The organism is Parabacteroides sp. Y3-G-102, assembly GCF_023656845.1.
GTDB lineage: Bacteria > Bacteroidota > Bacteroidia > Bacteroidales > Tannerellaceae > Parabacteroides > Parabacteroides distasonis.
Map to the genome: position 1 here is coordinate 115,343 of NZ_JAMOKU010000004.1, position 57,671 is coordinate 173,013.

The window sequence follows — 57,671 nt, forward strand, 5'->3', positions numbered from 1 at the left end:
AGATTGCGAACATCGCAGGGTACATCCGCGAGGCAAGGGACGAGAAGAAACGGAAGCGGGAAACCGAAGACAAGCTGCTTGACACGGCACAGGCGGCGAAGATGCTCAACGTGAGCAAGCGCACCATGCAGCGTATGCGCACCGACCACCGTATCGAGTATGTGGTGGTACGCGGAAGCTGCCGCTACCGCCTTTCCGAGATACTGCGGCTATTGGAGGACAACACAGTAAGGAACGAGGAAGGGACAATAGACACCCTGTTCCACAACCACACGCTGCGCACGGGCGGCAAACCAAAAGGAAGGAGGACATAGGTCATGGAACTGCTCACACGAAACAACTTCGAGGGCTGGATGCAGAAGCTGATGGAACGGCTCGACCGTCAGGACGAACTGCTGCTGGCGATGAAGGCTGAGGGGAAACAGCCCACTATCACGGAAAGCATCCGCCTTTTCGACAATCAGGATTTGTGCATGTTGCTCCAGATAAGCAAACGCACCCTCCAACGCTACCGCAGCGTAGGCGCATTGCCCTACAAGACGCTGGGCAAGAAGACCTATTACAGCGAGGAGGACGTGCTGACATTCCTTTCCAACCATATCAAGGACTTCAAAAAGGAAGATATAGCCTTCTACAAGGCTCGTATCCATAATTTCTTTCATAAATAACCCATTAAAACATTTTTCAGATGGCAAAGAAAAAAGACGAAAAGGACGTGCTGGTAGTCCGTGACGAGAAGACAGGCGAGATCAGCGTGGTAGCCGGGCTGAACGCGGACGGCACACCCAAGCGCACCCCCGCAAAAGCGGAGAACGCGCAGAGTTTCCTGCAATTCGACCGACATGGCGACGTGCTGGACAACTTCTTCAAGAACTTCTTCCGGCAGTGCAAGGAACCCAGCCGCTTCGGTTTCTACCGCATTGCGGCAGACCAAGCTGAAAATCTCTTAGAGGTGATGAAGCAACTGCTGAAAGACCCCGAAGCGAACAAGGAGCTGCTCGCCCCTCACAAGGTGGACACCTCCGACTATGAGAAGAAGGTGCAGGAAGAGATGGCAGCACAACAGACAGAGAAACAAGAACCTCAAAAACAGGAGAACATGGAACAACGGAAAGAACAGCAACAGGACAAATCCGAACAGATGCAGGGCAAACGTGGCTACCAGCCCATCGACGAGAGTAAAATCAACTGGCAGGAGCTGGAGGACAGATGGGGCGTAAAGCGGGACAACCTTGAAAAGTCCGGCGACCTTACGAAGATGCTCAACTATGGCAAGTCCGACTTGGTAAAGGTCAAACCGACCTTCGGCGGCGAATCATTCGAGCTGGACGCCCGCCTCTCCTTCAAGAAGGACGGTGAGGGAAACATCAGCCTCGTGCCGCACTTCATCCGCAAGGAGCAGAAGCTGGATGAGTACAAGGAACACAAATTCTCCGACAATGACCGGAAGAACCTCCGCGAAACGGGCAATCTCGGTAGGGTCGTGGACATTGTGGACAGGGAAACGGGCGAGATCATCCCCTCCTACATCAGCATCGACCGCAAGACGAATGAAATCACGGACATTCCGGCAAGCAGGGTGCGCATCCCGGAGCGCATCGGCAAGACGGAAATCACCACGCAGGAGCGGGACATGCTCCGCGCCGGACTGCCCGTACGCGACAAGCTCATCGAGCGCAACGACGGCAGAAAGTTCGTCACCACCCTGCAAGTGAACGTGGAGCAGCGCGGCGTGGAGTTCGTGCCGGGAACCGGCAAGTCGCCCCGTACCGCACAGACACAGGAAACCAAAGGCGACACATCGAAAAGTCAGGCGCAGGGCGGGGAAAATGCCGCACAGACCAAGAAGGAGCAACGCCGCAACACGTGGACGAACGAGGACGGCAGCATCCGCCCCATCAGCAAATGGAGCGGCGTGAGCTTCACCGACCAGCAGAAAGCCGACTATGTGGCGGGTAAAGCCGTGAAGCTGGAGAACGTGACCGACAAGCAGGGCTTCCATGCCACGATGTATATCAAGTTCAACCCGGAGAAGGGACGCCCGTACCGCTACGACACGAACCCTGACAATGCACAGCAGGTTGCTCCGTCCAACGAGAGCCGCACGCAGGTGGCGGTGAACAACGATGGCAAGACCAACGAGGCTACAAAGAATCTGAGAGAGCCGTTGCAGAAAGGTCAGACCAACCCGAAGGACGCCCGCCAGCAACAGCAGCAGGAGAAGCCGCAGAAGAAAACGGGCAAGGGCATGAAAATGTAATCCCGTGTCCGCCACTGAATCCAAAATAAAATCCAAAGTATCAACAAAAAAGAAGAAGACATGAAGACAATCATTGCAGAAAAGCCCTCCGTGGCACGTGAAATCGCCCGCATCGTGGGCGCGACAAAGAGAGAGGAAGGATATTTCGAGGGAGGCGGTTATGCCGTGACATGGGCATTCGGACACCTCGTTCAGCTTGCCATGCCCGACGGCTACGGCGTGCGCGGATTTGTCCGTGACAACCTCCCGATTATTCCCGACACATTCACGCTCGTCCCCCGTCAGGTCAGGACGGAGAAAGGTTACAAGCCCGACAGCGGCGTGGTGTCGCAGATAAAAGTCATCAAAAGACTGTTCGACACAAGCGAACATATCATCGTGGCGACCGATGCCGGACGCGAGGGAGAGCTTATCTTCCGCTACCTCTACCACTATACGGGTTGCACCACTCCTTTCGTGCGCCTGTGGATCAGCTCTCTCACCGACAAAGCTATCCGCGAGGGACTGCGGAAACTCGAAGACGGCAGCAAATACGACAACCTCTACCTCGCCGCCAAAGCGCGGAGCGAATCCGACTGGCTCGTGGGCATCAACGGCACACAGGCGTTATCCATCGCCGCCGGACACGGCACGTATTCCGTGGGGCGGGTGCAGACACCAACGTTGGCTATGGTATGTGAACGCTACTGGGAGAACCGCCGCTTTACGTCCGAAGCATTCTGGCAGCTCCATATCGCAACGGACGGTTGCGACGGCGAAGTCGTGAAATTCTCATCCTCCGAGAAATGGAAAGAGAAAGAACCGGCGATGGAACTATATAATAAGGTAAAGGCGGCAGGTTGCGCCACTGTCACGAAAGCCGAGCGCAAGGAGAAGACGGAGGAAACTCCCTTGCTCTACGACCTGACCACGCTCCAGAAAGAAGCCAACGCCAAGCACGGCTTCACGGCGGAACAGACGCTTGAAATCGCGCAGAAACTCTACGAAAAGAAGTTGATAACCTATCCGAGAACGGGAAGCCGCTACATCCCCGAAGACGTGTTTGCCGAAATTCCCAAACTGCTCGCTTTCATCGGCACACAGCCCGAATGGAAAGACAAGGTGCGGGCAAAAGCCGCCCCGACACGCCGCAGCGTGGACGACGGCAAGGTGACAGACCACCATGCCCTGCTCGTCACGGGTGAGAAACCGCTCTTCCTCTCCAAAGAGGACAATACCATCTATCAGATGATTGCCGGGCGCATGGTCGAGGCATTCTCTGAGAAATGCGTCAAGGATGTGACCACTGTCACGGCGGAATGTGCCGGAGTGGAGTTTACCGTAAAAGGCAGCGTCGTGAAGCAAACCGGATGGCGTGCCGTCTATGGCGAGGAAAAAGAGGAAATTACCATCCCCGGCTGGCAGGAAGGCGACACGCTGACACCGAAAGGCTCGTCCATTACCGAAGGAAAGACCAAACCCAAGCCGCTGCATACCGAAGCCACCCTGCTCTCGGCAATGGAAACGGCGGGCAAGGAAATTGAGGACGACGCACTGCGGCAGGCGATGAAGGACTGTGGCATCGGTACTCCCGCCACACGCGCCTCCATCATCGAAACGCTTTTCAAGCGCGGTTACATGGAACGCTGCAAGAAGTCGCTTGTTCCCACCGAAAAAGGACTTGCCCTCAATTCCGTCGTCAAGACGATGCGCATCGCCGATGTTGCCATGACGGGCGAATGGGAAAAGGAGCTGGCGCGTATCGAGCGCGGGGAACTGTCCGACGACACCTTCCGCAAGGAGATAGAGGCGTACACACGTGAGATAACCTCCGAACTGATCTCGTGCGACAAGCTCTTCGGCAGCCGTGACTCCGGCTGCGCGTGTCCCAAGTGTGGCACGGGCAGGATGCGGTTCTACGGCAAGGTGGTACGCTGCGACAACACGGAGTGCGGACTGCCCGTGTTCCGGCTGAAAGCGGGACGCACCCTGTCCGACGATGAAATCAAAGACCTGCTCACCGAAGGGCATACCAAGCTGCTCAAAGGGTTCAAGAGCAAACAGGGCAAGAGTTTCGATGCTGTTGTCGCCTTTGACGGGGAATATAACACGACTTTTGTGTTCCCGGAGGCTAAAAAGGACAAGAAATTTTCAGGACGGAAGAAATAGTATTAACTTTGCCACTTGTTCAGAGTAATGAATTGTTCTTCGATACCGGATTACACTCATACTTTGGATTTAGTGGTGGCACTCGGAGGGATACCGAGTGCCTTTTTCTTCCTTTTTCCAACCGATTATCCCGTTAATTATCAATCCGCTAAATCCAAAGTAATGAACAACAAGAAGAAAAACGAGGGTCAGACCGACTTTTCCTATTACGGTCTGTACCTGCTGGACTATCTCCGCACGAACAAGTTTGAACAGGCTGACGACACCGCTTTCATACGGGAACGGGCCGACCGTGCCGCCGAAACGTATGAGAGGGCACGGCTTGAAGGCTATCCCGCCGATGGTGCGCAGGAACTGGCGATGGACACGCTGCTGCGCGGGCTGCATTATTCCCGTTACGCCATCCTCCGCGAAGTCGTGGAAAACGAGTTTGCCGATGAAGTGCCGGAAGAGAAGCGTGAAGCCTTTGTCCTGAAACTGCTGCCGCTTGTCGGCAACGTGTTCTCCGTCTATGACCTCTCGGATGACAATTTCGCCCTGTCTTCCGATTACGACCTGCTCTACACGGAGCTGACGGGAGCAACCGTCCTTTACTTAGACGAATATGGCGTTTAACCGCAAACAGAAACTGCGGGACAACATCGAGGCGATACGGACGGCATTCATCCTTGACAGGGAAAATAGGACAGCGACAACCGAAGAGCGTGCCATACTTCAAAGGTACTGCGGTTTCGGCGGTCTGAAATGTATCCTCAACCCTGCAAAGGAACTGACGGATGCCGTCCGGTGGGCGAAATCCGACCTCGAACTGTTCGCCCCGACGGTGGAGCTGCACAGGCTTATCCGTGAGAACAGCAAGGACGAAACAGAGTACAAGCGGTTTGTGGATTCGCTGAAAGCGTCCGTGCTGACCGCTTTCTACACCCCCAAAGAGATAACCGACACCATCGCGGACGTGCTGGCAGATTACAGCGTCCGCCCCGCCCGTATGCTCGAACCGTCGGCAGGTGTCGGCGTGTTCGTGGATTCCATGCTGCGGCACAGCCCCAATGCGGATGTGATGGCTTTCGAGAAGGATCTGCTCACGGGTACAATCTTGAGGCATCTCTATCCCGACCAGAAAATGCGCACCTGCGGTTTTGAGAAAATCGAAAGACCGTTCAACAATTATTTCGACTTGGCGGTGTCCAACATTCCGTTCGGTGACATTGCCGTGTTCGACGCGGAGTTTCAGCGGAGCGACTCTTTCGGCAGACGCTCCGCCCAGAAAACCATCCACAACTATTTCTTTCTCAAAGGACTGGATGCCGTGCGTGACGGCGGTATCGTGGCGTTCATCACCTCGCAAGGGGTATTGAATAGCACCAAGACCTCCGTGCGTAACGAGCTGTTCAGTCAGGCCAATCTGGTATCCGCGATACGCCTGCCCAACAACCTGTTCACGGACAACGCGGGCACGGAGGTGGGCAGTGACCTGATTGTCCTGCAAAAGAACCTCAGCAAGAAGGAAATGTCGCAGGACGAGCGGCTGATGACCGTGATACAGACGGACACGAAAACCGCCCTGACCGACAACGCCTATTTCATCCACCACCCGGAACGCATCGTGCATACGATGGCGAAACTTGACACAGACCCCTACGGGAAGCCCGCTATGGTTTATCTGCACGAGGGCAAGGCAGCAGGCATCGCCGGGGATTTGCGCCGTATGCTCGACGAGGATTTCCATTACAGGCTTGCCATGCGCTTGTATTCGGGTTCAATCCGGCAGGCAGGAACGGAAGAAAAAGTTGCCGTTCAAAATAAAGTAGAGCGTCCTGCCATAAAATTGGAAACAGTATCCTCGGCGCAGACGGTGGAAACTCCGACAGAAAAGCCGCAACCCGCAGATGAAAAGCCGGAGATAGAACCGCGCCCGCAATATTCCGCAGGCGTGCAGCTCACCCTGCTTGACCTCTGGGGGATGACGGAAGAGGTCAGCCAACCGAAAACCTCCAAAAAGAAAAAGACGGTGAAAAAGGCAGTTACGGCAAAGTCCACTCCGCCCAAACCGAAAGTCACGGTTACACCGACAGCTCCAACTGCAAAACCCGCAATGGAGAATAAGGAGGTGAAAGCGGAGAACACCGCCAAGCCTGCCGACCCGGACGACATCTATGCCACACTGGACTGGGATACCAATCCTCCCATCAACGGTTTCTATGAAATGATGATGGGTTTGACGCCGGAGCGTAGGAAAGAACTTCGGGAACTGGCAAGGCAGCATAACGAGAAACAAGTGGCGGAAAAGACGGAAGTGAAAGCCGTGCCGGAAACTTCCCGTGAGCAGCCACGACAGGAGGAAACACAGCCGGAGGCAGTCGCCGCACCTGCCGTTACAGATACCCCATCGGAAGCGGTGGGGACTTTCCTTTTCCCCGACATCGAAGCGGAAAAGCCGAAGGAGGAAGTCGTGGACCTTTCTCCGCGTGCCTACCACCGCACGCCGGAGATGCACCTGCGCGAAGGGTCGCTGGTGGCTGACCGGGGGCGTCATAACATCGGCTACCTGAAAGACATCACGCCATACGGGGCGACATTCCAGCCGCTCGACCTGAAAGGATACCAGAAGGAAAAGGCGTTGTTGTATGTGTCGCTGCGTGACGCCTACGAGCGTCTGTACCGTTATGAATCGCTCCGGCGCGAGGCAAATGTTCCGTGGCGAGAGCATCTGAATACCTGTTACGATGAGTTTGTCATGCGCTACGGCAACCTCAACGCCAAGCAGAACGTGAAGTTAGTGATGATGGATGCGGGCGGGCGCGACATCCTTTCGCTGGAACGGATGGAAAACGGAAAGTTCGTCAAGGCGGACATCTTCGAGCATCCTGTTTCCTTCGCGGTGGAGAGCCATGCCAACGTAGGCTCTCCCGAAGAAGCCCTGTCTGCGTCGCTCAACAAATATGGTACGGTCAATCTCGACTATATGCGGGAGATAACCGACAGCACGGCGGAGGATTTGCTCACTGCCCTGCAAGGGCGCATCTACTACAATCCGCTCGTGACCGGTTACGAAATCAAAGACCGTTTCATCGCCGGAAATGTCATAGAGAAAGCGGAACGCATAGAGGCATGGATGGGTGACAATCCCGAAAATGAGCGTATGCCGGAGGTGAAGCAGGCGTTGGAGGCTCTGAAAGATGCCGAGCCGCAGCGCATCGCCTTCGAGGATCTGGACTTCAATTTCGGGGAACGCTGGATTCCGACGGGTGTCTATGCCGCCTACATGAGCCGGCTGTTCGACACGGAGGTGAAAATCGCCTATTCCGCAAGCATGGACGAGTTTTCGGTGGTGTGCGGCTACCGCACCATGAAAATCACGGACGAGTTTCTGGTGAAGGGGTATTACCGGAACTATGACGGTATGCACCTCCTAAAACACGCCCTGCACAACACCTGCCCTGACATGATGAAGTCCATCGGCAAGGACGAGCATGGCAACGACATCAAGATGCGCGACAGCGAGGGAATACAACTCGCCAACGCCAAGATTGACGAGATACGAAACGGCTTCTCCGAATGGCTCGAAGAGCAGTCGCCGCAGTTCAAGGAGCGGCTTGTGACGATGTATAACCGCAAGTTCAACTGTTTCGTGCGCCCGCGCTACGACGGCTCCCATCAGACCTTTCCCGACCTCAACCTGAAAGGGCTGGCAAGCCGGGGTATCAAGAGCGTCTATCCCTCACAGATGGATTGCGTCTGGATGTTGAAACAGAACGGCGGCGGAATTTGCGACCACGAGGTGGGAACCGGTAAGACGCTGATAATGTGCATCGCCGCGCATGAGATGAAGCGTCTGAATTTGGCACACAAGCCGATGATTATCGGGCTGAAAGCCAACGTTGCGGAGATTGCAGCCACCTATCAGGCGGCATATCCCAACGCACGTATTCTGTACGCTTCGGAGAAGGACTTTTCGACCGCCAACCGTGTGCGCTTCTTCAATAATATAAAGAACAACGACTACGATTGCGTCATCATGTCGCACGACCAGTTCGGCAAGATACCGCAGTCGCCGGAATTGCAGCAGCGCATCCTGCAAGCAGAGCTTGACACGGTGGAGGAAAACCTCGAAGTGCTACGGCAGCAGGGAAAGAACGTGTCGCGGGCGATGCTGAAAGGATTGGAGAAGCGCAAGCACAACCTTGAAGCGAAGCTGGAGAAGGTGGAACACGCCATAAAGTCACGCACGGACGACGTGGTGGATTTCAAGCAGATGGGCATCGACCACATCTTCATAGATGAGAGCCACCAGTTCAAGAATCTGACTTTCAACACGCGCCACGACCGTGTGGCGGGATTGGGAAACAGCGAGGGAAGCCAGAAGGCACTTAACATGCTCTTTGCCATACGCACCATACAGGAGCGCACAGGAAAAGACTTGGGTGCGACCTTCCTCTCCGGCACGACTATCAGCAACTCACTGACTGAATTGTACCTGCTGTTCAAGTACCTGCGCCCGAAGGAGCTGGAACGGCAGGACATAAGGTGTTTCGACGCTTGGGCGGCGATATTTGCCAAGAAGACGACGGATTTTGAATTTAACGTGACGAACAATGTGGTCCAGAAGGAGCGTTTCCGCTACTTCATCAAAGTGCCGGAGCTTGCCGCCTTCTATAATGAAATCACGGACTACCGCACGGCGGAGGATGTGGGCGTTGACCGTCCTGCCAAGAACGAGATACTGCACCATATACCGCCCACGCCGGAACAGGAGGACTTCATACAGAAACTGATGCAGTTCGCCAAGACGGGCGATGCCACCTTGTTGGGCAGGCTGCCGCTTTCGGAAACGGAAGAAAAGGCGAAGATGCTCATCGCCACGGACTATGCCCGGAAAATGGCACTCGACATGCGCATGATAGACCCGAATTACGAAGATCATCCCGACAACAAAGCGAGTCACTGTGCCAAGATGATCGCGGAGTATTATCAAAAATACGACGCCCAGAAAGGCACGCAGTTCGTTTTCTCTGATTTGGGGACATACCAGCCGGGCGACGGGTGGAACGTCTATTCGGAAATCAAGCGCAAACTGACGGAGGACTACGGTATACCGCCAAGCGAGGTGCGCTTCATTCAGGAGTGCAAGACCGACAAGGCGCGGAAGGCGGTGATAGACGCCATGAACGCCGGGACGGTGCGTGTGCTGTTCGGCTCTACCTCTATGCTCGGAACGGGTGTGAACGCCCAGAAACGGTGTGTGGCTATCCATCATCTCGATACGCCGTGGCGACCGTCCGACTTGCAACAGCGTGACGGACGCGGAGTTAGGGCAGGTAATGAGATTGCCAAACATTTCGCCGGGAACAACGTGGATGTAATCATCTACGCGGTGGAGAAGTCACTGGACAGCTACAAGTTCAACCTCCTGCACTGCAAGCAGACTTTCATAAGCCAGCTCAAAAGCGGTGCGATGGGTGCGCGTACCATCGACGAGGGGGCAATGGACGAAAAATCGGGCATGAATTTCTCGGAATACATGGCGTTGCTCTCCGGCAATACCGACCTGTTGGACAAGGCGAAACTGGAAAAGCGGATCGCATCGCTCGAAGGGGAACGCAAGTCGTTCAACAAGGGCAAGCGTGATTCGGAGTTCAAGCTGGAGTCAAAGACCGGCGAGTTGCGCAACAACACGGCTTTCATAGATGCCATGACGGAGGACTGGAACCGCTTCCTGTCGGTGGTGCAGACCGACAAGGAGGGCAACCGCCTTAATATAATAAAGGTGGACGGAGTGGATTCCGCCGATGAGAAGGTCATCGGAAAGCGTTTGCAGGAGATAGCCAAGAATGCCACGACCGGAGGGTTGTACACGCAGGTCGGTGAACTTTACGGTTTTCCGATAAAGGTGGTGAGCGAAAGGATACTCAAAGAGGGATTGGAGTTCACCGACAACCGCTTCGTGGTCGAGGGGAACTACAAGTACACCTACAACAACGGGCATCTGGCGATGGCTGACCCGTTGGCCGCCGCCCGCAACTTCCTCAACGCGATGGAGAGGATACCCTCCATCATCGACCAGTACAAGGCGAAGAACGAGGTGCTGGAGATGGAGATACCGCAGTTACAGGAGATAGCGGGTAAGGTGTGGAAGAAGGAGGACGAGCTGAAGCAGTTGAAGTCCGAACTTGCCGCCCTTGACCGAAAAATTCAGCTGGAGCTTGCGCCACCCACGCCCGAAGTCGCAGAAAAGGAGAATGAAGGGCAACAGCTCAAGCCGGAAGCGGAAGATGTGAGGAACAGGCAGGCGCAATATCCCGAAAATGCACCGCCGCAGATACGCAGTCCGGCGGATAGTATCGTTGCCAACCATGTCATAATCGGGCGTCCGGGACTGTATGCCAAGGAGGAAACCCGGTCCAAAGGATTGAAAATATAACCTAAGGAATTTTATCTGAAGTATTAATAAGGGCTATCCCAAAAGGTCTAAAAGTAAATTTTATCCTTTCTGCAAGTATCTATAGGATGGCAACTGCATTTTTTTCTTTTTGGGCAGCCCTTATTAAAATTTATTCTTATTTTAGGTTATATACATTCATGTCCATTTATGTAAAAAATTCCTGCTGACCTTGTTTATGTCTTGTCAGTCACCATTTGCAAAACCATATTTGACCCTCAAAGAGGCTGAATTTGATAAGTAACTTGCTACATACTCATAATAAGGAGCTAAATAGAACACGAATGGGAAATACACAAATGCTAAACTAAAGAAGATATTGGCCAAAATAAACGCTATACCGAGAGAGAAACTTGATTTTTCAACTTCCTAAAACGGTGTTGTTCAAACATTTCTACTTATTTGTACTTGCCAGTTGAACCTACGCTTCCCTAATAAAATGTCTATGGTAAAAAGTTAAAAAATCCTCCCACTTTTGTTAGATATATTTTTTTGTGTAATTTTGTAATCGTTATGCGGCAGTAATAATATACATATTAATACGAGTTAGTAATCCTGTAGTTCTCATATGCTACGAGGAGGTATTAAAAGGTGCGTTTCGACAATGCATCTACTGTAGTATATTATTGCTTAATCCAAATGAATATTATAAATTTAGGAATTCTTGCTCACATTGATGCAGGAAAAACTTCCGTAACCGAGAATCTGCTGTTTGCCAGTGGAGCAACGGAAAAGTGCGGCCGTGTGGATAATGGTGACACCATAACGGACTCTATGGATATAGAGAAACGTAGAGGAATTACTGTCCGGGCTTCTACGACATCTATTATCTGGAATGGAGTGAAATGCAATATCATTGACACTCCGGGACACATGGATTTTATTGCGGAAGTGGAGCGGACATTCAAAATGCTTGATGGAGCAGTCCTCATCTTATCCGCAAAGGAAGGCATACAAGCGCAGACAAAGTTGCTGTTCAGTACTTTACAAAAGCTGCAAATCCCGACAATTATATTTATCAATAAGATTGACCGTGCCGGTGTGAATTTGGAGCGTTTGTATATGGATATAAAAACAAATCTGTCGCAAGATGTCCTGTTTATGCAAACTGTTGTCGATGGATCGGTTTATCCGGTTTGCTCCCAAACATATATAAAGGAAGAATACAAAGAATTTGTATGCAACCATGACGACGATATATTAGAACGATATTTGGCGGATAGCGAAATTTCACCGGCTGATTATTGGAATACGATAATCGCTCTTGTGGCAAAAGCCAAAGTCTATCCGGTGCTACATGGATCAGCAATGTTCAATATCGGTATCAATGAGTTGTTGGACGCCATTTCTTCTTTTATACTTCCTCCGGCATCAGTCTCAAACAGACTTTCAGCTTATCTCTATAAGATAGAGCATGACCCCAAAGGGCATAAAAGAAGTTTTCTTAAAATAATTGACGGAAGTCTGAGACTTCGAGACGTTGTAAGAATCAACGATTCGGAAAAATTCATCAAGATTAAAAATCTAAAGACTATTTATCAGGGCAGAGAGATAAATGTTGATGAAGTGGGTGCCAATGATATCGCGATTGTAGAAGATATAGAAGATTTTCGAATCGGAGATTATTTAGGTGCTAAACCTTGTTTGATTCAAGGATTATCTCATCAGCATCCCGCTCTCAAATCCTCCGTCCGGCCAAATAAGCCCGAAGAGAGAAGCAAGGTGATATCCGCTCTGAATACATTGTGGATTGAAGACCCGTCTTTGTCCTTTTCCATAAACTCATATAGTGATGAATTGGAAATCTCGTTATATGGTTTGACCCAAAAGGAAATCATACAGACATTGCTGGAAGAACGATTTTCCGTAAAGGTCCATTTTGATGAGATCAAGACTATCTACAAAGAACGACCTATAAAAAAGGTCAATAAGATTATTCAGATCGAAGTACCACCCAACCCTTACTGGGCCACAATAGGGCTGACTCTTGAACCCTTACCGTTAGGGGCAGGGTTGCAAATCGAAAGTGACATCTCCTATGGTTATCTGAACCATTCTTTTCAAAATGCCGTTTTTGAAGGGATTCGTATGTCTTGCCAATCTGGTTTACATGGATGGGAAGTGACAGATCTGAAAGTAACTTTTACTCAAGCCGAGTATTATAGCCCGGTAAGTACACCTGCTGATTTCAGACAGCTGACCCCTTATGTCTTCAGGCTGGCTTTGCAACAGTCAGGTGTGGACATTCTCGAACCGATGCTCTGTTTTGAGTTGCAGATACCCCAAGTAGCGAGTTCCAAAGCTATTACAGATTTGCAAAAACTGATGTCTGAGATTGAAGACATCAGTTGTAATAATGAGTGGTGTCATATTAAAGGGAAAGTTCCATTAAATACAAGTAAAGACTATGCCTCAGAAGTAAGTTCGTACACTAAGGGCTTAGGCATTTTTATGGTTAAGCCATGTGGGTATCAAATAACAAAAGACGGTTATTCTGATAATATCCGCATGAACGAAAAAGATAAACTTTTATTCATGTTCCAAAAATCAATGTCATTAAAATAATGGAGCGGTCAGGAAATTTCTATAAGGCAATACGGTTGGGATATATACTTATCTCCATTCTTATCGGATGTATGGCATATAATAGCCTCTATGAATGGCAGGAGATAGAAGCATTAGAACTTGGCAATAAAAAAATAGACGAGCTCCGAAAAGAAATAAACAATATCAATATTCAAATGATAAAATTTTCTCTATTGGGTGAAACAATACTGGAATGGAACGATAAAGATATCGAGCATTACCATGCACGGCGTATGGCAATGGACAGTATGCTCTGCCGTTTCAAGGCCACCTATCCAGCAGAGCGCATCGATAGTGTGCGCAGTCTTTTAGAGGATAAGGAACGACAGATGTTCCAGATAGTCCGGTTAATGGATGAACAACAATCTATTAACAAGAAGATAGCCAATCAAATTCCGGTTATTGTACAGAAAAGTGTGCAGGAACAGTCCAAAAAGCCAAAACGAAAAGGTTTCTTAGGCATATTCGGCAAAAAAAAGGAAGTAACTCCAGCAGTATCAACCACTATCCTTCATTCGGTCAATAGAAACGTAATCAGCGAACAGAAAGTGCAGGATCGCCAATTGTCGGAACAAGCCGACAGCCTTGCAGCTCGTAATGCAGAACTTAACAGACAACTGCAAGAATTGATTTGCCAAATAGAAGAAAAGGTACAAACCGAACTGCAAAGCCGGGAAAACGAAATAGTTGCCATGCGTGAAAAGTCATTTATGCAAGTAGGCGGTTTAATGGGATTCGTTCTTCTATTGTTGTTAATTTCCTACATCATCATACATCGTGATGCAAAAAGCATTAAACAATACAAGCACAAGACAACTGATTTGATAAGGCAACTGGAACAATCCGTACAACGGAACGAGGCACTGATAACGTCAAGGAAGAAGGCGGTACATACTATCACCCATGAACTGCGCACACCGCTGACAGCAATAACAGGCTATGCCGGACTGATACGGAAAGAACAGTGTGAGGATAAGTCCGGGCAGTATATCCAAAACATACTGCAATCCTCCGACCGTATGCGGGATATGCTTAACACTTTGCTTGACTTCTTCCGCCTGGACAACGGCAAGGAACAGCCCCGTCTGTCACCCTGCCGGATTTCAGCAATCACGCACACACTTGAAACGGAGTTCATGCCTGTTGCCGTGAACAAAGGGCTGTCCTTGTCCGTGAAGACTGGACACGATGCCATTGTATTGACCGACAAAGAGCGAATAATACAAATCGGGAATAACCTGCTGTCAAACGCTGTCAAGTTCACAGAAGAAGGCGGTGTTTCTTTGATTACTGAATATGATAATGGAGTTCTGACACTGGTCGTTGAAGATACAGGTACAGGCATGACAGAAGAGGAACAGAAACAAGCGTTCGGTGCGTTTGAACGTCTATCAAATGCCGCCGCAAAGGAGGGTTTCGGGCTTGGGCTTGCCATAATGCGTAATATTGTGTCGATGCTTGGCGGAACAATCCGTTTAGACAGCAAGAAAGGGAAAGGCAGTCGTTTCACAGTTGAAATTTCTATGCAGGAAGCTGAAGAACAGCTTGGATATACAAGCAATACACCTGTTTATCATAACAATAAATTCCATGATGTTGTCGCCATTGACAATGATGAGGTATTACTTCTGATGCTGAAAGAGATGTATTCCCAAGAAGGAATACACTGCGACACTTGCACCGATGCTGCGGCACTGATGGAAATGATACGCCAGAAAGAATACAGCCTGTTGCTGACAGACTTGAATATGCCCGATATAAACGGTTTCGAATTGCTGGAACTGTTGCGTTCGTCCAACGTGGGCAATTCACCAACAATCCCGGTGGTTGTGGCAACCGCTTCGGGCAGTTGTAACAAAGGGGAACTATTGGCAAAAGGCTTTGCCGGATGCCTGTTCAAACCGTTCTCCATATCGGAACTGATGGAGGTTTCCGACAGGTGTGCCATAAAAGCGACACCGGACGGGAAACCGGACTTTTCCGCCTTATTGTCCTATGGCAATGAAGCCGTCATGCTGGAAAAGTTGATAACTGAAACAGAAAAGGAAATGCAGGCGGTACGGGATGCAGCAAAAGAAAAAGACCTGCAAAAGCTGGATTCCCTGATCCACCACCTGCGCAGTTCGTGGGAGGTGCTCCGTGCCGACCAACCGCTGAATGTACTTTACGGATTGCTTCGTGGCGATGCTCTCCCGGATGGTGAAGCGTTAAGCCATGCCGTGACTGCCGTGCTGGATAAGGGAGTGGAAATAATACGGTTGGCAGAAGAGGAAAGGAGAAAATACGAAGATGAATAAGACAAAAATAATTGTGGTGGAAGACAACATCGTGTATTGCGAATATGTCTGCAATATGCTGTCACGGGAGGGCTACCGCAATATGAAGGCTTACCACCTCTCAACCGCGAAGAAACATCTGCAACAGGCAACAGATAATGATATCGTGGTTGCCGACCTGCGTCTGCCTGACGGCAGTGGCATAGACCTTTTGTGCTGGATGCGAAAGGAGGGAAAGATGCAGCCCTTCATCATTATGACCGACTACGCCGAAGTTAATACCGCCGTGGAAAGCATGAAACTCGGCTCGATAGACTATATTCCCAAACAGCTTGTGGAGGATAAACTTGTCCCCCTGATCCGTTCCATACTGAAAGAACGTCAGGCAGGACAACGCCGTATGCCTATATTCGCCCGTGAAGGTTCCGCCTTTCAGAAAATCATGCACCGCATAAGGCTGGTAGCCGCCACCGATATGAGCGTGATGATATTTGGTGAGAACGGCACGGGCAAGGAGCATATTGCCCACCTGTTGCATGACAAGAGCAAACGTGCAGGCAAGCCATTTGTGGCGGTGGACTGCGGTTCACTCTCCAAAGAGCTTGCACCGTCGGCTTTCTTCGGACACGTCAAAGGTGCATTTACAGGTGCGGACAATGCCAAGAAAGGATATTTCCATGAGGCGGAAGGCGGCACGTTGTTTCTGGACGAGGTAGGAAACCTCGCGTTGGAAACCCAACAGATGTTGCTCCGTGCCATACAGGAGAGGCGGTATCGCCCGGTCGGAGACAAGGCAGACCGGAATTTCAATGTCCGCATCATCGCTGCTACCAATGAAGATTTGGAGGTATCGGTGAATGAAAAGCGTTTTCGGCAGGATCTTCTGTACCGCCTGCACGACTTCGGGATAACCGTTCCTCCGTTGCGTGACTGTCAAGAAGACATTATGCCGCTGGCAGAGTTCTTCCGTGATATGGCAAACAGAGAGCTGGAGTGTAGCGTGAGCGGGTTCAGTTCCGAAGCACGTAAAGCGTTGCTGACACACGCATGGCCGGGCAACGTGCGGGAACTTCGGCAGAAAGTTATGGGTGCTGTATTGCAGGCGCAGGAAGGTGTTGTCATGAAAGAGCATCTGGAACTTGCCGTGACGAAACCGACCTCTACTGTCAGCTTCGCCTTGCGCAATGACGCGGAGGATAAGGAGCGGATATTGCGTGCGTTGAAACAGGCAAACGGCAACCGGAGTGTCGCCGCAGAACTGCTCGGCATAGGCAGGACAACACTATACAGCAAACTTGAAGAGTATGGACTTAAATATAAATTCAAGCAATCATAGCCCGTAATTCACTGAATTTGGCTATCTTTGCATAACATTTGAGAAAAACGGCGATTGGCAGGAGCTTTTCGCCGCCAACATATAGGATAAGACCGCAAGGCGTTTCAAGCGAAAATCTGGTAAATTGGAACTACGGAGACGATTGCGTGATGCTTATGCTATGCTTACGCATAGCGTGCATTCACGTACTCTCCGTAAAGGCTTTACCAGAGCCATCGCTTGAAGGTAGTGTGAATTGCACGCTACTTTTTTACCCTTGCCTAACGAAAGGAAACGATTATGGGTAAAGTTCAGATTCTCGCCGTACTGACGATGGACGGATGTCTTTCTTCAGAGTTATATGATAAAGCACATCAGGATTTGTGCCTTGACCGTTGCGGTCTTGATGAAATCAGGAAGAAAGCCTTTTACCGTGTGACACCGGACTATTCCATTTCAATGCTGCACGAATGGAGAAAAGACTGCACAAACATCCGTTACCTCGCGGAAGCCACACCGGACACGGCAGACTATATAAACGGACTGCTGCGGATGCACGCTGTGGATGAAATCATACTATACACCGTTCCTTTCATATCCGGAAGCGGACGACATTTTTTTAAGTCGGCTCTGCCAGAGCAACACTGGACGCTTTCCTCTTTGAAAAGCTATCCCAACGGTGTATGTCGCATTATCTATATCCTTGATAAAAAAGCAAGATAGCCAAAATGTGCGGCAAGCATACATTTCTATTTTCAGGAATAGAATAAATGTTCCGATTACAAACAATTTAAGTCGGAGATAATTTGTCCTTGTGAAAAAATACTGAATTTTATACCTCTGAAATCCAGCACTTTGTAAAATTGAGTGTTGGATTTTTTATTTTCTGCCGCGTTTTTTGCCAATTATATTCATGTGCGCACGCAGAAAACAAAGTGTAATTTTCAAAATTGACAGAACCATGAATTATTTCTTGCTGGCGGAAACCGACTTTTTCCGCCTGATAAACGAAGCCGGCGACTGCAATATGGAAACGGCATACACGGCTTTCGCCACCCAAGTGATCGAACTGTGCAACGGCGGCATGGACATGAACCTTACCGTCATCGCGCTTGCCTACATCGAAATCGAGTTGCAGCACCATCCCGTACGTAATCTGTCAGAAGAAAAAAGAGAGATTGCCGCCTACGTCAGCAAGGCTCTGTCTTTCGTAAGAAAGATGCAGAAATTCCTTGCCACGCCCCAAGTGCCACCACTAATATCCGCCAACAACGCAACAGAAACCACCGCCAGCCTTCTTCAATGGACGGGCAATGCCATCGACCTCGTGGAACTTATCTACGGCATAGACGTGATGGGCTGCATCAACAACGGCAATATGCCGCTCAAACAGCTCGCCCCACTTCTCTATAAGATATTCGGGGTTGATTCTAAAGACTGCTACCGCTTCTACACTGATATCAAACGCCGGAAGAACGAAAGCCGCACCTATTTCATTGACAGGATGCAGGAAAAACTGAACGAGAGAATGTTGCGTGATGAGGAGTTGGAGCGGATGAGAAAATAAAAAAATATCCATTACATATGAGAAGACAGGAATACTCGTATCCTGTCTTTTTATTTTCATTTAATTATATATTAATTAGCACAATATATGTGAGTTTTTCATTCCTATAAGGACAAATTTCAGAAACGTATGTCTGGTAAATTATTGAGTCATCATAGTATGAACATATATCATTACTAAAAACAATGAAACAACTTCCATAAGATTGTGGTTGTAAAAATCGCCATTTAATAGCCCGTTTTTTTTGTAAAATTCGCCAATTAAAAAAATATGATTATCTTTGCATTATATTTTATAAGGTATGGAAACAGTAAATAGAATACTTCAAGAGAAGATTACAGCACGAATCGCGCCCAATAAAGCAGTACTGATTTTTGGTGCTCGCCGTGTTGGTAAAACGGTAATGATGCGTAAAATTGTGGACAACTATTCAGGTAGGACGATGATGCTCAACGGCGAAGACTACGACACATTAGCACTATTGGAGAATCGCTCAATAGCCAATTATCGGCATTTATTGGATGGTATTGATTTGCTGGCTATTGATGAGGCACAGAACATACCACAAATCGGTAGTATTCTGAAGTTGATAGTTGATGAAATACCGGGAATAAGTGTCTTGGCAAGTGGTTCTTCGTCATTCGATTTGCTGAATAAGACTGGTGAACCGTTGGTCGGCCGCAGTACGCAATTTCTCCTTACACCATTCTCGCAACGGGAAATCGCACAGACGGAAACGGCACTTGAAACCCGCCAGAACCTCGAAGCGCGCTTGATTTACGGTTCCTATCCCGAAGTAGTAATGATGGAGAACTATGAACGTAAAACAGACTACCTACGTGATATTGTCGGTGCATACCTGCTTAAAGATATCTTAGCAATTGACGGCTTAAAAAATTCGAGCAAGATGCGCGATCTACTGCGATTGATAGCTTTTCAGTTGGGCAGCGAAGTTTCTTACGAAGAGTTAGGTAAACAACTCGGCATGAGCAAGACGACCGTTGAAAAATACCTCGACCTATTGGAAAAGGTCTTCGTTATCTATCGTCTGGGGGCTTATTCGCGTAACCTACGCAAGGAGGTTACAAAAGCTGGCAAGTGGTACTTCTACGACAACGGCATTCGCAATGCCATTATCGGGGCTTTCTCACCGCTGGCCATTCGGCAGGATGTCGGTGCGCTGTGGGAGAACTACATCATCGGAGAGCGGCGCAAAGCGAACTTCAATGAGGGACTGCACAGGGAGTTCTATTTCTGGCGCACCTACGACAAACAGGAAATCGACCTGATTGAGGAGAGTGCCGACAGTCTTACCGCCTTGGAGTTCAAGTGGGGAAATAAAATGCCGGCCGCACCGAAAGCCTTCCAAGAAGCCTATCCCTATGCCGAGTTTCATGTGGTAAATCGGGAGAATTATTTGGAGTTCGTATAATCAATAAATTACGTATATGGAAACAAAACTACAATCCAAACAGCAATATCCGCGGTTTATCCAAAATAAACCGTGTGGTATTGACAAATTCGATGGAGGTTCGCAAGAAAGGTTGGCAAAAACTATTGCTCGCCATTTTTGTCAGAATGATTCATTGGATGAGGAATGTACTTTACCTCGAATTATCGGCATCGAAGGTATTTGGGGATCTGGAAAATCCAACGTGGTTAAAATGTTGGAACGTGAATTATCAGACGACTATTACTTTTTTGAGTATGACGCATGGGGACATCAAGAGGACTTGCAACGCCGCTCTATATTGGAATTGCTTACAAGCAAACTTATTGATGATGGTATCCTATCTGGAAATGCAACAATAAAAGTCAAAGGTGGAGGTACGAAAACCGTATCATGGTCTGAAAAGCTGAAATATTTATTAGCCCGTAAAACGGAGACCGTAACCGAAAAATATCCCCTTATCAGTAATGGTATGGTTGCGGCATTTTTGGTTGCAGTTTTAACTCCGATATTTACATTTATTGCGTATGCAGTAAAACCTACACCCACAACATGGTGGTTTTCTTTATTGTCTATTATCATAGCTGCACTGCCAGTTCTTATTGCATTGTGCGTTTGGAAATGGGCATATAGCAAAGATCATAAATATGGATGGAGTTATATGTTAGCTATTTATCAAGATAAAGTCGAAAAGGACGTTTGCTATGAGACTTTGAGCGAAGACGAACCAACGGTTTACGAGTTCAAAACATGGATGCAAGACATTTCTGATTTTATCAAGGAAAAAGGACAACGTAAATTAGTCCTTGTTTTTGACAACATGGATCGTCTCCCCGCTGAAAAAGTAAAAGAATTATGGTCTTCTATCCATACGTTCTTCGCCGATAGCGGTTTTGAAAATGTTTGGGCTGTTATTCCTTTCGATGAAACACATTTAGCTTGTGCATTCGGAGATGAGACCGACGAACAAACGAAACAACTGACCAAGTATTTTATCAATAAAACTTTCCCTATTGTTTATCGTGTTGCTCCTCCTGTTATTACCGACTATCGAAGTATATTCAACAAACTGTTTGTTGAAGCATTTGGAGAAACAGAAAATGAAGCGAAAGAAACTATAAATCGGATATTCAGATTGGTAAATCCTAATGCCAATGTTAGGGAAATTATATCATATATCAATGAGATGGTCGCTCTTAAACAAGAGTGGTGTAACGAAATTTTGATGATAAACATAGCATTGTTCTGTTTGAAGAAGACGGATATTCTGGCAAATCCAGTAGAACAAATATTGTCCGGCGACTATCTGAATGGCATTCAAACAATAATTAACAATGATCTGCAAACACAACGCGAAATTGCAGCTTTGGTATATGGTGTCGATGTTGAAGATGCTCGACAAATTCCATTGAAAAAATATATTGAAGGCTGCATCAACGGAGAAGAAGACCACGACATAAATCAATATGCAGAGACTAATAAACAATTTGACACTGTATTAGAAGAAGTTATACAATGTATGGACAATGCGCTTATCGATAAGATTATACATTGTTTGCATAAATTAACTCGAAAGAGCGATGTTATTCTGCGTGTATGGCAAAGAATAGCACAATTGAAATTAAAAGAATCCATAGAGAAGCAGGTGTTCCCTGTCGAATACCAAGAACTGCTGTTGCATTTAGACACGGAAAGCCAAAACCATGTGATTGCTCAATTATATAAGAAGATAGTTCGGTTCAATGACTTCAATGGCGGCGACTATTTCAAAACGTTAGATGCAATAGACAGGTTTATTGCGCAAAATAAGTTGGCGTGCGATTTTACGTCATTGATTGAAGCAAAAACAGTCAAGCCAAATACATTTATCGATTATATTCAAGCTGCAAATGCAACAGATGCTGCCTATCGGGATAACGCGACAACTAAAGCATATAAATATTATCAAGTAGCAACAAATTCGGAGGCGCTCGATAATTATTTGGCAAACTTACTACCCGATAATTTCGACCATGCAGATATTGTAAAAACGTTAAAAGATAATTCTACCTATACGTTTCCAACGCTTTTGCAAGCGATCACGAATTGCATTGATGAACAGAATGTAAATAAAGATAATATAGGGGCTATATTTACAACCTATCGTTTATTGGCATCTGACGAAGAAAGACCTTTACCTGTAACGTTAGATTCAACCTACATAAATCAGTTGCATTCTGAATTAGAAACTGATGGCCGAAACATTAAAGAGTCTGGATATTACGATTTAGTCGCCATGCAATTGGCACATGGTCATTCCGTTTCCTTAATAGAGGGTGGAGATATAAAATATGTTGCAGAACTCATGGACTATTATGTGGATCATGGAGACTTATTAGTAAATAGTGTGGGATGGAATATACCGCTATTAAATGAAACACTACAATACATGGTAAATCATAAACTTGGCTATAAATTATTGCTCTCAGACATATTGCCCCAATTTGAAGATATTAAGAACAGAATAGGTGTAACGGATGAGGTATTTATCGAGCATTTAGCAGAGTGGAATACCGATTTGGATAAGTATATCACTAAGAACAATATTAAAGATGTAATTCCTGACGCATCTTTTTACGATTTGACCACTAAAATAAGCAATGTCCTGACCGATCATATCAATAAAATAGCGTTCGAAGCGTTGTCTGAAATAAGTGTTGATACATTATACGCCCAAAGAACAGCACATACATCATATTATTGGTTTGTCGCAATAAAACATTTACTGGCTAAAATCAAATCCTTGCCAGATAACTTGACTGAATTTGGCAAAAAGATTCTGATGGATATTGCTTCTGGAACTCAAAGTTTGAATCCTTTCCCTAATTGTTTCAAGAATATAGTTGAAAGATTGGATAAACGAAAAATTAAATCGACAGTTACCGATATAAGAAATGATTTCTGCATCGGTAAAAAGACTATCAATGCAATAAAGTTTCAATTTTTCGAAACATGGCTTAGATCGCATGGTAATTTGAAAAGTCAAGCTGGAGACGTTATTGATAAAATAGTGAAACCTGTAATTTCCGATGGGGCATGCCGTTCATTGATTCTGCAAAACAAAGATTTTTATATGGATTTAATAAATACAGCAGGGGATGATGCTTATGAATTGAAAAAGAGTCTCCGAAACCTCATACAAAAAGATTCAGATCCGCAATTGGTTAAATTTGTCAATTCGATAGATTCAGTACCTGAGGTTGAAACCGCGTAAGTATTTGTCTAACAAGTCCGAATTTTACGATTTTACCCGTCAGAACTGAAGTGCCCCCCAAAAAAATTGTATCCAACTTTTGGGGGTCACTTCAAACTTCGATAGGGATAATTTTCAATTTTGGGGACTTGTTAGACAGTCTCATTATCTGGTAGCAGTTTACACAGCACCGGATCGTTTTTGATACGCTCCAGTTCCTCCTGCACAATCTGCTTCACCTCTTCCTTGATGCGCCGGTAGTTCGCCTGCACCGTTTCCTTCATGCGGTCGTTGCCGTCCTCGTCCGTGAAGTTTGTAATGACGGGAATTTTCTTGTAGGCACTTTCTTCCCGTTTCACCTTTTCGGCATCCACCACAATCTCGCAATGAAAAATCTTCTGCTCGATACGCTCGTTGAAGTTGTCGGATACAGAACCGACAAACATTCCCTGCGTAAGCCCGGAAATCTTACTCGGTGGAATGAGCGCGTCCATCTGCGTGTTGATGGAGGTGGAAACATCCTGCCGGTTGATGGAGATGGACTGCCGTTTCTGCAACACCTTACCGAACCGCTCGGAGAGCGTCTTGGCTGTTTCCCCCACCACCTGACCGGAGAAAATATTGCCGACAGTGTTCATCACCACTTTCGCCTCTTTGTCCCCGTAGTCACGCACTAACTGGCTGAAATCCTGAAAGCCCAGACACACGGCAACCTTGTTGCTTCGGGCGGTAGCTATAAGATTGTCCAACCCTTTGAAGTATATTGTGGGCAACTCGTCGATGATGACCGATGACTTCAGCATCCCCTTCTTGTTGATGAGCTTCACGATACGGGAATTATACAGACCGAGTGCCGCACCGTAGATATTCTGACGGTCGGGATTGTTACCCACGCAGAGGATTTTCGGCTCTTCGGGATTGTTGATGTCCAGCGTAAACTCGCTGTCTGACATCACCCAGTAGAGCTGCGGTGAAATCATCCTCGAAAGCGGGATTTTTGCCGACGCTATCTGACCCATGAGCTGCTCCGCAGCCCCTCCAAGCCACGCATCCATGAACGGCGAAAGGTAGTTCTCCAGCTCCGGATAAGAGGTCAGTATCGGAAATATATCCTCGTAACGGCGGTTCAGAAACTCGATAGCATGGGGAAACGTGCAAAACTTCCCGTTCTGATAGATTTTGAGATACCAGATAATACTGGCAAACAGAATGATAGGTGACTCCACGAAGAAGTCGCCCTGCTTTTGCACCCACGTTTTATTGAGGTTGAGCATTATTGTGTAGGCACTCTCATAGGCATCCGTAATATCTTCCATAAAATCCGGGTGAATGGGATTGCACCGATGAGAGCGTCGCGGGTCGTCGAAGTTGATCACATAGAACTTCGGCTTTACCTTGTAGCCGTCCGGGTGGTTCAGCAAATGGTTGTAGGCAATAGTAGATAGGTCGGGATACTTGAAATCGTAGATGTATTGACTAAAGCCCTTTTCAATCTGTTGCTTGATAAAATTGTTTACCACGGCATAGGACTTGCCGCTGCCCGGCGTACCCAACACGATGGACGCACGGAAGGGATTAACTACATTGATCCAACCGTTGTTCCAGCGTTTCCTGTAATAGAAACGTGTCGGCAGATTGACCGAATACTCGCTTTCGATAAGCCTCGTTTCCTGCATGAAACTCTCGTTCTCGTTGTTGAAAACATCCTCCATCAAATTGTGTTTCAACAGGCGGCTCATCCACAGACCACCCATCAACAGGCAGACATAGCCCGTTCCAATGGTAAGGACATACAGTCCCGTCACCGCTTCAAGCGGCAGCGGCAGGGGCAGCAACCACCAGTTCAGGAAAAACAGCACGAACCCGACGGCAAATGCTGTCCAGATTCTCCCCCAAGTGATTTTCTCACCCTTGACACCCTTCGTACCCAGACAGGACAAGGCAAGCAAAAGGACGGAAAACAGCTTCGTGTAGAGAATGGAATGGAACAGCCCCGCCGTGCGGTCGAAGTTCAGAAGGATTTTGTCCACCACGCCGATGTTCACGCCCCACAGCCGGATGGCTTCGTAGCAGAACCAGTACACGTTCATGACCACTAAAATGATACTCACGGCACGCAGAAAATCCATGATTTTCGCCAATGCCCTCAAATCGTCTTCTTGTTGTGACATACATTGATTTTTTAATTGTTGATACTCTGATTACATACCCAAGCCCTTGCGTTTTTTCTTCTTTTTGCGCTTCATCGCCCGGATGAAAGCCTCTTCCTCGGCATCTACCGCCGGACCTTCGGGAGTGAGCAAGCCCATACCGCCCGATATATCTTCACTGTCGTAGGCGGTCTGCCCGTGTGCCTTGTCCGCAGCATCCACAGGGATGGATAGCGGTATCGGCGGTTGTCCGGCGTATGGCAGGGTGAAGTGTTCCTGCAAGGCATTCGCCGAAAGCTCCTTACCCATGCGCGAACCGTTCAGCACGCATCCCGTGCGGTGGTCGATGAAGGTAGCCCCATAGATGCGCCCTTCCTCTGTGTAGCGCAGTACGGTGTCGATGCCCTTCTCTTTGAGTTGGGATACAAATTTGTCCTTGTCATAAGTGCCTTGCAGCACGGAAAGGACGGTGCGTTTCGTCATGTCTGCCAGTTTCCTATCCTTGATTTCCGATTTGGAACGGACAAACTTCTTCTGTACGGCTTCATAGCCTGCGGACTTCCCGAAAAGCGAGGATTTGAACGGGTTGCCCACCTTGTTACCCTTGTCGTCCGTGACGGAATAGACCAGCCCGTGATACTCCCGTCCGCGCACGTTGCCCCTCGCTTCCTCCACCGTCATATTATATAAGGAAAGGAGCGCACGGTATTCGCCCATCGTCTGGAAACGGTACTGCCCATTCAGAGCCTTCACGGTGTTGCCTACCTGCTTCTTCACATCACCTGCCGATGCGGCCACCTTGCGCAACGGATTATCCAATCTCTGATTTTTACGTTCTGCCGGATGCAATCCGTACTTCTGTTCCAGTTCCCTGCGGATACGGTCGCTGCGGCGGTAGAGAAAATCCCGGTTGAGCCTTTTCCCGTTCTCGTCCACGTTGACCGTCACGATGTGCAGGTGGTGGCGGTCGATGTCCTCGTGCTTGAATACAAGATAAGGCTGGTTTCCGAAACCGAGTTTTTCCAGATACTCGCGGGCGATATTCTGCAACTCAATATCGGTCAGCACATCCTCCGGGTGCGGGTTGAGAGAGATATGCACCACCGGCTTCTCGATCTTCATCTGCGGTGGCAGGAAGGTGAGAAAACCCTCCATCGCCTTGCCTATGTCCACCGTTCCCGAACCGTCATTGTAGATGCGGTTGGTGGTGAGAAGCCGCCCCTGCGCCTCGTTAATCTTCTCCCCGTTGTAGGCAATCGCGCCGTACAACGAACTTCCTACACTGATTTTTGCGACCATTTTGCCTCCATTTCCCTTGAAAGTTCCACAATCCGGCGGCTCAGTTTCACGAGTTCGACGGTGTGTTGCTCTAATTTGTAGAGCAACGCCATCGCCTTTTTCTCTGAAAAATGCAGCCTCAGTTCCTTCACGACTTGGTTGTAATTCGTACCCACGGCACGGAATTGTGCATGAAAATCCGACAGTTTGGTGTAATAGTCCACCAACGTCTTGTCCACCTTCAGCACCTTGAACGGTTGCCCGAAGAAGTGCGCTTTGAGGAAAACAGACCGTGCATAGACACCCGATTTTCCGAACATGGCGAGGAAACGGTTGTGTTCCTCCTCGTTGAAACGGACGGTGTACCGGTACACCGCCGGATCAAGTTTGGGATTTCTCCCTGATTTGCTTTTCCTTTTCTCTTTCATATTACTTTGGATTTAGCGGATTGACGGCATAAGCCGCCGCTTCGGATTACAGCACCGCAGTTCTGAAAGGCTTCCCGACTTCGGAGGGAAAGCCCGCCCCCTGCAAGGGCAAGTGCTTTTCGTGGCTGCTCAAAATATTTTGAGCGGCTGAAAAGACATCTTGCTATGTTCAGGTGAACATAAAAATCCGTCAGGGGACGGATTGGGAAAATACCTTTCAGGACTCCGGGCCGCGCGTCATCGGCGAACCCTGCTGTCCGGGTGCAAAGTTACGCCCTTAAAGCGGTATCGGACAGATGCTTGACCCGGTCAATGACTGCCAACCGGCGCAACGTGCCGCCACTTGCCGGAGAAGTGATACAGGTTCCAAAATATACTTGTTTATTTGCAGCATGATTCAAGAAACGAACGATTTGAAGATATGATAAACGGAACATTCAAATACCCGGAAATCCGCTTCTTCGGATACTTGCCGAAACGGATACCCGAACCGTCGGAAACCCGGTTCTCCGACAATTCGGTGACGTATGGATTCAATGACTTCATGACGCAATGTCGTCAATCACCATTTGTCCGACGCACCGCTTCACCACAGAACCGGATACGCGACGACCCGCCTGCGTGTGTAGTCACGGAAGCGGATGGTGCGACAGCCAAATCCGTATGGAAACAGAAAAACAAATCATCAACAATTAAAATAAATGGAACTATGAGTAAGGAAATCTTCGTTGCATTCGCAACACAGAAAGGTGGCATCGGCAAATCCACTGTCACGGCACTTGCCGCCAGCTACCTGCACAACGTGAAAGGCTACAATGTCGCCGTCGTGGACTGCGACGACCCGCAGCACAGCATCCACGGGCTGCGCGAACACGAAATGGGGCTTATCGACAGCAGCACCTACTTCAAGGCTCTCGCTTGCGACCATTTCCGCCGGATCAAAAAGAACGCCTACACCATCGTCAAAAGCAATGCGGTGAACGCCCTCGACGATGCCGAGAGGATGATTGCCACTGAGGACGTGAAACCCGACGTGGTGTTCTTCGACATGCCCGGCACACTCCGAAGCAACGGCGTGATAAAGACGCTCTCGCAGATGGACTACATTTTCACTCCGCTGAGTGCCGACCGCTTTGTCGTGGAGAGTACCCTGAAATTCGTCACGATGTTCCGCGACAGGCTGATGACTACCGGACAGGCGAAAACAAAGGGGCTGCATCTGTTCTGGACGATGGTGGACGGCAGGGAGAGGAACGACTTGTACGGCATCTACGAGGAAGTGATAGCCGAAATGGGCTTTCCGGTACTTTCCACCCGCTTGCCCGACAGCAAGAAGTTCCGCCGTGACCTTTCGGAAGAGCGCAAGAGCGTTTTCCGCTCCACCATCTTCCCGATGGACACGGCACTGCTGAAAGGGAGTGGCATCCGGGAGTTTTCCGAAGAGATAAGCGACATCATCAGACCGCAGTGAGCATGGGCAGCAGGAAAGTGAACACGGAAGGCATCGACGAGGAACTGCTGTTAGCCTCCATCGGGCGGCGCACACAGGACGGGACACTGCGCCCCGCACAGGAAGTACCCGCAGCTGCACCGACCGAAGAGGACACCGCCGCACCGGAACCATCTCCTGTGCAACCCGTAACACGGGAAAAAGCGCAGAGGGAAAGTGGACGCCGGAAAAGGCAGGACGAGGACTACAACGAGCTATTCCTGCGCCGCAACGAGATAAAGACCCGCCAATGTGTCTATATCAGCCGTGACGTCCACGGCAAGATCCTCAGAATCGTGAACGACATCGCCGGAGGGGAAATCTCAGTAGGCGGATATGTGGATACCGTGCTGCGCCAGCATCTGGAACAGCACAAGGAGAGAATCAACGAACTGTACAAGAAACAACGTGAAGATCTGATTTGAAAATGGAAAAAGAAATGACACCGAATGAAAAAAGACCACAGCAAGACTGCGGAGGTATGTTTACCCAAGTGCAGGCGAGTGTGGAAATACTGTCGCCTGTCCCGGTAAGCGGCAAATGCAGTGAGAAGGACTATGAACGCCTGTTCATCCGCGACCCGGAAGTAAAGGCACGTGAGGGGAAGATGGCGTATGTGCGCCCGGAGTACCACGAGCGTATCATGCGTATCACCCGTGTAATCGGGCATGACCGGCTTACGCTGTCCGCTTACATCGACCATGTGCTGACGCACCACTTCAACCAGTGCGAAGATGCGATAAAGAGCCTTTATGCCCGAAATTACAATTCAGTATTCTAACCAAAAACGGAAGGATATGAATTACACAATCAGCATGACAGACATTCTGCTGGCGGTATCGGTCGGCTGCAACCTCTGGTTCCTGTTCCTGCTCCTTTACGAGCGCATCATGGACACGCGGATTGTCCGCTTCTTCAAGGGCATTGTCGGATTATGGCGGTCACTGGACGGGAATGAGGCTAAACGCATAGCGGCACACGAGGAAGTCCCTGCGGAAAAGGCGGACATCATCGGCAAGAGCCGTTTCAGGATGGCATCCACCCGGACAACCGCTGCCATACCGACGCAAGAAGCCGCCACTATTGAAAAAGGCATTGAGCTGTCGGAGGAAGAGGCTACTTTTGACGACGGAAAAACGGGAAACGCATCCCGCCCGGCACAAGTCCCGGAGGAAAAACTCGATGAGACCTTCACGAGCATACCGCCGGAGGAACTGGGATACGGGGACGACGAACCGGAAGAGGACGCCTCGGACACGCCACGGGCTTCGGGCAGCAGCTTTGACGAGATTGACGACGCCTGCAAGACCGCCAAAAACCCGGACGCGACACAGGCGGAACGTGAAAAGGCGGCTAAGGTGTTCACCGACATGGAGGGCACGGAGTTGTACGAGAAAATGATGGAAGGCTCTTCGGAGATAGGCATCCGCATCAAGGGGCTTATCGAGATTCGGCTGAAGAAATCTGAAAAGGAGTTCGTCGTGCCGGACAACATCGAGGAGTTCGACATTCGCAACTATGTATGACAACAATAAAAGAAATGAACATGAAAGAATGACATCAACCCACGCGGCGAGGAAACGCAAGGCGCATCCCCATCCGCAACGGACACGCCCACGTCCGTGGAAACAAACGGGCATCCACTAAAACCAAAGTAAAGAAACAAAGTATCAACCGCCCGACAAAGGACCATCCACCCTTTTGACGGCAAAAAACAAGAACAGTTTATGAACAAGAACATCTTGAAAAACAGAAAAGCAATCCTCTCCGCGGCACTTGTCATCGCCGCAACCGCCTCCGCTTTCGCGCAGGGAAACGGCATCGCGGGCATCAACGAAGCCACCTCTATGGTGAGTTCTTATTTCGACCCCGGAACTAAACTGATATACGCCATCGGTGCAGTCGTCGGGCTTATCGGGGGCGTAAAAGTGTACGGCAAGTTTTCATCGGGCGACCCCGACACCAGCAAGACAGCCGCCTCGTGGTTCGGCGCGTGCATCTTCCTGATTGTTGCCGCCACCATCCTGCGCTCATTCTTCCTTTAATAAATAATGTATGGCTGAATACCCAATCAACAAGGGTATCGGCCGTCCGGTAGAGTTCAAGGGCTTGAAGGCACAGTACCTCTTCATCTTCTGCGGAGGTCTGCTGGCTCTCTTCGTCCTGTTCGTCATCCTCTACATGGTCGGTATCGACCAGTGGATATGTATCGGCTTCGGCGCGGCATCGTCCTCCCTCCTTGTATGGCAGACCTTCGCGCTGAACGCCCGGTACGGTGAACACGGGCTGATGAAATTAGGAGCGGCACGGAGCCATCCCCGATACCTTATCAACCGGCGGCGGATAACCCGTCTGTTCAAACGACAACGAAAGGAAGAAAGACAATGAGGAATACATCGAAAATGACAACACTGGAAAACAGGTTCCCACTTTTAGCGGTGGAGCATGGCTGCATCATCTCAAAGGACGCCGACATCACGGTGGCTTTCGAGGTGGAACTACCGGAACTTTACACCGTGACGGGTGCGGAGTACGAGGCGATACACAGTTGCTGGTGCAAGGCTATCAAGGTGCTGCCGGACTACTCCGTCGTCCACAAACAGGACTGGTTCATCAAGGAACGCTACAAACCGGAGCTTCAGAAGGACGACATGAGCTTTTTAAGCCGCTCTTTCGAGCGTCACTTCAACGAGCGTCCGTACCTGAAACACACCTGCTACCTCTACCTGACCAAGACAACAAAGGAGCGTAACCGGATGCAGAGCAATTTCAGCACGCTGTGCCGGGGACATATCATCCCGAAGGAGCTGGACAGGGAAACCACGACCAAGTTCTTGGAAGCCTGCGAACAGTTCGAGCGCATCATGAACGACAGCGGGCTTGTCAGGCTGCGCCGCCTCTCCACCGATGAGATTGTGGGTACTGAGGGAAAGACGGGACTTATTGAACGCTACTTCTCGCTCATGCCGGAAGGTGACACCACCTTGCAGGACATCGAGCTTTCGGCAAGGGAGATGCGCATCGGCGACAACCGCCTGTGTCTGCACACCCTCTCCGACGCGGAAGACCTGCCGGGCAAGGTGGCTACCGACACCCGTTACGAGAAGCTCTCCACCGACCGGAGTGACTGCCGACTGTCATTCGCCTCCCCGGTGGGGCTTCTGCTCTCCTGCAACCATATCTACAACCAGTATGTGCTGATAGACAACAGTGAGGAAACCTTGCAGAAGTTCGAGAAGTCCGCCCGTAACATGCAGTCGCTATCTCGCTATTCAAGGAGCAACAGCATCAACCGCGAGTGGATAGACCAATACCTGAACGAAGCCCATTCCTACGGACTGACCTCGGTACGGGCACACTTCAACGTCATGGCGTGGAGCGACGATGCGGAGGAACTGAAGCATATCAAGAACGACGTGGGCAGCCAGTTGGCAAGCATGGAATGCGTGCCGCGCCACAACACCATCGACTGCCCGACACTCTACTGGGCGGCGATACCCGGCAATGCGGCGGACTTCCCGGCGGAAGAGAGTTTCCACACCTTCATCGAACAGGCGGTGTGCCTGTTCACAGAGGAAACCAACTACCGCAGCTCGCTCTCGCCCTTCGGCATCAAGATGGTGGACAGGCTCACGGGAAAACCGCTGCACCTTGACATCTCCGACCTGCCCATGAAGCGAGGTATCACGACCAACCGCAACAAGTTCGTGCTGGGTCCTTCGGGCAGCGGCAAGTCTTTCTTCATGAACCACCTCGTGCGCCAATATTATGAGCAAGGCGCACATGTGGTATTGGTGGACACGGGAAACTCCTATCAGGGCTTGTGCGGCATGATCCGACGCAAGACAGGCGGAGCGGACGGTGTGTATTTCACCTACACGGAAGATAAGCCCATCAGCTTCAACCCGTTCTACACCGACGATTACATCTTCGACGTGGAGAAGAAGGACAGCATCAAGACCCTGTTGCTGACGCTCTGGAAGTCGGAGGACGACAAGGTGACAAAGACGGAGAGCGGCGAGCTGGGCAGTGCCGTGAGTGCCTATATTGAGCGCATCCAATCCGACCGTAGCATCGTGCCGTCGTTCAACACCTTCTACGAGTATATGCGTGACGACTACCGCAAGGAACTGGCACAGCGTGACATCAAGGTGGAGAAGTCCGACTTCAACATCGACAACATGCTCACCACCATGCGGCAGTATTACCGGGGCGGGCGTTACGATTTCCTGCTCAACTCCACGGAGAACATCGACCTGCTCGGCAAGCGGTTCATCGTCTTCGAGATAGATTCGATTAAAGAAAACCGCGAACTGTTCCCCGTCGTGACCATCATCATCATGGAAGCCTTCATCAACAAGATGCGGCGGCTGAAAGGCGTGCGGAAACAGCTTATCGTGGAAGAGGCTTGGAAGGCCCTCTCATCGGCGAACATGGCTGAATATCTGCGCTATATGTATAAGACGGTCAGAAAATATTACGGCGAGGCAATCGTGGTGACGCAGGAGGTGGACGACATTATCAGTTCTCCGGTGGTCAAAGAGAGCATTATCAACAACTCGGATTGTAAAATCCTGCTTGACCAAAGGAAATATATGAACAAGTTCGACCAGATACAGGCGTTGCTCGGACTGACGGAAAAGGAGAAGTCGCAGATACTCTCCATCAACATGGCGAACAACCCTTCACGGCTCTACAAGGAGGTGTGGATAGGCTTGGGCGGCACGCAGTCGGCGGTCTATGCCACGGAGGTCAGCGCGGAAGAGTATCTGGCGTACACCACCGAGGAAACGGAAAAAGTGGAGGTTTACCGTCTGGCGGAGAAGCTGGGCGACGACATCGAAGCCGCCATCCGGCAGCTTGCCGAAAGGCGGAGAAACAAGGAATAACTAAAAAACAGAATGTATCAACCAAAAAAGAAAAACGCGTATGAATTTACCAAAAGTGAAAATGCTGCAAGTCAGCAAGTGCCTTATCGGATTGGCGGTCATGATGCTGCAATCCTGCGACGTGGCCGACAACCGCCGCGACATGCTGTGCGGGAACTGGGAGAGCGTGGAGGGAAAACCTGACGTGCTTATCTACAAGGAGGGCGAAGCCTACAAAGTGACGGTGTTCCGTCGTAGCGGTCTGCGCCGCAAGCTCAAGCCGGAAACCTATCTCTTGCAGGAGGAGAACGGCAACCTGTTCATGAACACCGGCTTCCGCATCGACGTGTCCTACAACGAGGCCACGGATGTGCTGACTTTCTCGCCAAACGGGGACTATGTGCGGGTGAAGCCGCAGCCGGGACATCCGACCGAAGAATAACAACCACTAAAATCCAAAGTAACATGAGAACAAGAATAACAATGATTATCTGCCTGTGCCTGCTTTTCGCGGGCAGGGCAAGCGCACAGTGGGTCGTAAGCGATCCGGGCAATCTAGCGCAGGGCATCATCAATGCCTCCAAAAACATCATCCATACCTCCAAGACCGCCACGAACATGGTGAGCAACTTTCAGGAGACGGTGAAAATCTATCAGCAGGGCAAGAAGTATTACGATGCCCTCAAATCGGTGAACAATCTGGTCAAGGACGCCCGCAAGGTGCAGCAGACCATCCTGATGGTGGGCGACATCACAGACATCTATGTGAACAGTTTCCAACGGATGCTCCGTGACGGGAATTTCAGACCCGAAGAGCTTTCCGCAATCGCTTTCGGCTACACGAAACTGCTGGAGGAAAGCAACGAAGTGTTGACGGAACTCAGGAACGTGGTGAACATCACCACGCTCTCCATGACCGACAAGGAGCGCATGGACGTGGTGGAACGCTGCCACTCGAAGATGAAGCGTTACCGCAACCTCGTGAGCTACTACACGAACAAGAACATCTCCGTGAGTTACCTGCGTGCGAAAAAGAAGAACGACCTCGACCGCATCATGGGGCTGTACGGGAACATGAACGAAAGATAATGGTAGCCTATGAAGTTCGACAACCTTCATCAGATTTTACGTTCACTTTATGAGCAGATGATGCCGCTGTGTGGGGACATGGCTGGTGTGGCGAAAGGCATCGCCGGGCTGGGTGCGCTGTTCTACGTCGCCTACCGGGTATGGCAGTCGCTGGCGAGAGCTGAACCGATAGACGTATTCCCGATGCTCCGTCCTTTTGCCATCGGTCTGTGCATCATGTTCTTCCCGACTGTGGTGCTGGGCACGATAAACAGCATCCTCTCACCCGTCGTACAGGGCACGGCAAAGATGCTGGAGGCGGAAACGCTGGACATGAACCGATACCGGGAGCAGAAGGACAAACTGGAATACGAGGCGATGGTACGCAACCCCGAAACCGCCTACCTCGTGTCCAACGAGGAATTTGACAAGCAACTGGAGGAACTCGGCTGGTCGCCCTCCGACATGGTGACGATGGCGGGAATGTATATCGACCGGGGAATGTACAACATGAAGAAGAGCATCCGCGACTTCTTCCGCGAGATACTCGAACTGCTGTTCCAAGCCGCCGCCCTCGTGATAGACACCGTCCGCACCTTCTTTCTCGTGGTGCTGGCGATTCTCGGTCCGATAGCCTTCGCCCTGTCGGTATGGGACGGTTTCCAAAACACGCTCACGCAGTGGATATGCCGCTATATACAGGTCTATCTGTGGCTACCGGTATCGGACATGTTCAGCACCATACTGGCGAAGATACAGGTTCTGATGCTGCAAAACGACATCGAGCGGATGCAGGCAGACCCGAACTTCTCGCTGGATTCGAGCGACGGGGTGTATATCGTATTCCTCTGCATCGGCATCATCGGCTACTTTACCATTCCCACCGTTGCGGGCTGGATTATCCAAGCCGGAGGCATGGGCGGTTACGGTCGCAACGTGAACCAGATGGCGGGACGAGCCGGAAGCATGGCGGGCAGCGTGGCGGGTGCAGCCGCAGGAAACGCAGTCGGACGTGTCGGCAAATTGCTGAAATAATCAATGTGCAATCATAAATTGGAAAATATAAATGGAATTCAAATCACTTAGAAACATCGAATCGTCGTTCAGGCAGATACGCCTGTTCGGTATCGTCTTCCTCTCGCTGTGCGCCGTGGTGACGGTGTGGAGCGTGTGGAACTCCTACCGTTTCGCAGAGAAGCAACGGGAGAAAATCTATGTGCTGGACAACGGCAAGAGCCTGATGCTCGCCTTGTCTCAGGATTTGTCGCAGAACCGCCCGGCGGAGGCACGGGAACATGTGCGCCGTTTCCACGAGATGTTCTTCACGCTATCACCTGAAAAAAGCGCGATTGAACACAACGTGAAACGTGCCTTGCTGCTGGCGGACAAGAGCGTGTACCACTATTATTCGGACTTCGCGGAGAAGGGGTACTACAACCGCATCATCGCCGGGAACATCAACCAAGTGCTGAAGGTGGACAGCGTGGTGTGCGACTTCAACGCCTATCCCTACCGTGCCGTGACCTACGCCACACAGAAAATCATCCGGCAGAGCAACGTCACCGAGCGCAGCCTCGTGACCACCTGCCGCCTGCTGAACGCATCGCGGTCGGATGACAACCCGAACGGTTTTACCATCGAGGGTTTCACCATCATTGAGAACAAGGATTTACAGACTATCAAACGGTAACAGGACATGAAAAGTATCAGAAAATCAATGTGGGGCATGTATTGGAAACTCCACGACAAACGGAAACGCTTGGCGGCAAGTCTCAAAGGGTATCTGGACGGCTTGCCGCCGGAAACACGCCGCCGCATCGTGCTGGGGATGTTCGCCGCCTTCGCGGTGCTTGCCCTTTACACCTTCGGCAGAGCCGTCTATGACATCGGCAGGAACGACGGCTCACATATGGAAACGGGACACGCCGGACGGGTGGAACTGCCGACCCCGGCGGAAACAGGCAATCACTTAACACCTTATTTATATGGAACAGACAAAGAATGAACCGACGAAAGAGAACAAAGCTGCTCCCGAAACGGGGAAACCGAAAAAGGAGCGCGAACCGCTGACAGAGGCGCAACGGCTGAAACGGCAGAAGATGATCGTGCTGCCCGCTATGGTGTTGGTGTTCATCGGGGCGATGTGGCTGATATTCGCCCCGTCCTCCGGCAAGGAGCAACCGCCGGGAACGGACGGATACAACACCGAGATGCCCGACGCTGACAAGGCGAACCGGCAGATTATCGGCGACAAGCTGAAAGCCTACGAGCATGGGGAGATGGAAGAGCGTCAGGAGAGCCGCAACCGTGCCATCGGGCAGCTGGGCGACATGTTCGACCGCGAGATAGCGGGAACGGAGAACGGAGTGGACTTCGACCTCGCCAATCCGGGCGGCAAGGAAGAAAGGGCAAAGCCAGCCACGCCGCAGACCATCCAGTCCTCCGCAGCCGCCTACCGTGACCTGAACGCCACGCTCGGAAACTTCTACGACCAGCCGAAAAACGACAATGCGGAGATGGACGAATTGTTGGAGCGCATCGCATCGCTGGAGTCGGAACTGGAAAGCGAGAGGGGCAAGGCTTCCTCTATGGACGAGCAGGTGGCTCTTATGGAGAAGTCCTACGAGCTGGCGGCAAAGTACATGGGCGGTCAGAACGGAGGACAGCCATCGGCGGAACAGAGGGCAGAGCCAACTACCGTGCAGAAAGGGAAGAAGAACAAGGCAATGCCTATCAGACAGGTGGAGCATCAAGTAGTTTCTTCACTCTCACAGCCTATGAGTAACGCGGAGTTTGTCGCCGCCTTATCGCAGGAACGCAACCGGGGTTTCAACACGGCTGTCGGCACGGCGGAGGTATTGGACAGGAACACCATACCGGCGTGCGTGCATGGGGCGCAGAGCGTGACGGACGGGCAGACGGTAAGGCTGCGCCTGCTGGAGCCTATGGCGGTGGCAGGCAGGACAATACCCCGGGGTGCGGTGGTGGTCGGCACGGGCAAGATACAGGGTGAGCGGCTCGACATCGAGATTACCTCGCTGGAATACGACGGCACGATTATCCCCGTGGAGCTTGCGGTCTATGACACGGACGGACAGCCCGGCATCTTCATCCCGAACTCGATGGAGATGAACGCCGTCCGGGAGGTCGCCGCCAACATGGGCGGCTCGCTGGGAAGCAGCATCAACATCTCCACCAATGCCGGGGCGCAGCTCGCCTCCGACTTGGGCAAGGGGCTGATACAAGGCACGAGCCAGTACATCGCCAAAAAGATGCGAACCGTCAAGGTGCATCTGAAAGCCGGGTACAGGGTCATGCTTTACCAAGAAAAATATTGAAAACAATAAAAATTACCACTAAAATCCAAAAGTAATGAGAAAAGTAATCATCATGTTTGCCCTCGCTATGGGCATCATAACTGCCAACGCGCAGGAGAATGTAACCGTTGAAACGACCAACGGAAGTGAACAACCGACCTTGACGAAGGAGGTCTATCCGCAGAAGGAGGCGGACGGCGACCTATATCACGGGCTGTCACGCAAGCTGACCTTCGACCGCATGATACCGCCGCACGGTCTGGAAGTGACCTACGACAAGACCGTCCACGTCATTTTTCCGGCGGAGGTGCGCTATGTCGATTTAGGCTCGCCCGACCTGATTGCCGGGAAAGCCGACGGAGCGGAGAACATCATCCGTGTGAAGGCTACCGTAAGGAATTTTCCCAACGAAACGAATATGTCCGTCATCACGGAGGACGGCAGTTTCTACACCTTCAACGTGAAGTACGCCGCCGAACCGCTGTTGCTCAACGTGGAGATGTGCGACTTCATCCATGACGGCAGCACGGTGAACCGCCCGAACAACGCGCAGGAAATCTATCTGAAAGAGCTGGGCAGCGAAAGCCCGATGCTGGTGCGCCTTATCATGAAGTCCATCCACAAACAGAACAAGCGCGAGGTGAAGCATATCGGCTGCAAGCGTTTCGGCATCCAATACCTGTTGAAAGGCATCTACACGCACAACGGCTTGCTTTATTTCCACACGGAGATAAAGAACCAGAGCAACGTGCCTTTCGATGTGGACTACATCACTTGGAAAATCGTGGACAAGAAGGTTGCGAAGCGTACTGCCGTGCAGGAGCAGATTATTCTGCCGCTCCGCGCGCAGAACTACGCCACCCTCGTGCCGGGCAAAAAGAGCGAGCGCACGGTCTTCACGATGGCGAAGTTCACCATCCCCGATGACAAGTGCCTCGTGGTGGAATTGAACGAGAAGAACGGCGGCCGTCACCAGTCCTTCGTGATTGAGAACGAGGATTTGGTACGCGCGGGTACCATCAACGAACTTCAAGTACGCTGACCATGAGAAAGTACATCGCAATAATCATCGCGTCGCTTGCCCTTTTTACAGGGCAGGCGCACGCCCAGCGGTGTCTGCCGAAGATGCAGGGCATCGAGGTGAGGGCGGACATGGCGGACGGCTTCAATCTCGGCGGCAAGGACGGCGGGTACAGCTTCGGGGCGGCTCTCTCCACCTACACGAAGAAGGGGAACAAGTGGGTGTTCGGTGGCGAATACCTGTTGAAGAACAATCCCTACAAGGACACCAAGATACCCGTGGCGCAGTTCACGGCGGAGGGCGGCTATTACTTCAAGATACTGTCGGACGCCCGAAAGATTGTTTTCGTCTATGCCGGGGCTTCGGCTCTCGCCGGATATGAGGCGGTAAATTGGGGGAAGAAGGTGCTGCATGACGGCTCCACGCTGCACGACCGGGACGCCTTCATCTACGGCGGTGCGCTGACGCTCGATGTGGAGTGTTACGTGGCAGACCGTATCGCCCTGCTTGCCAACCTGCGGGAGCGTTGCCTTTGGGGTGGCGACACACGGAAGTTCCACACGCAGTTCGGGGTCGGTATCAAGTTCATCATCAACTGACACGGGCATGGAAAGGACGGAAATAGATGCTGTCAGAAGGATGCCGCTTGCGGATTTTCTCGCACGGCTGGGGCATGAGCCTGTCAGAAGGAGCGGTAACGAGCTGTGGTATCTTGCCCCGTACAGGGGCGAGCGCACATCCTCTTTCCGTGTGAACGTGGCGAAACAGCTCTGGTACGACTTCGGTTTGGGCAAGGGCGGCGACATCTTCACGCTTGCCGGGGAGTTTCTGCAAAGCGATGACTTCATGAAGCAAGCGAAGTTCATAGCGGAAGCCGCCAATATGACGGTTGCCGGATGGGAAAAGCCCGTCTATCTCTCGAAGCCGACCGAATCCGTTTTTGAGGATGTGGAGGTCGCTCCGCTGCTCCGCTCACTGCTGACGGAGTATTTAGAGGAACGGGGCATCCCTTACGCCATCGCATCCCGTCACTGCTGCCGCTTGAACTACGGTGTGCGTGGGAAACGGTATTTTGCCGTTGGCTTTCCGAACATGGCAGGTGGCTATGAAGTCAGAAGCCGATATTTCAAGGGTTGCATACCTCCGAAGTCTGTATCACTGGTAAAGGCGAATGACATCCCGGCTGACGAGTGCCTCGTGTTCGAGGGCTTCATGGACTTTCTCTCTGCCGTGACGCTTGGTGTAACCGGTAACGCTGACTGTCTTGTGCTGAACTCAGTCGCCAACGTGGAGAAGGCGGCGGGATTGCTGGACGGATACGGGCGCATCGGCTGCTTCCTCGACCGTGACGAAGCCGGACGGCGGACGCTTGCCGCACTTACCATGCGATACGGGGAACGTGTCACCGACCGTTCCTCCCTCTATGACGGTTGCAAGGACTTGAACGAGTACCTGCAACTGACAACGAAAAAACAGAAAAACAACCATCTAAAAATCGAAGAACAATGAACATACTGAACAACAGAAACAAGAGAACATCAATATTCAAGGCAGTGGCGTTATGCCTGATAGCCGCCATGTCATTCACCCTCGTGTCATGTGACGATGACATGGACATCCAGCAGTCCTATCCCTTCACGGTGGAGGTCATGCCCGTGCCGAACAAGGTAGTAAAGGGGCAGACAGTGGAAATCCGCTGTGAACTGAAAAAGGAGGGCGACTTTTCGGGTACGCTCTATACCATCCGCTATTTCCAGTTCGAGGGGGAAGGCTCGCTCAAAATGGATAACGGCATCACCTTCCTGCCTAACGACCGCTACCTGCTGGAGAACGAAAAATTCCGCCTGTACTACACGGCGGCGGGTGATGAGGCGCATAATTTCATCGTGGTGGTGGAGGATAACTTTAGCAACTCCTACGAACTGGAATTTGACTTCAACAACAGGAATGTAAAGGACGACGATCTTACCATCGTTCCCATCGGCAACTTCAGCCCCTTGTTGAAATGATGCGTGTATTCATGACAATGCTCTGTTCACTTCTGACGGTCTGTTCTGTGTCCGCGCAGATCAGCCGCCAAGAGGGAACGGACGGGCAGGCGGCAATCTACCGACTGCCGCTTATGGAACGTGCTTTTTTATGCTGCCGCTACTTTGAAGGCTGGCACTCAGAAAAACACTACCCATACGTCGGTTGGGGTCACAAACTTTTGCCAAACGAGAAGTATTCGGCACGAACCATGACAAAACGGGATGCGGATGAACTTTTGCGGAAAGACCTGCGCAAATTTGTCGCCATGTTCCGTAAATTCGGGGTTGATTCGATTTTGCTTGGCACGTTAGCTTACAATGTGGGACCGGCGAAGCTGTTAGGCAGCAAAACAATCCCCAAAAGCACCTTAATCAAGAAGCTGGAAGCTGGTGACAGGAACATCTACCGTGAGTATATAGCCTTCTGCAACTACAAAGGAAAACGCCACGCCATGCTGCTCAAACGGAGAAAGGCGGAGTTTGCGCTGTTGTATATCCCATAAAAGGACTGACAAAACTGGCAAAAGACGTGCCATATTTAACTTGGCACGTCTTTTGCTCTATCACTTGATAGATTATCGTAGGATTTTCTCGTTAATTGACATCGTTGAGCCATTTTTGCCTATCGGTTTCCAAATAACACTTCAAGTTGTAAGTGTTGTGAGAGCAATACAAAACATAGTTATTAACCATAAAAAGTATAGCGAAATTATGAAGAAAGTATTTAGGAAAATTCAGAAAGGAACAACAAAAATGATTGAACGTATCAAATCGTTGGGGGAAATGGAGACGAAGCAGAAATGTGTAGTTCAACGGTTCGAGATTATCATTCCCCTCCACCAAAAAATAACGACCCAATATATAGCCTCCGCAAGTTTTACTTGCGGATTTTTTAGTTATCGCAGATTGGACAAAGGTTTCTTTGCTACTTTCTTTGTCCGCCATCATGCTCACTGAAAGAAAGTAGGGCGGCTCTCGCCGCCCCGCCACTCAAAAGCGTGTGTAAAGTCCCGTCACCATCGTGAACATTTCCTCCAGCATATCAAAATAGATACCCTCGTGTACGGCAATGTCCTTTGTCTTGCACTCAAAGGTCTTTTTGCTGAACGTCCTGCGGTAGAAGCGCATATTGTAGAGGTCTGCCCCTTCGTCATAGATGATGTCAAGGCGGTTGGCACTTGTTTTGTTCCTTGCAAGGCTCATCCGTAAGCCGTTGCCCATATCTATGAAATCACGGCTACCTGTCATGGCGGTGAAGCGTTTTCCGCCTATCTGCTGTAATATCGTCTTGGCTATCATATCTTTTGTTTTTAGGGTTTTAAGTATTGGCGGTGCGGACACCGCCATCCCGTTCAAAATTCTCGCATTTCGGAAATGGGGGTCTGCCGTTGTAGCCACTCTTTCACACATTCCATATTGTACTCGCTCGTGATGACTGCCGTATGGCTGTCGGTGGCGGTGAAACGTGTGCTTTCGTAATCATCTATCCACCCCTTGAGGGTGTCCGTTCCCCACGCTCCGGTATCGTCAAAGATACCGTCCAATGCCGTGATAGGTTCGCTGAACTTGACTATCAGCGTTTGATAGGTCGTGTTCATAGTCTGTCCTCCTTTCCCTTCTTTGCGTTCAGCCACTTGTCCCGTGCGGCTCGGCACTCGTCCAACGTGGGTTTGACACAAGAGAACAATTCTCTGTCTATGGGGTGGCGGTAGTCGTACTGCACAAGTGTCCGCCTGCGTCTTCCGATACCCGATTGGAAACGCTCGTATTTCTCCGTACCTGCTTCCGCGCAGGTGCTTACTCCGTTGATGGTCATTCGTGTTGTCATAATGTTGCTTTTTAGATGGTTAAAAATGTACTGACAGAACTCTGTTCTTCATCACCATTTCGGGGTTGCTTGTGTAGCGTTGGTGCAGGTAGAAATGGTGTGAGCCGAAGCCGTAAAGGAAAAACTTGTCAAGTTCGTGCTTCTCGGCAAACTCCTTTACGCTCTTTCTCAATTCCCCCTCACTCGTTGTGAGAGTGAGGAGGTTCACAAATTCAAGGAACATCGTGGGGATTGCATCATCCCACACACAAATCATACTTTCAATTCTTACTTCCATATCAATGTTGTTTTAGGGGTTATGCTATGCCGCTTTCATCCGCTCACGGATAAGGTTGGCGTTCTTGTTCACAAGGTCTATGATGCGCTCGTGATATTCGGTGTCCTGGTTGTGCTTGCCGTGGCACTGCACCACTTCGAGGGTTCGCAAGTCCACCTCTACGGTTTCAATAATCTCATCGCCAATCCTTGCCGATAGTATGAGGGTGTCGGCTTTCTTGTAGTATCCACTGCCAAACACGCAGATGCCCTGCGTCTTGCCCTCGTTGTAATACTCGTCTATGCTTTCAAGCACCTTGACGATTATTTCCTCGTCCGTGATTACCAAGCCGAAGAATTTGGATTTGTTGGCGATGAAATCCTCCGCATCTTTCTTTCGTTGGAGTTGTCGCTGTTGCTCACGCTCACGCCTTTCAATCTCCCAACGGCGTTGCTCTGCGGCTCTTTCCTTCTCGTGTATGGCTTCAATTTTTCGGGTTGCGTTGTCGTGTGCCGCCATGAAATCTTCGGGACAGATGTTCTTCGGGTTACGGAGGTCTTGACCGAGTTTTTTGAGCATACGCAGATAGTCGCACCACATTGAGAGGTTGTCTATCTGATACTTGTGACGCTTGGCAATCAGATATGATGCCCAACATTCATCGGCAGTACGGGTATTGAAAAGAAAGTGTTTCATGACCTCAATCTCACCGCCTTTCATAAGGGTTTCAATTCTTGGGTCTGAAAGCAAGGCTTTGAAAAGACGCACGGGGGAGATGCCGTGGAAATCGCCCTTGAAGCCGTTACGTCTGAGTTGGGGCAATATCCTCATCTTTGGATATGCACAGCTTCTTGCCACCACATCATCGTATAGGCTGTTGTGCGGTCTTACCTCCATATCGCTGCCTAATGCCCACACATCGCAATAGCAGAAAAGGAAGCCACGGAGCAACGCCATGTCCGTAACCTTGCCGTCGGGTGAAATCCAACGCTGCACGACCTCGTGGCAGTAGAAACGCATCGGTTCGCCTTTCCTGCTCTCGCATCTGACCTGCGCCACGCGGATTACCTGATACCCTTTGCAGGTGGTTATCACGCTGAAATTCTGCGTTTCCTTGTAGATGCGTCTGCGTGTGTCCTGCACTTTGAGTTCGGCATGGCATTTGGGGCAGGTGCAGCCTTCAAGGGTGTCGCATAGTCCGCTGTCGCTGTGCCACTCGTGACCGCAGTCGGAACAGGTGATGTTCCCTTTCTTGGTGCGGTAGCCGATATGCTCAACGCAGTGGCGGTATGCCCAATCTATTTGTGTCGCTGATATGGGGCGAAGGTTGGCGGAAAGTCTTGCCACCTCTTTCTGTATCTTGGTCTTCGGTTTCATAAGCCTAAATCAAATAATGAGGGTTGGGGTTGGTTTTCTTTTCTCGCTGACGGTCTGTGGCGGTTCTGCAACTTGCGGAGTTCCTCCTCTTGGTATTTGCGGACAGCGTTCTGACGTGCCTCCGCCTTTTCCTCTGCCGTGAGTTTCACAACGTGGTTCACAACCACTTGGCAGTCCATCGGTTTGCCCACCTCTATCTCGTTTTCCTCATAGTAGTGGATGGCTTGCCCGAATATCTCTCCGTCCGTGAAACCGTTGCAACCGCTTTTCTGCACATAGTTCAGAATGTGGGTCACGCACTCGTCCATGTTCTTGGCAGGGTTGCGGTACTTCTTTGCAAATAGCGCATCTTCCTCCGCACGCTGTTCCAAGTACATATATATCGTTCTCTTGAAATGGTCTGTTCCTTTCATATCGCTGTCATTTTTAGATTATCTGTTTCAGTATCTCTCTCCAATAGGTCGGCTCTACCTCGCTGAGAAGGAAGTCCATGAAATCCCTCCGTGCGTCCTTGTTCAGTTCGTGGTACAATCTTCGGAAAGTTTCAAAATTGCCGTTGATGTACGTTTCCACCATATACACGAAGATGTTGTCCACCTCGTAATATCTGCACTGCTGCGCTGCCGTCTTGCTGTTTCTTTTTGCCATGTCGGTAAGGGTTAAAGGGTGAATAACCAAAGGATGAAGCCAAAGAAGGCAATGGTGGAAAGGATAGCCACGATTACACCTATCGCCACTCGGAACACTCCGTTTACAATCTCTCTGATGATGCCCCAAAGGATGCCGAACACCCCGAAGGCGGTGCGCATCATCAAGCCGCATATCGCCAACCCGATGTGTTGCGCCATTTGTCTGAAATTTGCCGTTGCCGTCATATCTTCGCTGTTTTTGATTTTTTTGTTTTTAATGCGGATTCAAGAGCTGAGGGAGTTGAGTTTCAAACTATCTTATCTGCCTCTCGTTTATCCGACATTTTTTTTATGCGTCTTTCTGTCGCATCGGTCGTTTTCGTTTCGGGTGCTTGAAAAGGTAGGGATTAGGGAATGCAAGGTTTTTCGGTCAAAATACTACCCGCAGGGCTGGAGATTTTTACCGAAAACAGGAGGCTTGACCTTGCTTTCCCGTCCAATCCCGGAATTACCTTTGCGCCCAGAACGAAAATGACTGACTGATGCGGCTTACTGAAAGGCGCAAAATGGAGGTAAACGAAAACAGAGGCAGATTGTGTAGAAAAAAACTTCAGGGGAAAATCCGTAAAAAAAAGAATCACCAAAAGGAAAAAGACATCACCGGAAGCGTGAAAAGGGCAAACCACAACAAAGGAAGTATGATTGTTTCCGATCCGACGGAACTTGTTCAGCCGGGTGGCAACAATCATTCTTCCCGGTTTGTCCGGCTGTGTGTGGGCGCCTGTTTCATTCATGGGGCAGGCTGACACACTCTGCATTCACTTTCCGCTTCCGGCAAAAGAGACAGCGAAAAAAGAAAAATCATTTGAAAACCCGTAAAAGCACCTCTTGGCATAGGCGCAAAAGAAAGGGGCATTGCTTCATCTGTCTAAACATCGTTTAGGCGTGAGGCAATGCCCTTTTCTCCAGCTATGCGGTAGTCGGCACACGTTTGTTCCAAACTCGTTTTGGGCAATGGTGTGCCGACGGACAATACCGCTTTTACGGAAAATTCTTATGAATGAGGGGATAAAAAACGGGAGTTTATATCAAAATCTCGAATTAAATAGCTACTTTTGCATACGAAGAGTTCTTTGAAGGTTACGCAACGCGCAGAAGGATAATGCAGTAGATAACTAACTAAATCGTAACCTATTACTATCAAGAGCAATTAACCTACGCTCATTTCCAATAAATTACACTCTTTTCGTAACTTCATGTTGCAAATCTACAAGCGGCGATGAAATTCCCATTCCTTTTTCAATTCTATTAATCGGATAAATACAGCCCGGGCGTTCTAGGTCCCGAAGTAGGCGACAAAAGTACTAAAATTATCGTTCCGTACCCAAGTTGCGGTAAGTAAAGAAAAAGAATACCGCTAACGTTGGTAGTGTCTATAAAATTCCTAATTTTGTACGAAAACTAATATCATAAAAAAATGAATGAGAACGATGCTTTTTATAACGCATTAATAGATGTAGCTGCTTGGGATAAAGAGAATACCTTAGATCGTTTTATGAATAGTGATAGCCTCTTCAAAAAGTTTCTATATAAATTTATTACTACAGACGGTTCGTATGTGAAATTACGGAGCTCTTTAGTAGAGCGGGATTTGGAGAATGCCAAGCTATATTCGCATACCTTGAAAGGGATAGCCGCTAATTTAGGTCTGGTAAATCTATTCGATGTATCGAATAATATACTATCGCTGTTGAGAGAAGGGAATCTGGAAGAAGCGTTGCGTTATGAAGATGCATTGGGAAAACAATACGATGCCTTGCGAGATATCGTTGTTGAGTTTTGTTCTTAATCTATTGTATATTAACTATCTAATTCTAAATAAAGACTATCAGTATGGATACTATCATAAAAACTCAAATTATAGATTTGATTCACAGGGAGGTAATCCCTGCTATCGGATGTACGGAACCTATTGCCGTGGCTTTGGCGGCCGCAAAAGCGGCGGAAGTGCTGGGGCGTAAGCCAGAGAAGATAGAGGTTTATCTGAGCGCCAATATCCTGAAGAATGCCATGGGAGTAGGAATCCCGGGGACTGGCATGGTGGGGTTGCCTATCGCTATCGCTTTGGGATCGATCATCGGTAAGTCCGCTTATGGGCTAGAGGTGCTGAAAGACTTGACTCCGGAGGGATTGAAAGAAGGTAAGGAAATGGTCTGCAAGAAATGTATCGGTATAGACCTGAAAGAGAATGTAGATAAACTTTATATCGAAATTATAAGTTCTGCAGGGAGCGATCGTTCAAGGGTGATCATTTGCCATGAGCATACCCATATAATATATGTAGAGAAAAACGGGGAGGTATTGACTGATTTACGTACGGCAAACGCTTCTGGCGAGGAAGTATGTGAGAATAAGGATTTACGTCTTTCCTTCTCTATGGTCTATGAGTTTGCCATGGAAATGCCATTGGATGAGATTCGTTTTATTTTAGAAACGGCCGAGTTGAATAAGAAAGCTGCCCAAGCTTCCATGAAAGGCAATTACGGACATACCGTAAGCAAGACAGTCTCGGGTGCTTTCGGCCGTAAGTTCATGGGAGATTCCGCTTATACGCATATGTTGATCATGACTTCCGCCGCTTGCGACGCTCGCATGGACGGCGCTATGATCCCGGTGATGAGTAATTCGGGAAGCGGTAATCAAGGAATCGCCGCTACGCTTCCGGTTCTTTCTTTCGCCGAGGATATCCAATGCTCGGAAGAGCAACTGATCCGTGCGTTGATGTTAAGCCATTTGATGGTGATCTATATCAAGCAAAGTCTGGGACGCTTGTCCGCCCTTTGCGGTTGTGTGGTTGCCGCTACGGGAGCGAGTTGCGCTATCACCTATTTGATGGGAGGAAATAAGGCGCGGATTTCTTATGCGATCAAGAATATGATCGGTAATATTACCGGAATGATCTGTGACGGTGCCAAGCCGAGTTGCGCGATGAAAGTATCTAGTGGCGTATCTACGGCGATGCTTTCCGCTTTGATGGCCATGGAGGATAAGGTGGTGACTTCCGTGGAAGGTATCATCGATGAGGATGTGGATAAATCGATCGCGAACTTGACCGCTATCGGTTCTAAAGGAATGGAGGCGACGGATCGTCTGGTGCTGGACATCATGACCGGTAAATCTTGTTAATGGGATTCTATGGAGGAGGCACCAAAGGCGAGGAAAAAAGAGATTATGCGAGTGACACTTTTAGGGTCATTCGCTAATTTTGTTTTATTGGTATTCAAGTTCGTGGCGGGTATCTGGGGGCATAGTAGCGCTATGATCGCCGATGCGGTGCATTCGTTATCTGATTTCGTAACGGATATAATCGTACTTCTTTTTGTCAATATATCTTCCAAGCCAAAGGACGAGAGCCATGATTACGGGCATGGTAAATACGAGACTTTGGCGACTTCAATTGTCGGTATCGTCTTGCTTTGTGTAGGTTTTGGCCTTTTCTGGGAGGGAGCGAACAAGATTTATGACTTTTATTTCAAGGGGATTCCGTTGGAAAGTCCGGGAATGATCGCTTTAGTTGCCGCTCTTATCTCCATTGTGATCAAGGAATTACTGTATCATATTACGGTTTGGGTAGGAAGGAAGCAGAATAGTCAAGTCGTTATCGCTAACGCTTGGCATCATCGCTCGGATGCCTTTTCCTCGATCGGTACGGCTTTAGGTATTGGAGGGGCGATTTTGTTGGGGGATAATTGGCGTGTGCTGGACCCGTTGGCGGCTGTGATTGTCAGTTTGTTTATCGTAAAAGTAGCCTTGCAGCTGGTGATCCCCGCAATCAATGACTTATTGGAGAAATCTTTGCCGAAGGAGGTGGAGGATGAGATCTTGGCGATCATTAGTGAGGTTCCCGAGGTAAAGAGCCCGCATAATCTACGTACCCGCCGCATCGGTAATAATTTTGCTATCGAGGCGCATATACGGGTGGACGGACAGATAACCGTGACTCGTGCCCATGACTTGACGAAAGAGATCGAACAGAATCTGCGTGATAAGTTCGGTCAGGCTACGCACATCGCTTTGCACGTGGAACCAATTAAATAAACGAATTGTTATTTGACCATGATGAAGAACTTATATAGGGGAGAAGTGTTCTATTTGATCACTTCCCCGCTGGATCATGTGGAGGCTTACCGCTATTTTGAGGATGGGGGACTGGCTGTTGTTGATGGAAAGATTGTAGAGGCGGGGCCGTTCGAGGCGATGCGTTCCCGTTACCCGGATTTCCCGGTGACAGACTATTCCGGTAAATTGATTACACCCGGCTTTATTGATTCCCATATCCATTTCTCCCAGTCGGAGATACAGGGAATGTATGGCAAGCAACTTCTGGATTGGCTGGACGAATATACGTTTCCCGCCGAGGAAGCTTTCTCTTCCATGGAATATGCACAAGATATCGCTCGCTTTTTCGTGAAGGAACTGGTGAAGAACGGAACTACGACTTGTGCCGCTTATGCCACGGTTCATCCTGCTTCCGTGACCGCATTATTTTCCGTGGCTACGGAGTATAATATGTGTATCTTGGCTGGAAAGGTGATGATGAACCGGAACGCTCCGGATTATCTGATGGATACCACGCATCAGGGTGAGTTGGACTGCCGTAGCTTAATCGAGGATTGGGACGGGAAAGGACGGAATCACTATGTGATCACGCCCCGTTTCGCCATAACCAGTACGCCGGATCAATTAAAGTCTGCCGGTCGTTTACATGCCGAATATCCCAGTACCTATATACAGACACATCTTTCGGAGAATCTGGGAGAGATTGAATCTGTCTTATCGCTCTGTCCCGGTCATGCGGATTATTTGGAGGTCTATGAGCGTGCCGGATTGTTGACCGATCGTTCGATATTCGGGCATTGTGTCCATCTAACCGATCGGGAATATAAGCGGTTGGGAGAAACGGGAGGCATTATCGCCCATTGCCCGACCTCGAACCTTTTCCTTGGAAGCGGATTATTCGATATGAGGGAAGCGAACCGTTACGGCGTACGTACTACCTTGGCGACAGATGTCGGTGCGGGTACATCTTTCTCTATGTGGCGTACGATGGGAGAGGCCTATAAGGTACAACAGTTGAACGGTTATCCGATGACAGCTTTGGAGGCTATCTATAAATGTACGCTAGGCTCTGCACGGGCCTTATCGTTGGACGACCGAATCGGAAGTTTCCTCCCTGGCCGTGAAGCGGATTTCATAGTCGTGGATTATGCCGCTACCTCTGTCCAGAAATTGCGTATGGAGTATCTTCGTTCGAGAGATAAATGGACGATCGAGAATAAGCTGTTTGGCCTGCAAACCCTCGGCGATGACCGGAATACGGTATGTACTTATATAATGGGCAAGCAAGTATACGGCTCAGATTCGTGCGATCATCAAGAAACAAGTATGTAATACGACCGTTACGACGATCCATAGGCGCTCGGCAGTAGTCGGGCGCAATCCCGGGAAATGATATTCTATAGCCCCGTGCTTGCAAGCGGAGAGGCAATCTCCGCAATAGGTACAGGTATAGCCGATCTTTCCCTTCTCGATCTCTTCTTTATGTAGGGCATCATAACGGCAAGCGTTTGTGCAAGCCATGCAATAGCAACAATCCGTGGTCAGTCGTACCCGGAAAGGAGAGAGGTATTTGAGGAAAGACACTAAAGTCCCGATCGGACAATAACTACTGCAATGCACCATCTTCCGTCTCTTTCTGGAAAACAATAGCATGACAAGTAGGCCGATAACTCCGACCGCTATTCCGAAAGCGGTGGCTATCCTGCCGCTCGCTCCGAATATTCGGAGTAGGATGGCCCCCAACATAACCAGAAATAATATGCTGTATCGCATTTGCTTGTGATAGGGGAACCTTTTTCGCTCCAATTTTCCCCGGGCACTCCATGCGTCGAATGCCCCGAAGTAACAAAGCTGGCTACACCAAGCGGGACCGGATAGTAATAAGGTGCTGATAAAAAGTATGGGCATGAATAATCCATCAAAGCGATAAAGCGGTCCGGCCAAGATTACCGCAGGGATCGGTAAATGCAGTTTCCCGGTCATAAGGAAAATGGGATCGGCAAAAATCCCTAGAGCAAGTTGCCCGAAAAAAACGATCGAGAATAACAACCACGCTCGTTTTCTCCATTTGGGACGTTCTTGCCGATCTTGCATCTTATAGCAGAGCCAACCACCGTATAGCATGGCAAGTATCACTTGTATCCATCCTCCATACGGAAATAACCTTTCGCCTATCAACAGTGGATTTTTAGGCATGACTTGAACGATCGAGAGAAGTCCCCCGACTAATAATACGGTACTGATAACAATACGTCTCGTTTTCATGCTCAATTATTTTATGCGTAAAAGTATGCCTTTTACGCGAATAATTATAGCACGGGCATTGTATTTCTGATACTAGTTACACCGATTAAACGATCATACCGTGCTCCCATTGGACAATAGTAGACGTAAATGCTATATTCGTTCTCCGTCTGGAAGAAATTACCCTCGATAGGGCCGGTCTGTCCTACGGTCTGTCCGTTAGGGACAAAGAGGTACTGATAGTTGTAACTGCCTTGTTTCAGTAAGACGGATTTCTCGTATTGATGCGTCTCCGGATTATAGCCCATCTTACTTTTCTCGTCCAATACATTATTATATAATTCACCGTTCAAATACACGTTTCCATCGGGAATTAAGTCCATGGCGAGGGTAAAGTGAACGATGTAATAGTCCGCTTCCGTATCCGGGTCGTTACAATTACTGCAACGGATGAAGAAACGGCCGTCTTGATCTTGATCGTATTGATACGATAATTGGTCACGCCGATAGTCCGTCATCAACTCTACATGGTAATATGGATTATGGAACGAGATACTTTCTACGTGCATGCCATTGTATTTGTTGCTCAAAAATTCCATACGGCGATATTCGTTTCCTGCGGGAAAGATCAAGTTCTGATTGTTCGTATAAGAGATCTGGTTTTCTAAAATAGTCATAGGCTGAAGACCTGTTACGGCATTATCCCTGCGGTTATTCTGATAAACCCAGATTTTCAAGTCGGTCTGAGGATAGGTGATGGGGAAATTCTTGTTATTGATCGCAAAGCTGACTTGTTGGTGTGACTGATTGGTATCGATATCCGTATTTCCGCTCACCGTAGCGGCGACACTAACCATCGGCTCAAAAATAGAAAAGCATGCGGTAAATACGATCTGGGAGGGATCATCCTCGTTATATACTTGCAAGGCATAATTCCCCGAGACCTTCGGTTGAACGTCATCGTTTGGGAAAAGTAATCGGTAGTTGGTGTATTGCACCGTAGTACCCATCGCATTGGCGAAATCCTCGATCGTGCTCCCTTGGAAACCATTCATATACTCAATCGGGGAAAGATTCGATTGCGTCCAATCGGCGTTGCAATGAACCAGATTATAGGCGTATCGCCCGAAGCCCGGATTAAAAGCATCGAAATTAACTTCGATACGGTTTTCACCGCCCAGTTCAATGAATGGGTCGGAGAACATCTCGCCGGCAACCTTCACTTGGAGGGTCTTTATTTGCTTATCGCTAACGTTGGTGAAGTAAGTCACTTGAGCGTTCAACGGTACTAAAACCGTGATAAGCAGCAGAAATAGGATTTTAAAAACTTTCATTTTCTTATTACTTTCTTTAACGACGCAAAATTATGGAATTATTTCTCTATTTATTTGCCTTTCCCTGCTCTAAAGCATGAAAAAATGTTTACTTTTGCAGGAAAATTACATATAAACAATTTTAGTTGTATCATGGCAAATGTGATTAAGATTAAAAAGGGTTTAGACATTAATCTGAAGGGCAAAGCTTCGGATGTACTGTTAAACGGCGGCAAGAGCGAGTCTTATGCGATCGTCCCCGATTATTATAACGGTATTCTCCCCAAAGTTGTTGCGAAAGTAGGAGAAAAAGTCAAAGCCGGTTCTGTACTGATGATTGACAAGAACCGCCCCGAGATCAAGTTTGTTTCGCCGGTCAGTGGCGAGGTAACTGCCGTAAACCGAGGAGAGAAGCGTAAGGTGCTAAGCATCGTTGTGAAGCCGGATGCGCAGATCGAGTATGAGGAGTTCGGTAAGAAGAACGTAGCATCCCTACAGGGAGCAGAGGTGAAAGAGGTACTTCTGAACGCTGGTATGTGGCCGTTTATCAAGCAACGCCCATACGATATCGTTGCCGCTCCATTGGATACTCCGCGTGATATCTTCGTTTCGGCTTTTTACTCCGCTCCGTTGGCTCCAAACTTCGATTTTATCGTAAAAGGTCAGGAGGCTGATTTCCAGACTGGATTAAACGCCCTAGCTAAATTAACGAATGGAAAAGTGTATGTGGGTGTAAGAAGTGGTTCTGTCGTGAGCGGAATGAAAGGTGTGGAGATCGTGGAAGTAGAAGGTCCGCATCCCGCAGCGAACGTTGGCGTGCAGATCAATCATATCAAGCCCGTTAACAAGGGTGAGGTAGTTTGGACGGTTAATCCGGCAGACGTGATCGTTATCGGACGCTTGTTTAACAAGGGTGTCGCCGATTTCAGCCGTATGGTTGCTATTACCGGTTCCGAGACTACCGAGAGAGGCTACGTTAAAACGATTTCAGGTTGTACGATTAAGAGCTTGGTTAACGGTAAAGTGTTAGGACAGGAACATATCCGTATTATCAGCGGTAATGTTTTGACAGGTACCAAGGTGAATATGGATGGTTACCTAGGCGCTTATGATAACCAGATCACCGTGATTCCGGAAGGTGATGAGACGCATGAGTTCTTAGGTTTCGCTATGCCTCGTTTCAACCAGTTCAGCGCTAGCCATAGTTACTTTAGCTGGTTAGGTACTAGCAAGGAATATGTGATCGACGCCCGTATCAAAGGTGGTAAACGTGCCATGATCATGTCTAATGAATACGATAAGGTGTTTCCGATGGACATCTATCCGGAGTATTTGTTGAAAGCGATCATTGCGTTCGATATCGACAAGATGGAGAACTTAGGTATCTATGAGGTGGCTCCCGAGGACTTCGCTCTTTGCGAGTTCGTGGACACTTCCAAGATCGAGTTGCAAAAGATCGTTCGCGACGGATTGAACCTGTTGTATAAGGAAATGAATTAATAACATAAAAAACTTATAATACATTGAAAGCGTTAAGGAATTATCTCGACAAGATTAAGCCTAACTTTGAGGAAGGCGGAAAGCTGGCGATGTTCCGTTCTGTTTTTGACGGTTTCGAAACATTCTTATTTGTTCCGAACGAGACCTCTAAAACGGGCGTACATATTCATGACTGTATTGATTCAAAGCGTGCCATGACCGTGGTTATCATCGCTTTGTTGCCTGCTTTGCTTTTTGGTATGTATAATGTCGGTTATCAGCACAATTTAGCTGTGGGGGCTGATCCGGGATTTTTGATGACTTTTATTTTTGGATTTTTGGCGGTATTGCCTAAGATCATTGTTTCGTATGTGGTAGGTTTGGGTATAGAGTTCGCTGTCGCCCAAGTGAAGAAGGAAGAGATTCAAGAAGGATTCTTGGTTTCCGGTATCTTGATTCCGATGATCGTTCCGGTCGATACTCCGTTATGGATGATCGCTGTAGCTACTGCTTTCGCTGTTATTTTCGCGAAAGAGGTATTTGGTGGTACGGGATATAATATATTTAATGTAGCATTGGTTACACGTGCGTTCTTATTCTTCGCTTACCCGGCAGCAATGTCTGGTGATCAAGTGTTCGTTCGTACGGCTGATACGTTTGGTATCGGGGCTGGCCAAGTAGTTGACGGTTTTTCCGGAGCTACTCCGCTAGGACAAGTCGCTATCGCTGGTAAGGAGATGATCGGTTCTTTCCAAGCTGTTGACGTATTAGGCAACCCGATCTCTACTTGGGACGCATTTATTGGTTTGATCCCGGGCTCTATCGGTGAGACTTCCGTATTGGCTATTTTGATCGGTGCGGTTATCTTGTTGGTTACGGGTATCGCAAGTTGGAAGACAATGGTTTCCGTGTTCGTGGGTGGTGCTTTCATGTCATTGATCTTTAATATGATCGGTACTACGGTCGCTATGTGCGTATCTCCGCTGGATCACTTGTTCTTAGGTGGTTTCGCTTTTGGTGCCGTGTTCATGGCTACAGACCCTGTGACTTCCGCTCGTACGGAGACAGGTAAATATATCTATGGTTTCCTTGTAGGTGCTATGGCCATTATTATTCGTGCGTTGAACCCGGGTTATCCAGAGGGTATGATGCTCGCTATCCTGTTGATGAACGTGTTCGCTCCCCTGATCGACTATTATGTTGTGGAAGCTAATATCTCTCGCAGATTGAAACGTGTAATAAAATAAAGTAAGAAGGAATATGGCTAAATATAAATGTAAGGTATGTGGCTATGTCCACGAGGGAAATAAGGCTCCTGACACTTGCCCGGTATGTTCCGCTCCTGCTTCCGAATTTGAGGAAATCAAGGAGGAGGGCGCCGCTAAGAAAGGCATAAACCGGGATAGCAATGTTTATACGGTTGTTTATGCGGCTGTGATGGTTGTGCTAGTGGCTGTCGTATTGGCGTTTACTTCACAATCATTGAGAAGTTTTCAGAAACAGAACGAGGATAACGATAAGAGACAACAAATTCTGCGTTCTATCAACGTAAATGTTTCTTCTTCTGAGGCTGAGACCAAGTACAACGAGTTGATCAAGGAAGCTTTCTTGGTAAACGGGAATGGTGAGAAGGTTGAAGGCGACGCTTTCGCTACGGATGTAGTTAAGGCTGCTACTGAGCATCAATATCCGGTTTTCGTCGCAAATGTAGATGGTCAACCGAAATATATCATGGCTTTGCATGGAGCAGGTCTTTGGGGTCCGTTATGGGGTTATATCTCTGTAGATAGTGATAAGAATACTATTTATGGTGCTGACTTCAGCCACCAAGGTGAAACTCCGGGTCTGGGAGCTGAGATCTCTAAACCGGCGTTCAGCAATGAGTTCAAAGGTAAGAAGATCTTCATGAGTGGAGAATTCAAGTCTGTCGCTGTTGTTAAGCCGGGTAAGAGCGTAGCGGGACAGGATTATGTAGACGGTATCTCAGGTGGTACAATTACCAGTAAAGGTGTGGATGAAATGTTATTCAACAGCTTGAGCGGTTATGTTAAATTTTTGACCTCACAAAATTAAGTAGAAGATGGGATTATTATCTGAAAAGAATAAAGAAGTTCTGTTAGGCCCGTTGAGCGCTAACAACCCGGTTGTCGTTCAGATGTTGGGTATTTGCTCTGCGTTGGCTGTAACATCAAAACTTGAGCCGGCCATCGTGATGGGTATCTCGGTGACGGCTGTCGTAGCTTTCGCTAACGTGATCATTTCATTGATGCGTAATACGATTCCGAACCGTATCCGTATTATCGTGCAATTGGTGGTAGTTGCCGCTTTGGTGACAATCGTTAGTGAGGTGTTGAAAGCTTTTGCTTATGACGTAAACAAACAGCTTTCCGTATTTGTCGGTTTGATCATTACGAACTGTATCTTGATGGGACGTCTGGAAGCGTTCGCCTTGGGTAACGGCCCATGGGAATCGTTCTTGGATGGCATTGGTAACGGTCTGGGATATGCGATTATTCTTATTATCGTAGGTTTCTTCCGTGAATTGCTGGGATCTGGTACCTTATTGGGTTTCCAAGTGATTCCGCAGGCATTCTATGATCTGGGTTACGTGAACAATGGTTTGATGATCTTGCCTCCGATGGCGTTGATCGTGATCGCTGTTATTATTTGGGTTCATCGTGCTAAGAACAAGGAACTTCAAGAAAATTAATGTTAACGATTAAACGAATAATAGAATGGAACAATTATTAAGCACATTCGTCCGCTCGATCTTCGTTGACAACATGATCTTCGCATACTATTTGGGTATGTGCTCTTTCGTGGCTGTCTCAAAGAACGTGAAGACCGCTTTAGGATTAGGTATAGCAGTGACATTCGTACTTTTCTGTACGTTGCCGATTAACTATATGCTTGAGAATTATGTATTGAAAGAAGGTGCGTTAAGTTGGTTAGGCCCGGAATATGCGGAGGTGAACCTTAGCTTCTTGGCGTTTATTATCTTTATCGCCGTTATCGCTTCTTTCGTGCAGTTGGTCGAGATGGTAGTCGAGAAATTCTCTCCGTCTTTGTATGCTTCCCTTGGTATCTTTTTGCCGCTGATCGCTGTAAACTGCGCTATCTTGGGTGGTTCTCTGTTTATGCAACAAAAAGCGTTCCCTAATGTAGGTGTCGCCACTGTTTATGGTTTAGGATCTGGTATCGGTTGGTTGCTGGCTATCGTAGGTATGGCGGCTATCCGTGAGAAATTGTCATATTCAAATGTCCCCAATGCTTTGAAAGGTTTGGGTATTACTTTCATCATCACGGGTTTGATGGGTATGGCATTCATGTGTTTCTCTGGTCTGAAGATTTAAGTATTAACGCATTAAACAAAATATAAAGATGACTTTATTAATGTCGGGCGGACTTACGATTGGTGTCAGCGCAATAGTATTCTTATTGATCACGCTGATCTTGGTCGGTTTGCTTTTGTTCGCCAAAGCAAAATTGGTGCCTTCAGGGAAT

The 57,671-nt window shown here is 49.1% G+C and carries 57 protein-coding genes (2 of these 57 running past the window's edge); 42 read left to right on the plus strand and 15 right to left on the minus strand.

Annotation, left to right across the window (positions count from 1 at the left end):
• The 13 genes from NBH16_RS03160 to NBH16_RS03220 form a co-directional block, all read left to right on the plus strand.
• A protein-coding gene (locus tag NBH16_RS03160; protein WP_004291432.1) for a helix-turn-helix domain-containing protein crosses the window boundary here: on the plus strand, window positions 1-314 show its 3' portion. The gene continues 112 nt to the left of window position 1, outside the view; only the last 314 of its 426 coding nucleotides appear in the window; its start codon lies off the left edge, out of view; it ends in the stop codon at window positions 312-314.
• A gap of 3 nt (window positions 315-317) precedes the next feature.
• Window positions 318-668, plus strand: coding sequence for a helix-turn-helix domain-containing protein (locus tag NBH16_RS03165; RefSeq protein ID WP_004291454.1), 351 nt, complete (start codon window positions 318-320; stop codon window positions 666-668).
• A 20-nt stretch (window positions 669-688) separates the two neighbouring features.
• On the plus strand, window positions 689-2,260 hold the full coding sequence (locus NBH16_RS03170) for a DUF3945 domain-containing protein (RefSeq protein WP_004291455.1): 1,572 nt from the start codon (window positions 689-691) through the stop codon (window positions 2,258-2,260).
• A gap of 60 nt (window positions 2,261-2,320) precedes the next feature.
• Window positions 2,321-4,408, plus strand: a complete 2,088-nt coding sequence (locus NBH16_RS03175; protein WP_004291456.1) for a type IA DNA topoisomerase — start codon at window positions 2,321-2,323, stop codon at window positions 4,406-4,408.
• Between the two features lie 162 nt (window positions 4,409-4,570).
• Complete coding sequence (locus NBH16_RS03180) at window positions 4,571-5,023, plus strand: DUF1896 domain-containing protein (RefSeq protein WP_004304266.1); 453 nt, start codon at window positions 4,571-4,573, stop codon at window positions 5,021-5,023.
• The gene (locus NBH16_RS03185; RefSeq protein WP_004291462.1) at window positions 5,013-10,829 is read left to right on the plus strand and encodes a helicase-like domain-containing protein; all 5,817 of its coding nucleotides are present in this window, start codon (window positions 5,013-5,015) and stop codon (window positions 10,827-10,829) included. The genes NBH16_RS03180 and NBH16_RS03185 overlap by 11 nt, the downstream gene beginning before the upstream one ends.
• Before the next feature lie 657 nt (window positions 10,830-11,486).
• Window positions 11,487-13,412 (plus strand): tetracycline resistance ribosomal protection protein Tet(Q), encoded by a 1,926-nt coding sequence (tet(Q), locus tag NBH16_RS03190; RefSeq protein WP_004291466.1) that lies wholly within the window; start codon window positions 11,487-11,489, stop codon window positions 13,410-13,412.
• On the plus strand, window positions 13,412-15,730 hold the full coding sequence (locus NBH16_RS03195; protein ID WP_004291467.1) for a hybrid sensor histidine kinase/response regulator: 2,319 nt from the start codon (window positions 13,412-13,414) through the stop codon (window positions 15,728-15,730). The genes tet(Q) and NBH16_RS03195 overlap by 1 nt, the downstream gene beginning before the upstream one ends.
• Entirely contained in the window at window positions 15,723-17,045 is a 1,323-nt protein-coding gene (locus tag NBH16_RS03200) for a sigma-54-dependent transcriptional regulator (protein ID WP_004291471.1), read from the plus strand. The genes NBH16_RS03195 and NBH16_RS03200 overlap by 8 nt, the downstream gene beginning before the upstream one ends.
• A gap of 279 nt (window positions 17,046-17,324) precedes the next feature.
• The gene (locus tag NBH16_RS03205) at window positions 17,325-17,747 is read left to right on the plus strand and encodes a dihydrofolate reductase family protein (RefSeq protein WP_004291474.1); all 423 of its coding nucleotides are present in this window, start codon (window positions 17,325-17,327) and stop codon (window positions 17,745-17,747) included.
• A 238-nt stretch (window positions 17,748-17,985) separates the two neighbouring features.
• On the plus strand, window positions 17,986-18,591 hold the full coding sequence (locus NBH16_RS03210; protein ID WP_004304269.1) for an RteC domain-containing protein: 606 nt from the start codon (window positions 17,986-17,988) through the stop codon (window positions 18,589-18,591).
• Between the two features lie 301 nt (window positions 18,592-18,892).
• Complete coding sequence (locus NBH16_RS03215) at window positions 18,893-20,023, plus strand: ATP-binding protein (RefSeq protein ID WP_004291480.1); 1,131 nt, start codon at window positions 18,893-18,895, stop codon at window positions 20,021-20,023.
• Between the two features lie 16 nt (window positions 20,024-20,039).
• The gene (locus NBH16_RS03220) at window positions 20,040-23,294 is read left to right on the plus strand and encodes a P-loop NTPase fold protein (protein WP_004291481.1); all 3,255 of its coding nucleotides are present in this window, start codon (window positions 20,040-20,042) and stop codon (window positions 23,292-23,294) included.
• Window positions 23,295-23,425: 131 nt separating this feature from the next.
• On the opposite strand, the gene mobC is transcribed toward NBH16_RS03220, so the two are convergent.
• The 4 genes from mobC to NBH16_RS03240 form a co-directional block, all read right to left on the minus strand.
• Window positions 23,426-25,444 carry a conjugal transfer protein MobC gene (gene mobC, locus NBH16_RS03225; RefSeq protein ID WP_004291482.1) on the minus strand — a complete coding sequence of 673 codons (2,019 nt, stop codon included), beginning with the start codon at window positions 25,442-25,444 and terminating at the stop codon, window positions 23,426-23,428.
• 30 nt (window positions 25,445-25,474) lie between these two features.
• Entirely contained in the window at window positions 25,475-26,722 is a 1,248-nt protein-coding gene (gene mobB, locus NBH16_RS03230; RefSeq protein WP_004291483.1) for a conjugal transfer protein MobB, read from the minus strand.
• On the minus strand, window positions 26,701-27,129 hold the full coding sequence (mobA, locus tag NBH16_RS03235) for a conjugal transfer protein MobA (RefSeq protein WP_004291488.1): 429 nt from the start codon (window positions 27,127-27,129) through the stop codon (window positions 26,701-26,703). The genes mobB and mobA overlap by 22 nt, the downstream gene beginning before the upstream one ends.
• 381 nt (window positions 27,130-27,510) lie before the next feature.
• Window positions 27,511-27,675 carry a hypothetical protein gene (locus NBH16_RS03240; RefSeq protein ID WP_196029218.1) on the minus strand — a complete coding sequence of 55 codons (165 nt, stop codon included), beginning with the start codon at window positions 27,673-27,675 and terminating at the stop codon, window positions 27,511-27,513.
• Here NBH16_RS03240 and NBH16_RS03245 point away from each other — a divergent pair.
• The 19 genes from NBH16_RS03245 to NBH16_RS23370 all read left to right on the plus strand — a co-directional run bounded on the left by NBH16_RS03245 (window position 27,674) and on the right by NBH16_RS23370 (window position 41,879).
• Complete coding sequence (locus NBH16_RS03245; RefSeq protein ID WP_005783105.1) at window positions 27,674-28,600, plus strand: ParA family protein; 927 nt, start codon at window positions 27,674-27,676, stop codon at window positions 28,598-28,600. The genes NBH16_RS03240 and NBH16_RS03245 overlap by 2 nt on opposite strands.
• 2 nt (window positions 28,601-28,602) lie before the next feature.
• Window positions 28,603-29,043 carry a DUF3408 domain-containing protein gene (locus tag NBH16_RS03250; protein WP_004291503.1) on the plus strand — a complete coding sequence of 147 codons (441 nt, stop codon included), beginning with the start codon at window positions 28,603-28,605 and terminating at the stop codon, window positions 29,041-29,043.
• A gap of 2 nt (window positions 29,044-29,045) precedes the next feature.
• Window positions 29,046-29,399 (plus strand): DUF3408 domain-containing protein, encoded by a 354-nt coding sequence (locus NBH16_RS03255; RefSeq protein WP_004291505.1) that lies wholly within the window; start codon window positions 29,046-29,048, stop codon window positions 29,397-29,399.
• Window positions 29,400-29,415: 16 nt separating this feature from the next.
• On the plus strand, window positions 29,416-30,144 hold the full coding sequence (locus NBH16_RS03260) for a hypothetical protein (protein WP_004304280.1): 729 nt from the start codon (window positions 29,416-29,418) through the stop codon (window positions 30,142-30,144).
• Window positions 30,145-30,345: 201 nt separating this feature from the next.
• Window positions 30,346-30,663, plus strand: coding sequence for a DUF4134 domain-containing protein (locus NBH16_RS03265; protein WP_002560983.1), 318 nt, complete (start codon window positions 30,346-30,348; stop codon window positions 30,661-30,663).
• A gap of 10 nt (window positions 30,664-30,673) precedes the next feature.
• Window positions 30,674-31,006 carry a DUF4133 domain-containing protein gene (locus tag NBH16_RS03270; RefSeq protein ID WP_004291514.1) on the plus strand — a complete coding sequence of 111 codons (333 nt, stop codon included), beginning with the start codon at window positions 30,674-30,676 and terminating at the stop codon, window positions 31,004-31,006.
• Complete coding sequence (locus NBH16_RS03275) at window positions 31,003-33,507, plus strand: TraG family conjugative transposon ATPase (protein ID WP_004291515.1); 2,505 nt, start codon at window positions 31,003-31,005, stop codon at window positions 33,505-33,507. Before NBH16_RS03270 ends, NBH16_RS03275 begins: the two co-directional genes overlap by 4 nt.
• A gap of 40 nt (window positions 33,508-33,547) precedes the next feature.
• Entirely contained in the window at window positions 33,548-33,928 is a 381-nt protein-coding gene (locus NBH16_RS03280; RefSeq protein ID WP_004291516.1) for a DUF3876 domain-containing protein, read from the plus strand.
• 23 nt (window positions 33,929-33,951) lie between these two features.
• Window positions 33,952-34,575 (plus strand): DUF4141 domain-containing protein, encoded by a 624-nt coding sequence (locus NBH16_RS03285; protein ID WP_250700339.1) that lies wholly within the window; start codon window positions 33,952-33,954, stop codon window positions 34,573-34,575.
• A 9-nt stretch (window positions 34,576-34,584) separates the two neighbouring features.
• On the plus strand, window positions 34,585-35,589 hold the full coding sequence (gene traJ / locus NBH16_RS03290) for a conjugative transposon protein TraJ (RefSeq protein ID WP_004291518.1): 1,005 nt from the start codon (window positions 34,585-34,587) through the stop codon (window positions 35,587-35,589).
• 31 nt (window positions 35,590-35,620) lie between these two features.
• On the plus strand, window positions 35,621-36,244 hold the full coding sequence (gene traK / locus NBH16_RS03295) for a conjugative transposon protein TraK (protein ID WP_004291519.1): 624 nt from the start codon (window positions 35,621-35,623) through the stop codon (window positions 36,242-36,244).
• 27 nt (window positions 36,245-36,271) lie between these two features.
• Window positions 36,272-36,559 (plus strand): TraL conjugative transposon family protein, encoded by a 288-nt coding sequence (locus NBH16_RS03300; protein WP_018697145.1) that lies wholly within the window; start codon window positions 36,272-36,274, stop codon window positions 36,557-36,559.
• The gene (traM, locus tag NBH16_RS03305) at window positions 36,540-37,892 is read left to right on the plus strand and encodes a conjugative transposon protein TraM (RefSeq protein ID WP_004291521.1); all 1,353 of its coding nucleotides are present in this window, start codon (window positions 36,540-36,542) and stop codon (window positions 37,890-37,892) included. Before NBH16_RS03300 ends, traM begins: the two co-directional genes overlap by 20 nt.
• A 34-nt stretch (window positions 37,893-37,926) precedes the next feature.
• Window positions 37,927-38,913 (plus strand): conjugative transposon protein TraN, encoded by a 987-nt coding sequence (traN, locus tag NBH16_RS03310; protein ID WP_004291522.1) that lies wholly within the window; start codon window positions 37,927-37,929, stop codon window positions 38,911-38,913.
• A 2-nt stretch (window positions 38,914-38,915) separates the two neighbouring features.
• The gene (locus NBH16_RS03315; protein ID WP_004291523.1) at window positions 38,916-39,491 is read left to right on the plus strand and encodes a conjugal transfer protein TraO; all 576 of its coding nucleotides are present in this window, start codon (window positions 38,916-38,918) and stop codon (window positions 39,489-39,491) included.
• 7 nt (window positions 39,492-39,498) lie between these two features.
• A complete protein-coding gene (locus tag NBH16_RS03320; protein ID WP_004291524.1) occupies window positions 39,499-40,401 on the plus strand; it encodes a DUF8464 domain-containing protein in 903 nt (300 codons plus the stop codon).
• Window positions 40,398-40,901: a DUF3872 domain-containing protein gene (locus NBH16_RS03325; protein WP_004291525.1), complete on the plus strand. Its 504-nt coding sequence runs from the start codon at window positions 40,398-40,400 to the stop codon at window positions 40,899-40,901. The genes NBH16_RS03320 and NBH16_RS03325 overlap by 4 nt, the downstream gene beginning before the upstream one ends.
• Window positions 40,898-41,425 carry a glycoside hydrolase family protein gene (locus NBH16_RS03330; RefSeq protein WP_004291526.1) on the plus strand — a complete coding sequence of 176 codons (528 nt, stop codon included), beginning with the start codon at window positions 40,898-40,900 and terminating at the stop codon, window positions 41,423-41,425. The genes NBH16_RS03325 and NBH16_RS03330 overlap by 4 nt, the downstream gene beginning before the upstream one ends.
• 64 nt (window positions 41,426-41,489) lie before the next feature.
• Window positions 41,490-41,879, plus strand: a complete 390-nt coding sequence (locus NBH16_RS23370; protein WP_004291527.1) for a hypothetical protein — start codon at window positions 41,490-41,492, stop codon at window positions 41,877-41,879.
• A gap of 33 nt (window positions 41,880-41,912) precedes the next feature.
• Here NBH16_RS23370 and NBH16_RS03340 read toward each other — a convergent pair whose 3' ends face one another.
• From NBH16_RS03340 to NBH16_RS03380, 9 genes are all read right to left on the minus strand, one after another.
• Window positions 41,913-42,221 (minus strand): hypothetical protein, encoded by a 309-nt coding sequence (locus tag NBH16_RS03340; RefSeq protein WP_004304290.1) that lies wholly within the window; start codon window positions 42,219-42,221, stop codon window positions 41,913-41,915.
• 53 nt (window positions 42,222-42,274) lie between these two features.
• A complete protein-coding gene (locus tag NBH16_RS03345; RefSeq protein WP_004291529.1) occupies window positions 42,275-42,520 on the minus strand; it encodes a DUF6956 domain-containing protein in 246 nt (81 codons plus the stop codon).
• Entirely contained in the window at window positions 42,517-42,750 is a 234-nt protein-coding gene (locus NBH16_RS03350) for a DUF3873 domain-containing protein (RefSeq protein WP_004304291.1), read from the minus strand. The genes NBH16_RS03345 and NBH16_RS03350 overlap by 4 nt, the downstream gene beginning before the upstream one ends.
• A 19-nt stretch (window positions 42,751-42,769) precedes the next feature.
• Complete coding sequence (locus tag NBH16_RS03355) at window positions 42,770-43,027, minus strand: DUF8466 domain-containing protein (protein WP_004291531.1); 258 nt, start codon at window positions 43,025-43,027, stop codon at window positions 42,770-42,772.
• A gap of 24 nt (window positions 43,028-43,051) precedes the next feature.
• Window positions 43,052-44,383, minus strand: a complete 1,332-nt coding sequence (locus NBH16_RS03360; RefSeq protein WP_004291532.1) for a PcfJ domain-containing protein — start codon at window positions 44,381-44,383, stop codon at window positions 43,052-43,054.
• Window positions 44,380-44,796, minus strand: a complete 417-nt coding sequence (locus NBH16_RS03365) for a PcfK-like family protein (RefSeq protein WP_004291533.1) — start codon at window positions 44,794-44,796, stop codon at window positions 44,380-44,382. The genes NBH16_RS03360 and NBH16_RS03365 overlap by 4 nt, the downstream gene beginning before the upstream one ends.
• Before the next feature lie 13 nt (window positions 44,797-44,809).
• Entirely contained in the window at window positions 44,810-45,031 is a 222-nt protein-coding gene (locus tag NBH16_RS03370; RefSeq protein ID WP_004291534.1) for a hypothetical protein, read from the minus strand.
• Between the two features lie 11 nt (window positions 45,032-45,042).
• Window positions 45,043-45,258: a hypothetical protein gene (locus tag NBH16_RS03375; protein WP_004291535.1), complete on the minus strand. Its 216-nt coding sequence runs from the start codon at window positions 45,256-45,258 to the stop codon at window positions 45,043-45,045.
• 161 nt (window positions 45,259-45,419) lie between these two features.
• On the minus strand, window positions 45,420-45,806 hold the full coding sequence (locus tag NBH16_RS03380; protein WP_009126113.1) for a hypothetical protein: 387 nt from the start codon (window positions 45,804-45,806) through the stop codon (window positions 45,420-45,422).
• Window positions 45,807-46,489: 683 nt separating this feature from the next.
• Between NBH16_RS03380 and NBH16_RS03385 the strand changes: the two genes are divergently transcribed.
• The 4 genes from NBH16_RS03385 to guaD are packed head-to-tail and all read left to right on the plus strand — an operon-like array spanning window position 46,490 to window position 50,463.
• Window positions 46,490-46,861: an Hpt domain-containing protein gene (locus tag NBH16_RS03385; RefSeq protein ID WP_005856873.1), complete on the plus strand. Its 372-nt coding sequence runs from the start codon at window positions 46,490-46,492 to the stop codon at window positions 46,859-46,861.
• Window positions 46,862-46,905: 44 nt separating this feature from the next.
• Window positions 46,906-48,198: an L-cysteine desulfidase family protein gene (locus NBH16_RS03390; RefSeq protein WP_005862252.1), complete on the plus strand. Its 1,293-nt coding sequence runs from the start codon at window positions 46,906-46,908 to the stop codon at window positions 48,196-48,198.
• A 9-nt stretch (window positions 48,199-48,207) separates the two neighbouring features.
• A complete protein-coding gene (locus NBH16_RS03395; protein WP_009017469.1) occupies window positions 48,208-49,110 on the plus strand; it encodes a cation diffusion facilitator family transporter in 903 nt (300 codons plus the stop codon).
• Window positions 49,111-49,122: 12 nt separating this feature from the next.
• Complete coding sequence (guaD, locus tag NBH16_RS03400; RefSeq protein WP_250788102.1) at window positions 49,123-50,463, plus strand: guanine deaminase; 1,341 nt, start codon at window positions 49,123-49,125, stop codon at window positions 50,461-50,463.
• Here the strand turns inward: guaD and NBH16_RS03405 are convergent.
• Window positions 50,428-51,396 carry a 4Fe-4S binding protein gene (locus tag NBH16_RS03405; RefSeq protein WP_005862258.1) on the minus strand — a complete coding sequence of 323 codons (969 nt, stop codon included), beginning with the start codon at window positions 51,394-51,396 and terminating at the stop codon, window positions 50,428-50,430. The genes guaD and NBH16_RS03405 overlap by 36 nt on opposite strands.
• A 44-nt stretch (window positions 51,397-51,440) precedes the next feature.
• Complete coding sequence (locus tag NBH16_RS03410) at window positions 51,441-52,709, minus strand: type IX secretion system plug protein (RefSeq protein ID WP_005856883.1); 1,269 nt, start codon at window positions 52,707-52,709, stop codon at window positions 51,441-51,443.
• A gap of 132 nt (window positions 52,710-52,841) precedes the next feature.
• Between NBH16_RS03410 and NBH16_RS03415 the strand changes: the two genes are divergently transcribed.
• The 6 genes in view from NBH16_RS03415 to nqrF are tightly spaced (at most 40 nt apart) and all read left to right on the plus strand, a layout consistent with a single transcriptional unit that may run on beyond the window.
• Window positions 52,842-54,188, plus strand: coding sequence for a Na(+)-translocating NADH-quinone reductase subunit A (locus NBH16_RS03415; protein WP_008772142.1), 1,347 nt, complete (start codon window positions 52,842-52,844; stop codon window positions 54,186-54,188).
• A gap of 23 nt (window positions 54,189-54,211) precedes the next feature.
• Window positions 54,212-55,414, plus strand: coding sequence for an NADH:ubiquinone reductase (Na(+)-transporting) subunit B (locus tag NBH16_RS03420; protein ID WP_005862260.1), 1,203 nt, complete (start codon window positions 54,212-54,214; stop codon window positions 55,412-55,414).
• A 13-nt stretch (window positions 55,415-55,427) separates the two neighbouring features.
• Window positions 55,428-56,240 carry an NADH:ubiquinone reductase (Na(+)-transporting) subunit C gene (nqrC, locus tag NBH16_RS03425; protein ID WP_250788103.1) on the plus strand — a complete coding sequence of 271 codons (813 nt, stop codon included), beginning with the start codon at window positions 55,428-55,430 and terminating at the stop codon, window positions 56,238-56,240.
• A 7-nt stretch (window positions 56,241-56,247) separates the two neighbouring features.
• Window positions 56,248-56,877 carry an NADH:ubiquinone reductase (Na(+)-transporting) subunit D gene (locus NBH16_RS03430; protein WP_005856891.1) on the plus strand — a complete coding sequence of 210 codons (630 nt, stop codon included), beginning with the start codon at window positions 56,248-56,250 and terminating at the stop codon, window positions 56,875-56,877.
• Window positions 56,878-56,902: 25 nt separating this feature from the next.
• Window positions 56,903-57,520, plus strand: coding sequence for an NADH:ubiquinone reductase (Na(+)-transporting) subunit E (gene nqrE, locus NBH16_RS03435; RefSeq protein ID WP_005856893.1), 618 nt, complete (start codon window positions 56,903-56,905; stop codon window positions 57,518-57,520).
• Between the two features lie 40 nt (window positions 57,521-57,560).
• Window positions 57,561-57,671: the beginning of an NADH:ubiquinone reductase (Na(+)-transporting) subunit F gene (gene nqrF, locus NBH16_RS03440; RefSeq protein WP_010182986.1), read on the plus strand. The gene runs 1,164 nt beyond the window's last position; only the first 111 of its 1,275 coding nucleotides appear in the window; it begins with the start codon at window positions 57,561-57,563; the stop codon falls past the right edge of the window.

What these genes read in the sequence shown, in the direction of transcription:
- NBH16_RS03165 (WP_004291454.1), top strand. Translation starts at nt 318, where the DNA reads ATGGAACTGCTCACACGAAACAACTTCGAGGGCTGGATGCAGAAGCTG.
- NBH16_RS03170 (WP_004291455.1), top strand. Translation starts at nt 689, where the DNA reads ATGGCAAAGAAAAAAGACGAAAAGGACGTGCTGGTAGTCCGTGACGAG.
- NBH16_RS03175 (WP_004291456.1), top strand. Translation starts at nt 2,321, where the DNA reads ATGAAGACAATCATTGCAGAAAAGCCCTCCGTGGCACGTGAAATCGCC.
- NBH16_RS03180 (WP_004304266.1), top strand. Translation starts at nt 4,571, where the DNA reads ATGAACAACAAGAAGAAAAACGAGGGTCAGACCGACTTTTCCTATTAC.
- NBH16_RS03185 (WP_004291462.1), top strand. Translation starts at nt 5,013, where the DNA reads ATGGCGTTTAACCGCAAACAGAAACTGCGGGACAACATCGAGGCGATA.
- NBH16_RS03195 (WP_004291467.1), top strand. Translation starts at nt 13,412, where the DNA reads ATGGAGCGGTCAGGAAATTTCTATAAGGCAATACGGTTGGGATATATA.
- NBH16_RS03200 (WP_004291471.1), top strand. Translation starts at nt 15,723, where the DNA reads ATGAATAAGACAAAAATAATTGTGGTGGAAGACAACATCGTGTATTGC.
- NBH16_RS03205 (WP_004291474.1), top strand. Translation starts at nt 17,325, where the DNA reads ATGGGTAAAGTTCAGATTCTCGCCGTACTGACGATGGACGGATGTCTT.
- NBH16_RS03210 (WP_004304269.1), top strand. Translation starts at nt 17,986, where the DNA reads ATGAATTATTTCTTGCTGGCGGAAACCGACTTTTTCCGCCTGATAAAC.
- NBH16_RS03215 (WP_004291480.1), top strand. Translation starts at nt 18,893, where the DNA reads ATGGAAACAGTAAATAGAATACTTCAAGAGAAGATTACAGCACGAATC.
- NBH16_RS03220 (WP_004291481.1), top strand. Translation starts at nt 20,040, where the DNA reads ATGGAAACAAAACTACAATCCAAACAGCAATATCCGCGGTTTATCCAA.
- mobC (WP_004291482.1), bottom strand. Translation starts at nt 25,444, where the DNA reads ATGTCACAACAAGAAGACGATTTGAGGGCATTGGCGAAAATCATGGAT.
- mobB (WP_004291483.1), bottom strand. Translation starts at nt 26,722, where the DNA reads ATGGTCGCAAAAATCAGTGTAGGAAGTTCGTTGTACGGCGCGATTGCC.
- mobA (WP_004291488.1), bottom strand. Translation starts at nt 27,129, where the DNA reads ATGAAAGAGAAAAGGAAAAGCAAATCAGGGAGAAATCCCAAACTTGAT.
- NBH16_RS03245 (WP_005783105.1), top strand. Translation starts at nt 27,674, where the DNA reads ATGACGCAATGTCGTCAATCACCATTTGTCCGACGCACCGCTTCACCA.
- NBH16_RS03240 (WP_196029218.1), bottom strand. Translation starts at nt 27,675, where the DNA reads ATGAAGTCATTGAATCCATACGTCACCGAATTGTCGGAGAACCGGGTT.
- NBH16_RS03250 (WP_004291503.1), top strand. Translation starts at nt 28,603, where the DNA reads ATGGGCAGCAGGAAAGTGAACACGGAAGGCATCGACGAGGAACTGCTG.
- NBH16_RS03255 (WP_004291505.1), top strand. Translation starts at nt 29,046, where the DNA reads ATGGAAAAAGAAATGACACCGAATGAAAAAAGACCACAGCAAGACTGC.
- NBH16_RS03260 (WP_004304280.1), top strand. Translation starts at nt 29,416, where the DNA reads ATGAATTACACAATCAGCATGACAGACATTCTGCTGGCGGTATCGGTC.
- NBH16_RS03265 (WP_002560983.1), top strand. Translation starts at nt 30,346, where the DNA reads ATGAACAAGAACATCTTGAAAAACAGAAAAGCAATCCTCTCCGCGGCA.
- NBH16_RS03270 (WP_004291514.1), top strand. Translation starts at nt 30,674, where the DNA reads ATGGCTGAATACCCAATCAACAAGGGTATCGGCCGTCCGGTAGAGTTC.
- NBH16_RS03275 (WP_004291515.1), top strand. Translation starts at nt 31,003, where the DNA reads ATGAGGAATACATCGAAAATGACAACACTGGAAAACAGGTTCCCACTT.
- NBH16_RS03280 (WP_004291516.1), top strand. Translation starts at nt 33,548, where the DNA reads ATGAATTTACCAAAAGTGAAAATGCTGCAAGTCAGCAAGTGCCTTATC.
- NBH16_RS03285 (WP_250700339.1), top strand. Translation starts at nt 33,952, where the DNA reads ATGAGAACAAGAATAACAATGATTATCTGCCTGTGCCTGCTTTTCGCG.
- traJ (WP_004291518.1), top strand. Translation starts at nt 34,585, where the DNA reads ATGAAGTTCGACAACCTTCATCAGATTTTACGTTCACTTTATGAGCAG.
- traK (WP_004291519.1), top strand. Translation starts at nt 35,621, where the DNA reads ATGGAATTCAAATCACTTAGAAACATCGAATCGTCGTTCAGGCAGATA.
- NBH16_RS03300 (WP_018697145.1), top strand. Translation starts at nt 36,272, where the DNA reads ATGTGGGGCATGTATTGGAAACTCCACGACAAACGGAAACGCTTGGCG.
- traM (WP_004291521.1), top strand. Translation starts at nt 36,540, where the DNA reads ATGGAACAGACAAAGAATGAACCGACGAAAGAGAACAAAGCTGCTCCC.
- traN (WP_004291522.1), top strand. Translation starts at nt 37,927, where the DNA reads ATGAGAAAAGTAATCATCATGTTTGCCCTCGCTATGGGCATCATAACT.
- NBH16_RS03315 (WP_004291523.1), top strand. Translation starts at nt 38,916, where the DNA reads ATGAGAAAGTACATCGCAATAATCATCGCGTCGCTTGCCCTTTTTACA.
- NBH16_RS03320 (WP_004291524.1), top strand. Translation starts at nt 39,499, where the DNA reads ATGGAAAGGACGGAAATAGATGCTGTCAGAAGGATGCCGCTTGCGGAT.
- NBH16_RS03325 (WP_004291525.1), top strand. Translation starts at nt 40,398, where the DNA reads ATGAACATACTGAACAACAGAAACAAGAGAACATCAATATTCAAGGCA.
- NBH16_RS03330 (WP_004291526.1), top strand. Translation starts at nt 40,898, where the DNA reads ATGATGCGTGTATTCATGACAATGCTCTGTTCACTTCTGACGGTCTGT.
- NBH16_RS03340 (WP_004304290.1), bottom strand. Translation starts at nt 42,221, where the DNA reads ATGATAGCCAAGACGATATTACAGCAGATAGGCGGAAAACGCTTCACC.
- NBH16_RS03345 (WP_004291529.1), bottom strand. Translation starts at nt 42,520, where the DNA reads ATGAACACGACCTATCAAACGCTGATAGTCAAGTTCAGCGAACCTATC.
- NBH16_RS03350 (WP_004304291.1), bottom strand. Translation starts at nt 42,750, where the DNA reads ATGACAACACGAATGACCATCAACGGAGTAAGCACCTGCGCGGAAGCA.
- NBH16_RS03355 (WP_004291531.1), bottom strand. Translation starts at nt 43,027, where the DNA reads ATGGAAGTAAGAATTGAAAGTATGATTTGTGTGTGGGATGATGCAATC.
- NBH16_RS03360 (WP_004291532.1), bottom strand. Translation starts at nt 44,383, where the DNA reads ATGAAACCGAAGACCAAGATACAGAAAGAGGTGGCAAGACTTTCCGCC.
- NBH16_RS03365 (WP_004291533.1), bottom strand. Translation starts at nt 44,796, where the DNA reads ATGAAAGGAACAGACCATTTCAAGAGAACGATATATATGTACTTGGAA.
- NBH16_RS03370 (WP_004291534.1), bottom strand. Translation starts at nt 45,031, where the DNA reads ATGGCAAAAAGAAACAGCAAGACGGCAGCGCAGCAGTGCAGATATTAC.
- NBH16_RS03375 (WP_004291535.1), bottom strand. Translation starts at nt 45,258, where the DNA reads ATGACGGCAACGGCAAATTTCAGACAAATGGCGCAACACATCGGGTTG.
- NBH16_RS03380 (WP_009126113.1), bottom strand. Translation starts at nt 45,806, where the DNA reads ATGAATGAAACAGGCGCCCACACACAGCCGGACAAACCGGGAAGAATG.
- NBH16_RS03385 (WP_005856873.1), top strand. Translation starts at nt 46,490, where the DNA reads ATGAATGAGAACGATGCTTTTTATAACGCATTAATAGATGTAGCTGCT.
- NBH16_RS03390 (WP_005862252.1), top strand. Translation starts at nt 46,906, where the DNA reads ATGGATACTATCATAAAAACTCAAATTATAGATTTGATTCACAGGGAG.
- NBH16_RS03395 (WP_009017469.1), top strand. Translation starts at nt 48,208, where the DNA reads ATGGAGGAGGCACCAAAGGCGAGGAAAAAAGAGATTATGCGAGTGACA.
- NBH16_RS03405 (WP_005862258.1), bottom strand. Translation starts at nt 51,396, where the DNA reads ATGAAAACGAGACGTATTGTTATCAGTACCGTATTATTAGTCGGGGGA.
- NBH16_RS03410 (WP_005856883.1), bottom strand. Translation starts at nt 52,709, where the DNA reads ATGAAAGTTTTTAAAATCCTATTTCTGCTGCTTATCACGGTTTTAGTA.
- NBH16_RS03415 (WP_008772142.1), top strand. Translation starts at nt 52,842, where the DNA reads ATGGCAAATGTGATTAAGATTAAAAAGGGTTTAGACATTAATCTGAAG.
- nqrC (WP_250788103.1), top strand. Translation starts at nt 55,428, where the DNA reads ATGGCTAAATATAAATGTAAGGTATGTGGCTATGTCCACGAGGGAAAT.
- NBH16_RS03430 (WP_005856891.1), top strand. Translation starts at nt 56,248, where the DNA reads ATGGGATTATTATCTGAAAAGAATAAAGAAGTTCTGTTAGGCCCGTTG.
- nqrE (WP_005856893.1), top strand. Translation starts at nt 56,903, where the DNA reads ATGGAACAATTATTAAGCACATTCGTCCGCTCGATCTTCGTTGACAAC.